Genomic DNA, 51,577 nt, shown 5'->3' on the forward strand with positions numbered 1-51,577 from the left:
AGCTGAACAGGAGGGACAGCTGATAGAAACAGAAGCCACTGGAGCACCTCAAAAACACCATCATACACTAAATCAGTAAGTTGGCAGCATCACCACCTCGCTGAACCTTGCCATATAAGCATCGTACTCAGCCTGGTCTTCAGGAGATAAAAAATTTGGTGGGAGGAGCATCAGAATCCTTTCATCCTAGCTTGTATACCTTCTTCGTAGGCCAGCTCGCCATTATCGGTAAAAGATGGTTTTTGATGTTTATGATAAAGCTTAATTTTTCGTCAGGCTTGATAGCGTTACCGGAGAGATTTGATCTTTTCTCTTCAACTCGCAATACTGTTTATACATACAGTACAAGAATTCGAGTGTAGCTATGTCTGTTATCCTTGAGCACATTAGCAACAAGCCTTACGAAATGGCACCTTTTTTCAGTGATTTACTAAGCTGTGGAGTGATGAGTCCGTGCGCCGGGCATGAAGATAATGAATTAAATTTGCATGAATATGTAGTCCGCAACCGCCCCTCAACCTTCTTTGTCAGGGCGGCGGGCCTCAGTATGATCAATGCCGGTATCAATGATGGAGCAATACTGGTTGTGGATCGGTCTTTAACAGCACGACACGGCTCTATCGTCGTTGCGCTGGTGGATGGAGAGTTTACGGTAAAGATCTTACACACGTATCCTGAGCTGCTTTTGATGCCTTCTAATCCAGCCTATAAGCCGATACGTGTAAATCCTGAATCCCTTGAGATATGGGGCGTCGTCACCTTTGCACTGAATCAGTTCAGCCATGTACATGCACGTTGATATTAACGGAGCCTATGCGGCATTTGAGTGTGCGATGGATCCCAAGCTGTCAAAAAAGCCGCTCATCATAGCCAGCAATAACGATTCGTCCGTCATTGCAATGAATAAACTGGCTAAAAGCGTTGGTATTAAGCGTGGGACCCCAATTTTTAAGTGCAGGGATTTGATTCAGCAACACCGGATCGAAGTCCGGAGCTCTAACTTTACTTTGTATGAAGACTACTCAAATCGCTTCCATGAAACGCTGGAAAGCTTCGCGCCTCAATCGAGTCGATATAGCATAGATGAAAATTTCATGTTATTGAAAAACATGAACAAGATAATAGATTATGAAGATTACGGCCGGTTGATCAGAAGTACACTTCTTCATAATCTGTCCCTTACCTGTGGTGTGGGTTGTTCAAGCACCAAAACCCTCGCTAAATTATGCACCTATGCGAGCAAACGATGGGCAGCTACAGGCGGGGTTGTAGTTTTGACTGATCAGGCCAGGATCAGGAAGCTCCTGAGCCTGATCAGTACCAGAGAAATATGGGGTATTGGTCGAAAGATTAGTGAACGCCTGTCGGCTTTCGGGATCATCACTGCCGGTGATTTTTATAATAGCGACGTTCGCTTTTTACGTAAAAGCTTTGGCGTTGAAATCGAGCGTACCTGGCGGGAACTGCATGGCGAACCATGTTTCCGGCTGCACGAGTCTCCTCCTGTCAGGCAACAGATTATCGTTTCCAGAAGTTTTGGTCAGCGCCTTAATGAGATAGGCAAGCTACATGAGGCAGTTTCATTTTTTACCGCCCGGGCGGCAGAGCAGCTGCGCAAGGATGGCTCGTGGACCCGTCAAATCACAGTCTTCATTCAGAGTAGCAATTATGCGCAAGGTGAAAACCGCTACAGCAATTGTGGTATCGAGCCGCTTACCGCTACACAGGACACCCGCGATCTGGTTGATGCAGCCATGACCATCCTGAACCGCATTTACAGACCCGGGATAGCGTATGCGAAAGCAGGGGTAATGCTCTCCGCTATGACTGACGGCACAGAGCAACTCAGCCTGTTTGATACTCGCCCGGCCAGGCCTGGCAGTCAGGCACTGATGAAAGTTATGGACCGGTTCAATAAAGAAAAGCGCGGAGCTCTGTTTTTACTGGGGGAAGGCATTCAACAGGATTTTCGTATGAAGCAGGCCATGCTATCACCGAGATATACGACCCGCTGGGATGAATTACTCGTTGTAAAAGCGTAGCGGCCATGACCGGCATGGCCGTACTCATCAAATGTGAAAGTAACTTTAGGCCCCGCGAGCTTTTTCGATTGCGCCCTGCAAAGTTGCTGCGTCCATAGCCCCGGGGATAAATGTGGTAGTCGCCGCATTCGGCTTTTTCATATTCATAATGATGAAACCGGGTGTGCCGGTGATCCCGAGCGCTTCGCCCAGCTGCATATTGCCGGAGATCACGTTTTCATACCGGTTTTTTTCCCTGTCAGAAAACGTGCTGTTAAACCCTGACTTTTCCACCACAGTATTAAAGTCAGTGAGTTCGAATTTGCGTTGAGAGGTCATGAAGGTATGAGCCACAGCCATCAGGTTGTTGTGGTACTTACGATAGGCTTCAGCACCGAAATTCTGATAGACGTGCAGACCCGTAGCGGCCCCCATGGCAGATACAGGTTTTGAACCGGCAAAAATCGGGAATTCTTTAAAGAAGAATTTTACATCTTTGCTCTGATTCATTACCGATTCAACAACAGGTGTAACCCGCATGCAGTAAATACACTGATAGTCGAAGAACTCGATTACCGCGACGTCGGCGTCATCAGGGCCGATGTTTGGCGTCTCCTTGGTATCCAGCAGAGCTGGCGCATATGGAATTATTCGTTCCACTGAGGCACTCACGTTCTGATTTTCCAGCGCCTTACCTGCTTCCACTAAATAATGGGGATTTTTTACCAGGTAAGTAGCGGCAATTTTGCCAATTTCTTCCTCACTGAGCACCTTCGGTTTAAAATAAGTTGCCGTGATTAACGCCGAGGCAGCGGTAGCAATAACCGCAGAAATTAAAATCGTGGCCATCGGTTTTAAATAAAATTCTTTAGACATAGCTACCTTTATGCTTTTCAGCCTGTTAGTTATTAACCTGCGATGGATTATACTGGCCCGGTAAATCGGAATTATTCGTGAAACAATGCTTTTTGGAGATTAAAGGATGATTAGGCAGGGCTTTATACTCACAACCGCAATGCTTTTGAGTGGATGCGGATATCATTTCGCAAACCAGGTAGATGCGTACGATCTAATGCCTCGTCCTGTTACAAATAAAAGGTTTCAGATAGTCCCTCCGGACGAAAGTATTCAGTCCAGAATGTTTTCAGGCCGTTTTGCTGATGGATTAGCAAAAAAAGGAGTCATTATTTCCACTCACCAGCCAGATTATGTGCTCAGGTTCCGAATCAGCAGCTCACAGGAGAACATGCAGTATAGCGAGCAGCTTCTTACTGGGGTGACAGGCTACGTTGTAGATAAAAAGACAACGAGAACTGACAAGCATGGCGAATTGCATACTGACTATGACTACAAGCCAGTCGATGGGGTAATAGGCACTGAGACGATGTCGCAGATGCACTATATGCGACAGCTGGATGTCGAGGTATACCCGTCAGCGAAAGGAGCAAAGCAGGTTCTGAAAGTGAGTATGCAAAGCAATGCACCTGTGCCGTCAGACAGCATTGCTTATTCAGCAATGATCGACGCCTTTACTGATAAATTTGATGCGCCGCTGCGTTCCGGAAATTATGTTGCAGTGATCCCCTGGAACTGAAAGCAGACGGCGGGAAGAGAATGTTCAAAAGTGACTTTTGGACACGCACATTAACGTGGCTATCGCCCTCCCCCATTAAAATCATAAAGTCGGTAAAGATCGCCCATCGTGATGGAATTGGGCTTATTAATGAACAGATACTGTAACTGTTCTTTATGTTGAGTACTGGCAGCTGCATTCATAAGCACTTCCAGGTAGAACTTGTAGCCTATGCTTCGCTCTGAATACATATACTGGAACTGCATCAGTAAAATGCCTGACATAACATACAACAGCAGCAGACTGAGTAATACAGTGCTATCAGGCTGTTCCAGTGCCATACTGACATACCCTGAACCCAGAATGCACAGAAGCCACCCCGTCATTAGAGCAGGCACCCTACGACTCAGACGTTTATAACAACGTTTTATTACGGGATCCCGGAGATACTTTTTGTCAGGTATCCCCGTTGCTCTGATGACGAAGCTACTGAGTATCGACATCTTTTTTCCTTCTGGACGCTCTCAGTCAATAAATCAGGCCAGGCGCTCATTGAAAGCTACCACGAGCTGCGAATCGGGATTTTTTACCAGTTCGGGCCGGATAACTTTTAGTTGCCTCGTTGGGGCGAGCTCATCTGTAGGCCTGATGGTGGTATTACCCGGCCCCTTGCGGGTACTGTCGGTGTTTACCTTGAGCTTTTTATTTCCCAGGTAGCTTTCCATCTTTTTAGAGATGGTGTCACCTGTGGTCGCAACACCAGAGAGTTCCTTTAGATGTTCACCTTTATCCATTTGTACCGATGACATCAGAAATCCGATTCCGGGATCGTTTTCCGTTCCACAGGCTCCGTACTGACATTGTGCAGCGAAAACGGGCTGTACACCTACAGCAACCAGCATTAACGTACTCAGTAAAGTAGATTTCATACACACCTCTTACAGTCGGAAAAGTTACTTTTGCGCAGCGCCCATTTGGGTCACCAGGTTTTCCGGGCTCAGCCACCCCGTAAATAACTGCGGTTTGCCGCTTAGTGTCACCATGGTAGGAGTACCTTGCAGCGGGATTGTTGAGGCCACCTGGAAATGCGATTTGATAATGTTTAAGCAAGCCTCATCAGGACGTCCTTCCGGGATAGTTGAAACCGGATTCATCGCTGCATCCAGAGCTTCGTTTGGCTTTGCTGAACACCAGATTTTGGCCATGTTCCCGGCTACTACCGAGTTCAGTCCTGCACGTGGGAATGCAAGAAACTTAATCGAAATACCGGCATCAAGATAAGACTTCAGATCATGATGCAGTTTTTGGCAGTATCCACAGGTTATATCGGTAAAGATAGCAAGCCGGTATTTTTCGTTTGGTGATTTGTAGTCGATGGATTTTGTTTTGGATGCGAATTCCCGGACGCCCATTAAAATGGCCTGCTCAGTGGTGTTTACCACATCTTTACCTTTCACGTGGAATAAGCTTCCGGTAAAAATGTAATCTCCGTCTTTGCTCACGTAACTTACCCCCTCCCTGGAAATCACCGTAAAAATATCTTTTACTGGCGAGGGTTCGACGTGCTCGATTGAAAGCCCAATGGCTTTGAGCTTATCCCGGGCTGCATCTGGCAGTACCATTGTATTAACCGGCTCGGCATTCATCGTGAAGGCGGTACTTAATGAAAGAAGTAATACCGATGCCTTAATAATTTTTTTCATTTCCGCTCCTTAAATCGAGCACTAATATTATCACGCCCCAAAATTCCAGAATTTTGCTTAAACGCTTAAATCAACGGGTAAAGCCGAAAGAAAGTCGATAGATATATGGGAGAATAGATAAAACGTAGATTCAGTGGAGAAATCGTTGTGTTTACACCACCAGCAGATGATGTGAAACCTATTCCCGTTCCTGATGAGATTTACACTCAGTGCATTACGGATGCCGCCCGCTACTTCGGAATTGATGCTGAACTGGTTTTTACGTTGTTTGACAATGAAGGCGGTAAGGTTGGTACTTTCAGCAGGAATACTAACGGCACTTATGATATTGGCCCAATGCAGATCAACTCATCCAATCTACCTGAAATAAAAAAGCATTTCCCGACGGTAACGTGGCGGGTTCTGGCTTACGATGCTTGCGCAAGTTTCTGGGTTGGAACATGGTGGCTCTATAGAAAAATTGTTGATCGCAAGGGCAATGTGTTTGAAGGGATTGCAGATTACAACAGCAAAACCCCAAAGGTACGTGCAAAGTACATATTTAACTTCATGGTAAAGTACAATCGCCGGATCCAGCAGCGTAACGGGATGGGTGAGCTTTATCAATGGACCCAGCAACCTCCTCGATACAATGGCCATATAGCTAAAAATGTCCCGGAGCAAAACCCGACTCCTGTTGTTAAATAAATACAACCCGATATTACAGAAGATCATCGAGTGGCTTGGGTAAACCACCACAAATATTTCACACTGACTCAGGAGTAATATATTGTCTTCTTCTGCAAGAAATTTATTTAAGATTCTCTCTTCTTTCTTGATCCAGAAAAACCCTCATCATGAAGAAGTATGTGTTCATGAAGAAACAACAGCTGGTTTATGGGCCCCTCTCCCTGATTCGCATGTCGTGCTTTTCTTAGATTTCGATGGGGTTTGCCACAGGTGTAAAAATGAAACCTTTGAGCGAATGCCACTGTTAGAGAAATTGCTGGATAACTGCCCTGCCATGGTGATTGTTATCTCCAGCTCATGGCGTGAGTGCGCTAATACAAGTTATCTGAAATCTCTGTTCCGGGTGCCTTATAGAGACAAAATCATAGGTGCAACCGGTTCGGTATATTTAAAACACGGACAGACTGGTGTGCGGGCTGCCGAGTGTGAGGACTTTGTCTTTTCACATCGAGTTAAAGCATTTATCTGCCTTGATGACGACGAATCATTATTTCCGGCCGGTTATCCGCATTTGCACAAAACCGATTATTACACGGGCCTCACCGAATCTGACCTTGCAGCTCTTAACGCAAGGTACCATCAGCTCATGGGACGCTGATGAACAAAGTAACTTTCCTTTTACCCTGTCACTGCTGATCTCGTACGCCCATCCACTTTAGGATTGATTGTTTTATACCATACGCAATAATGTCTCATATGAATTCGACAAGAAAGGGACATTATGCTGCATCACTGTCAGGCTAAGTCACTGGATGACATATACCTTGAGGATATTCCCCACATCATACATCCGGCCACGGCGGTACATGACCTCGAAGATACCGCCCTGCCAAACCGGATTATTCAGGAATGGAATTTACCGCAGGGATATACACAGTTTGTCAGCCGGTATCACCAGTTCCACCATCAACGCCCCTGGCTCGCTTACCGCGATACGCTTGACGACATCAGATACGGTAAGATCGTTCTGCTTAGAAAAGACATAACCGGCAATGCCGGGCCGGGGGTTATATCAAATGGCAACCTACGCAATGACCTGCCCCTGTCCCTCTTTACCCGTCTGCGCGATATCATCTCTCGTCAGTTGAAACGCCCGGGGTATTACGTTCGATCAACGACACCAGCACAGCACGCCCAATCAACAAAAACCATTAATTCCAAAGCGGCTGGTCGTCTTCTCGCAGCTGGCGGGCTTTATAATGGAAATGTGGAGGGATTTCGACATACGGCTGAACAACTTGGCGGCGAAGCTGTTGAAGGCTATGACCAGGTATTGAACGAAACAACTTCAGGTATGCTGGTTGCAGCGGCTTCACTTCTGGTTATCCGAAATCCAAGGTCTGCGGATGAATTGACAAGTTATCTCGGCAAGTACAAAAAAGCACACGTTTTGCTCGATGATATGAATGTTAGCGAATTGAACTACATGCGCCGAGACAGAGCTGAATATTTAGCTCTCCGTGGACAATTCAACAATACTGTACGCCCTAACTTCCTTAAATCACTTTCAGACCACCCAGATGCCCTGGCTACGTTTGAACCTAACGATTTGATGAAACTTGCAACAGGCAAGGTCCCCTCTGGGTGGCAGGTTCACCACAAGATCCCTCTTGATGATGGTGGCACAAACGCTATAGACAACCTGGTACTTATTCAGAATTCACCATACCATTCAGCACTGTCGAAAGCACAATCCATCATTACGAAGGATCTACCGTATAATTCAAGCACCAAAGTTCTATGGCCATCGCCGAACGGTGTTATCTACCCGGTAGGAAAGTAAGAGGCGCTCATGAAAGATTTAACTCAACTACTCAGCAGCTTAAAGAGGTTGATGGTTGCAGATCACTACCCTTTAGCCAGCCCGGTAGCCCCGGAAGTCTTGAAAGACTTAATCTGCAATCCGCCTCCAGTGGAGTGGGCAGATCACAAAAAGAGCGCCTATATAGATATACAGAAACTCATTAAAACCAGGCTTGATTATGCCCAAGTGTTTAATGCTATGGATGGTTTTGAGTACAACGGACTTACGTTTTATAACCTTGTTCAGGCAGAGAACGAAAATCTATTGTGGTCAAATATTTACATACGCAACTTTGAAGCACGAGACAATGAAATCTACGTTGACCCAAATCTCACTGATAAGGTGTTAATCGGAGAAGATGGCATGTCACTTTTCGCTTATAGTTTTGCAGACGACTGCTTTCAGATAAGAGACAAAGCATCTACTGATTATGTTATTGAATCTCATACAGAGTTTGATAGATTTTTGTCTTCACTGATTCAAACCGTCAGTTGAATGTTCCGCAAGAGCGGTACTTCTGAAAAAAAGGCCGCAAACACATACTTTGCGGCCTTAATTGTTTAGCAGTAATTTACAATCTATTGATAGTCATTTCAGGAGGTTATATTCAACCTCCCTTATTTTTTATTTTCATTAAGCCACTGATCCGCTTTATCGACACGTGACTGGTAAGGCTCATTTGTGTTGCTCAGCTCTGACTTCATGTACTGAATGAATTCATCTGCTTTCTGAGGCCCAAAGCGTGGGTCATCCGTCAATTGCTGCCGGATAGCCCTTTCAGAGTTCTGCGCTGCATTCGCATAAGTCGAAACGCCGTCGCTGCTAATACTCTGATACCGGTCACTTACAGCTGCGACGCCATCAGACATCTGCATGTGATTAAGGACTTTACCCTGGAGAGAATCAGGCATATTTGCAGGGTTAGAGGCATCATTTGCTATCGATGTCTGGGTTTGAAGGATGCCCGCTCCCGTAAGCATCTCATTTACCGGTTTCGCCCCAACGCTGGTTAGCGTATCCGAAACAAATTGCTGGCCCCCGAGTAGCGCACCAGAAATCGCGCCCCGCTCAGTGTTGGCCTCTATCTTTTCCCCAACCAAGCGATCTGTGACGGTCTGAGTGCGGTTACCAACGAGACCACCGCCCGACCCACCTTCTCCCAGGTTTGCCCGTACGACTGACTCAAGTGAACCATCAGCTCTGTTATGAGTGTTGAAACTGCTATGGATGCTCTTAACGTCATTCATACTCCAGTTAACGTTATAGTTACCCAGTTCATTAAGGATCTTCTGGGTATCCGCTTTGAGCTGCTCTCTTTCGGCACCGGTAGCCATGGTGCTGGCACCATAGGTAAAGACAGCTTGCTGTGCCAATTCAGCTCGCTTATCGTCCCGGCTTAAGTTCGGGTTGTTGGCAACACGACTAAAGTAGTTATCAGTGTTATTAGATAAGCCACGAACTTGCCCGCTCTGATACATACTGTTCAAAGCAGTGGCTCGTTGATCCATTCCATCACCAACCACCCGACCTCCAACCTTTTCCAGATCGTTAAATGTGCCTTCTGCATTTCTGACATCCTGACCCGAATTGACGACTTTCTCTACACCCTGATTATTCAGTACAGGTCCATTCTTTTCGAGAGAATTAAGCACATTCCTTTCTTCATCAGAATAAGTGCGGCCCACGTTGTTGTTATGTATTCCCTGAATATCGCCTTTGCCCGCGTTATCAAGGTTATACGGAGTAAAGCCAGCTTCACTTTTTCCAGGGACATGCTGTGTCGCGTCCTGAGCGTTGGAGGAAAGACCGAGTTTAGCCTGCGAATCTACACTTCCACCCAGTTCCCCTACGCGTGACGCACTCATCACGCCAGACGTATTTACGCTGTCAGGAGTTCTATCCTGTGCCTGAGTGATAGTATTAATTCCTGACCCGTCACCTGAAATTCTGTCGAGCTGATTGGTGATAGGTAGCAGCTGCTGTGCATTACCACCGAAGTCGGAAACCAGACTTTTAAGCAGGCTGGAGGTTTCACGGAGATCCTGTTTATTACTTTCGGCCGTCTCTCCCCGGGCGGTATCAATCGCAATTTTTTGCTCACTGAAATCTCGGGTTGCAGCCACAAGCGCGTCAGTACGTTGAAGCTGCGATCCAAGCTGATTACTGGCCTTGAAGGTATCGTTATAGGAGTTGAATTTCTCCATAAACGCATTCTCATCCAGCCCATTCTTACGAGCAAAATTCCTTACATCATCATCACTGAAGTTTTTGTTGCGAATAGAATCGGAGAACCTGTCCAGGTTAATGCTTTGTTTAGAATCAAGGCTCATTCCACTATTGGAGCTTGCGTTAGTCGAAACCGATGTAGAAATATTTTGCGCCATCGTCTGTGTCGCCTGGTTCATTTTCGACGATGCTTCTTTAAACGCATTAGTATTGGATATCTGATCGCTGCTTACCTGAGACGCCGCTTTACTGAACTGGTCAGTTAACGCAGAATCCTGGCTAAGCTGATTCGTGATTGCTTTTGAAAGGTCATTTGAAAGCGAGTCACTGCCTGTATTGGTCTTAGATGCACCGCTACTCAATTGCCCTGCTACAGCCGCTTTCAGCCCGGCTCCATTGCCAGTTCCAACACCTCCATTAAGCCCAGCGTTGAGAATAACATTTGAAGCAATGCTGGCCATCTGAGACGCACTCACCCCATGTTTCGTTGCAATACCTTCTGCTACAGAGGCACCAATCTTATCCGAGATCTGCTTCATTGTTTGCAGGTTGGTTGAGAACTGCTGGCTCGACTGTCCTGACCTTCCAATTTCGCTCATCTGACTGTAACCAGCCTGGAATGAATTACTTGCCGCACTCATAACTGATGAGGTTACAGCTGATCCTTGTCCCTGGCTGTTAGCGATACTTGAACCAGCATTCCACATTCCAAGACGGAAATTACTTGAATCAACTGCGCCGCCATCGCTGTATCCCTGACCGGTACTGGTTAAGGCGGTTCGTGTCACGTCACCAAATGAAGATTTACCGCTGTTAGGGCCATCCCATACTTTGGGCGTTACATGACCAGTATCCACCGGCGCATCGGGGGTCACTCCCTTAACCGCATTCATCATCGGGTGAATCGACTGTGTCATCAGGAATAATGTGAGTACCGGAATCAGAGCATAGAGGGCGGAAGCAACAGACAGGTATGAACTGTATGTTTCCGCAAGCCCTGGGAGTCCCATCCACGTGACGGCATTATTCTGGCTGTTGAGGGTGCTCCAGGTATCCAAGTCGGCCGTCGCGACTTTCTTCACATACGCGTTGACCATTACTGCCGTAAGCGGCCACATATTCACGAAGAGGATAAGTTGCAAATATTTCGCCGCAGCGGCAACACCATTACCACCTAACGCCAGCAGCATAAGCAAAGCAAATGGAGCAACCATATAAGCAAACATTTCAAGGAATGCGATTGCTGCTCCCGACAGTTGTAACCACAACTGGCCCTGTGAAGCCATTGTGTTGGTTCGCTTCAGAGAAGCCTCAAACAACTGCATATCGGAAGCCAGACCGAGTGGGGTCTTATATTTGCTTGCGCCATTTCTGAGCTCATTCATAATGAACAGGTTCAGGGTGGCGTCATACGAACCAATAGCCTTACCGTACATACCATTTGCTGACGCCATAACATCAGTAAAGCTTGCGCCGGTAGGTGCACCATTTGCTTCGTCTGGAGTAAGGATGCCGTTTGTCTGTCCTATAAGGGAAATAGTCTGGCGAGCTTCAGCTGTACTGGTAACCTGTTTCACAGTTGACCAGACCTCATCACACGTACCAGATTTTGAACCGTTAGCGCCAACAATACTGGCAGAGGCATTCTTCAGTGCGCCTTTCATCGCCTGATTAATCCGGTCCATGCTATCTGCCAGATTAGCTGAGAAAATATCGTTAAAAATAGTTTCTTTACCGGCAATATTTGCGCTTGAGTTTTGGGTAGCCTTCAGGCAGTTGTATGCAAGAGACTGAACGGTAGCACATACGTTCATTGGCCCTAGCCCGCTGGCCGGTTCAGGAAATGCGGAACAGTAGCCCTGGCTATCGCCGCCCCATTGCAAAAACTTCACGAATCGGATCATCGGACCGAGGGTGATGTCATCGTCCAGAGTTGTTGCAGACAGGTCCACCGGAGAAAGCGGATCAAACGCTGTTTTATAATCCTTCAGCAAACCCTGGCTTAAGTTAGTGGTGACGGTTGCCATCGCAGCAATAAAAATTGGAATTCCGTCGACGTTTCTGACCTCTCCCGACTTTACAGATTCAATAGTTACATCCACTCGAACCATTGCCATCATGAAAAGGATCAACCCCAAAAACCAGGAGAAAAACGGTAATTCATTTTTGGTCGGAGCCTGAAGCCATAGCCACGTTTTATAGAATAGGCTCACACCTGCTACAACGGCGGCCGTGGTCAGGAACTCTTTTACACCAGTATATTGAGAAAAGATCAGGGCAATACCGGTAAAAGCCGACCAGACAAAATCAATATCACCCAGGGTATATATGTTGTAATCCATGTCAGACCTCAGTTACGTGTGCCACGAATACTTTCAGTGAAAGCCTTCCGTTGCAGGCGACGGTTATCCCAGGTTGAAATGACGTCCGAGCTGGTACCGACCTGGCTGTGCGATAGCTCATAGGCGGCTTTAACCTGTTTTGAGAGATTGTCTGTTAATCGGTTGAGATCATCCCTTTTACCCGACAGCGACTCACTCGGTATGCTCATGGTTGAAATTTTGGCCTCAACCTGGCGCAACATGTTGATTACGAGGCTCGTCGCAGCAATAGTGCTGATGTCCTGAATGTATGCGTACCCTTCCGGTGCTTCGAATGTTTGCAAAGAGTCGATAATGGTCGGGATGCCGATATAGGAGATAATGCGTAATTCATCATCTGAAACACGAACGTCGTTGATGATTTTTTTCTGTACGTTTAAAAGAAGATCAGAAATGGTATCCTTCAATCCCTTAAAACCACCGTCATTAACTTCTGACATGACAAGGCACTGAGCCTTTCGTGGGGATGATGGATCTGGTGCCGGAGAACACTTGAGCATTTTAATTGATCCGCCAGCTGGTGGCCCCATGATGTAATCCGTGACAGTCATGGTAGACGGGCGGACTTCCATTCCCGCTTTTTCGCCTTTGCTATCCCAGTTGATAATGACAGTACCTACGAGAGACATAAGTTGTTCTGCCAGTTTATAACCGGATAACTCCGTTACCCCTCCGATGTTCATCGTTCCCTTATCAATATCCATGAACGACATATAGAAGAGGTTACCACTGAATTTTTCAGCGAACTCTTCGGGATCCTTTGCTTTAACCTGAGAAGTGACAGCTTCAGGTGACTTTGTCATCGATGAGCCAAAATCAGGAATAAGACCATTAATCGATCCCAGAATTGAGGCTGGTCCAGAGCTAACTGAGTTAGCGAACTGGCTTGGCGTACCCACGTTTTCAGAAAGGAAAGAGTAAGTTGCATTGCATGAATCTTTCGCAAATTTATTTAGCGCTTGCAGTTTGTTTTGGATGTCATTAATCGTTGCAGCACAGTCAGCACAAATAGCTGAAACAGCAACGTTAAAAGCATAGATAGCCGCACCCTGGGCAATACCACGGGCCACCTGCACAAGCTGGTCCCCGTTGATCATGCTGAAGGACCCAAGAAAAACGTCAATACCGTTACAACCGACAGAAGCTTTTGGAAACGACATGGAAACAAGGTTGGTATTAACGTTTGTTGTTCGGTAAGACATTGACCCGCCAACTATGCCTGTACGGGTTGCTGTGGAAAAGGTGGCCGGGCTGGTAGACGTCATCATGCCATTGAAAATGTTACGCATTGCGTTGTCTGCATTTGCAGTCGGGGCTAAAATTGCAGCACAAACAGAAAGAGACAAAAGTAACTTTTTGAAGTTGAAAACGGCATTACTGCGCATAAGTGCCTCCAAAACTGCCGCCAGCATTGAGATAATTGACCGGATCGGCCGTAGGCATGTCATAGCCTTCGAGTTTTTGGTCCATTATTTTTTGAAGTAGGAATGGGTCTGATTCCATTTCGGATTTATTAACGGTAATAACGCCATCATCGCCGATGGTATATTGCCTTTTAATATCTAGAGTTGACTGGAACGAAGCGTCATCGATCAGATTCATGCCCTTCGCGGCAAGTATAATAGTGTTCTTTAATTCATCAGCGGAGATCATGCCTTCACTAATGCGCTGAGCTGATGTCCCATCCTTTGAAACCAGGAAAATTGTAGGTACCTCTCGAATTTTAAATTGATCAATAATTTGTGCGTTGGGGATGTTAAAATCCTGAAAAAGGCCATTATGCAATGGCCTTCCATCCATACTGATTGGAAGAATATCTACCGAATAATAGTTCTGCATAAATTGAAGTATTTGGCTTTCTTCGTGGCAAAACTGGCAAGTACTCTGGAAAAAGAAAAATAAACCTGACTTAGTAAAGATATCTTTCATTACCGTTTGCTGATTTTTTTCAACAACAGTGCGGTGAGCATCCAGTGCCACCTTTTCCACTGGTTGCCTGCGTTTTTCAGACATCATCGGGTTTTTAAGAAAATAATCTTTTGATTTGTCAGAAAAACGCGTACTGATATCCAGCATTAACCTTTGCGCCGTGTAATAACGTGATAGATTTTCTGCGGTAGGGTTATCCATTGCCTGCGTTAACAGTCGAGGCATATTCTCTTTTAGCCATTTTGAATTTAAATCTACCATTTCCTCTTTTGAAGGCGAGCTAGCAGCACCGGTTGGTGGCAAAACCTCTTCTTCTTCAGCTTCGCTTTTTTTAGCAGGATCGTCATACCAGAAGAAACCCTTCTTATAAGCCTGGCCAGATACAAAGGGCGTATCTTTTATTAGGGGTTGCTCAGGGCTGGCGTGGGCACCAGTAATTACCAAAGACATAAGCAAAACCATCTTTGAAGGCGCTAATGCAATACGAGTCATAGACCGTTCTCCTTTTCTGATGCGGTTATGATGGCATACAAAAAAAAGGTTAGAGCTCGTATAGCATGGTCGTTTTTATGTTGAAAAGGACGGAAAAGGAGTGCTGACTAAGAAGATAGTCTCGGTGATGGAAAGATCATCCATCTTGCACGTTGTCAAAAATCCGGTGTAACAAAAACATGGTTTTATCGAATATCTAAAAGCAAATATTGCTTTGAAAACAGGTGTATTTAGAGCTGAAAAAAATCATCACAAGTAATGCTGTTTCTATATTTCAAAAAAGGAATAGCTAAGGATCAAAGAAGCGAACTTAGACAAGAATATAAAATATATTAATTGAAAGCGATTAAGAAGTCGTCATGCATAGAAGGTTTTGAGAACCTAAGTAGTTTTACGTTTTCAACAGAAAAAAAGGTGCACATTTTTGGAACGAAGAAAAACTGAATAAAGAAAAATCAAATTATATCTTTACTTGTCAAGAGTTGATATTTAAGTTGTAACTAATATTTGATTGTAAAGCAAACAACAGAATTTGACTTAAGTCAATATTTAGATTCAGACAAGGCAAGTTTCGCGATATCTTTTTTAAATTTAATCTAATTCTTCTTGAGAATACCTCTCTATGGCTGAAGCAGTTGAAGATAATCTGCAACGTGGACAATGAGCATCATTTGTCACTGGCACAATGTATGGGCGTTTACATTTTTCGCAGGCACCTAGTTCTTCAATTTCTTTCATAGAAGTAAGGATTTCTATTATTTTATTAACTTCCGGTGCGCATACAAAGTATCCCAGATTATGAAGGACACTCATTATTCGGTTGAAGTCAATTTGCCGAAAACTCGCTTCCGGATTTATTGGATCAAAACCAAAATAGTTAACTGCGACATCAATAACAGCAGAAAAGGCTCGGCGGTTATCTGTGCGTTTGCTCCAGCCCCGGATACCTTTTTTGAGTTTTGTTTTTGCACCAGGCTCAAAATCGATATTTTCAGCAACATGATTACCGTACAAAATTCGTATTGTATTTTTATTTGCCCCAAGCGACATAGTTCTTGCTGCTCGCAATAGAGCATTAGCTTTTGTTTGATCGACCTTTGCCATATCAATAATCCTTTAACATAACTTTATTTGTTAAAGTGTTGAACACATCCTGACGGTGACTGGTGAACATAGTGTCATAACGTAATAGTTCCATCAAATCATCACTAACTTTTCCTAACCGGATGTCAGCAGACAATTCATAAGCCCAGGCAAAAACTTTCGTTTTAAGTGAAACACTCTCTTCAATATGCCCTTGTGAGAAAGCAATTGTACGTGGGAAAAGAACGACATCGTTAATTGTTTTTAACGATGAATAACCAATGTCTTTAATAGCATCAGCTGTAGTTGGTTTTAAACCAAAGAAAATACTTACAAACTCTGGTGCGAGCATTGAGATAAAGAACACCTGCATAAAGTAGTCATTCTGTATATCAACACATTTAGAACGCAACTCATGAATCTTCTTGGGATTATAGATATCCACTGTACCATTCAGAAAAGTCACTTTTTCACCGGCATCGTAAATACCATAGTCAATATCATTTGTATCATATTCACGAATTACATTGGAATCACCGTCCAAGACCGCAGAAAAAAACCTCTCCCATGTAATTTCCTTTCCGAGTGTACGCGGAACCAAAAAACTACCTGGACGTGTTTCCACTTCAAAAGCTAAATCAGCGGCTGTACTAAATCCTTTCCCAAATAGGCGACGCTGGAGAAGAGGAGTCCCAGTTTGATATGCAGAAGATCCATGCACAGGCAATAACATTAAAAATGCACGGTAACTACGAATAAGCGAAATCTCAGTGCGGAAAAGTTTACCGAGTAAGCTACGAGTTAAATTATCAGATTCTGACATGTGCTGATTGTCCTTGCGCCATTACAATTGTTCAAATCTTCAACATGGATTTTTTGTTAGGTGTTCGGTAGGGTGAAAAGTAACTTTTAGTATTTTCTTAAGGCTTGAATAAGCCTTAAATCTATCCCTTCAACCACACCGCTTACTTGTAACACTTTTTAACCAAACTAACCAGAATTTTATCAAAAATTCCTGCGCATGCTAACGAAATGTGAAGCGATTAAAAAAAAACCTAAATCCAGCCCCTCCCAACGTTGGATTAGAATAACGACGTCTTTCACTGACCGTCATAAACTGACATTTTTACTTTTCATCAACCTCATGCTTACATAGGATCACTAAACAAAGAAAAGTGACCCTATGAATGCCTCACATAGGGTCACTTATGTTTGAAAAGTGACCCTATGTAATGTCGTCATAGGGTCACTTTTTATAAAAGTGTCACTATGGACAAAGTTCCATAGGGTCATTTTTTTTGGAAAAGTGGCACTAGATATATGTATAACTTTAATAGAGCAATGCACATTATCAAAAGCAATAATCCACAATGGTCATTCTGTCAAAAGTAACTTTAGGGGGTAGCGATGGAAGTGAGGCTAAACTCGCTGTTACTGTTTCTGAAGGCCCCTCCCGAATGGGGGAAACAGCGAGTGCATTACATCTGTTCAATTCCCTCATCAAAGAGCATTCAAAAATCTTCTGTTCGTGAAAAAAAACGGAAATTTCCTCCGGTATAGTAATTTCACATCAGGAGGCGTCATGAGTAATTCAAATCTTATAAGTTCTATAGAGCTAACACGTAAAAATTTACGTGCTCAGATTGAAGGTTTGCGTGTTGAGGCTGAAGATCTCATTACAAAATACTGGATCAAGTGGAAGGAACGAAACCACCAAGAGATTAACCTTACCCGACATAGCAAAGTTCCAAAGAGGGAGTACCTGGGTTCTTACGCACCAAAAGTTGAGCTAATTGGTAATGCCAGAAAAGTAACGATCACTTGGCATCAGTTCAGCCCTTATAAAACAAGAGCGCCTAGCCACATGTCAAAACGGGTGCAACCAATGAAAAGTGGAAAATATTCTAAGAACTGTTTTGTAAACCATGCCAGCTGGGAATACGAAATGATTTCTGAAACGGAAGCATTGCTGGAGCCTTACAGAGAAATGCTTGAGCTCTATCATTCAGCATATATCGAACTTGGACGAAAAATCCGTCAATACTCAAAAACTAAGGTGGCACAATGAACGACGCAATTATCACGGACAATGAGCGTATTAACATTGAACCAAAAGATGTAATGGTAAAAGGTTCAAATAAAAAGCAAGGCGTAAACGCTCAAACTTCTACTCAACGTAGACCAGAGCACCAGGGTATGGCCAAAGTTATTATTAACCCCGGCACCCCAGACTTTAACCGGTTTTTAACTGCCAGAAATGGAGCAGTCATCAGAGGTTTTGATGATGTGAGTATCGCTATTTCCTCTCTCTTTAAAACGGTTGATGCAGTTAAACATCCTGACCTTGTTCAGGCTATTCAGGATTGGTTCAACGAGCTGCATGAAGAAAACAATAAGATGAAAGAAAATCTTGTTGCTTATATTAAGTCAATTGAGTTCGACAAGAATGACTCATTCATGTCATCAACTCAGTTTGTACCTTTCAGTTTTGAACCAGTACAACTCAACTTCAATAACCACAACACCATGAGGTTTTACAAGTACATCTTCGAGATGAACCAGCTCATGAACACAATGTATGAGTACAACTCATTGGGTTTACTGGCTGTAAGCGACTATCCGGTTATGTCTCACAACATTATAAAGAGTATTAATTTATATGTTGAGAATGTGAAAAAGACTCTGAATGTTTCTCGCCGTAAGGATGGGCCATACAGTCCAGCAGAGTTCATCACCAAAGTAATGCAATATAAAAGTGTGCAGGCATACATTGCAGCCGAACTGTCAGGCAAACGTCGATAAGGTATGATGATGAATTTCAGGGCGCTGTATTTATGTATTAAACGGATTTTGGGGATATTCTCATCTCAGGAGAATGATGCAACCTCTGTAATGATTGAGGATATATCAAGCCTCTCTCCTTTTGCGCAGATTCTAGGAGATCAGAAGTACACTGTTCCTGATCATCCAAATCCAGAAGTCCTGAAATTCATCGAGTATCCAACTCGTCCGACGGGCATACAGACATTTAATGAACAGTCAATCCTGTCTCTGTATCGGGAAAAGCTGCACTCAATTTCAATGATGTTAGCTATCAGCGATAGCGACATCAGGGACGATGCATATACATTTACTAATTTAGTTTTAAAGCCCTTGGTTGAATATGTTCGCTGGATACATCTTTTGCCAGCTTCCGAAAATCATCATCATAATGGTATTGGTGGGTTACTTTCTCACAGCCTGGAAGTGGCCATACTCTCTTTAAAAAATGCGCATCACTCAGAACTGAGACCAATCGGATATCAAGATGAAGAAGTAGTCCGTAGAAAAGTATATCTCTATGCTGCGTTTATCTGTGGTTTAGTCCATGATGCCGGAAAGGTTTACGATCTCGACATTGTAAGCCTGAATTTAGCTAGTCCGATCATTTGGACGCCAAGCTCACAAAGTCTTCTTGACTGGGCACGTGAAAATGACGTGGTTGAATACGAAATCCACTGGCGAAAGCGTATTCATAATCAACATAATATCTGGTCCAGCGTTTTCCTTGAGCGAATCCTAAACCCGGTATGTCTTGCATTTTTGGATCGGGTAAATAAAGAACGTGTTTATTCAAAAATGATCACCGCCCTAAACGTTTATACTGATGGGAATGACTTTTTGTCTAAATGCGTGAGGACCGCTGATTTCTATTCTACTGGTACAGACCTTAATGTTTTACGTGACCCTATCATGGGTCTGCGTTCTAATGATGCAGCAGCAAGGGCCATTAGTACCATCAAGCACAACTTTACCAGTATCAATATCAACAATTACAATGCTAAGCCTATGCACATCATTATCGTAAATGGTGAGGTATACCTTAACGAGAACGCATTCCTTGATTTTGTTCTCAATGATTTCGAATTACATAAATATAACTTCCCTCAGGGAGAGGCTGGTAAGACCGTATTGGTAGAATCCCTAGTTCAACGTGGTTACGTCGAGCCCTATGATGATGAGCGTGTCGTTCACTACTTCATTCCGGGTATCTATTCGGAAAACGAAATATCAAACATCTTTAGAAATGGGATAGGGAAACTAGAATTCTATAACCTTCTTAAGCTAAGGTGGATTGGTTTAATCTTTGATTCCTATAAAATCCCTGACTCAGTGCCGGGTCTTTTTAGCGTTAATGCCAATAAAGACTTTATTTACATTGACGAGCAAAAAACAGTTACTGAATACAGAAGACCAGTGCCCGGTCGGGACGTTATAACTAAAATTACTGATACTGTTGAGACGGCTGTTCTTAAGGTTAATGATTTAGGCCGCTCCTCTGCCTCTATTGATGTTGATATACATTCTAAGAAAAATGAAGGCTCATCCGACGATTTTGAGAAGAAAGCCGAAAGTGATAATGAAATTGATAATGACACGCAGATAGTTAAATCTGAGGGTGAGGAAGCAGCTGATCCTGTCATTCCTGATATAGAAGAAAGTGAAGATGAATCGGCAAAGGACACGGAATCCCATGTCCTGGTCAACCAACTTCATGAACTCCTTTTAAGCGCTCCACTTTCCAATGACTATATAGTGTGTGTTGATGCTGTCCCCTACCTCAACATAGATACCACTATGGCATTGCTGCCGGGATTAGATGAAAAAGCATTCAGTGAAGAGCCCTATTTCCAACTGACATTCAGAGAAGGCTCTCTCGATGGAATGTGGATAGTAAGGGACATTGACGATCTGCGTTTAGTCCAGCTCGGCGATAACTGCGCCGGGTTCCAGCTCACCTATCATGAGCCAAGAAGGCCAACAACTTTAAAGTCACTTTTCAATACTTCTATGTATCAGGCATTAGTGATTAATGATGAGTCTTCTGTTGAAAACTCTGCCCCACGTCCAAAGCAAACGCTTGAGCTGCCTCCCCCACGTGTAAATGCAGTCGAAGAACATTCTGGCGACGTGGAATATCATGGAACCGATAGTGCATCCGCGACTGGTCCGCTGAAAACTGAGGCTGTGGAATATGAACATTATCAACATCTTTTTGAGAAAGAAGATGAAGAGCATGAGATCATTGATTATACCGATTTCTCACAGCTTAGTGTTTCTCGGCCAGAAGTCGGTAGTTGTGCAACAAGCTCTTCGGTCCATAATGAAAAGCTTCTCTCCGAGCCGTCAGAATTACCAGAACTTAACCGAGAACAGAACGCTGATCCCCAGGGTACGAATGAACGCTCTATGGATGTTTCTGTAGGACAAGAAAACTCAGAACCAGATACTGAGGGTAACTGCCCACCACCAGCTGAAGTTGTGTATTCCCAGACCGAAGCAGCCGCAACCAGTGTGATGGCAAGTGAAGAGCCCGCCTTACCTCCTGTACTTGAAGAATCAAATGGAGAGCATGCGCCCACAGACGCTAAGGGGCATCATCTTTCGCCAGCACTGGCCAGACTGTTCGCCCCAACAGCACCGGTAGAAAAACAAAATCCCAAGCGCAACCGGAATAAATCATCGGACAAAGCAGAAGTACAAAAACCAGCATCACCTGTTTCTGGTCACAATCTGAACAGTAAAGTCTTTGCATCTACTGAATCAGACCAAAATGGTGAATTCTCGCTTATAAGCGAAGGTGACGTTACAGAGCTTGAATTTGTAGAAATTGCGTTAGTACTGCATCAAATTCTGTCCAAAATGGAGGTGGCGTTTAAAAGAAAGCGCAAAAACAGATTTATGGTAAGTACTCCTAATACTCTCTATCTGACCCAATCTTGCGTGGAAAAATTTGGGTCGCAGTTAGAGGCTCAAGATCTTTTCAATAAGCTTCCTCAGTACCTCGTTAATTCTGGTGCTGTGATCAATACAAAATGCCATGCATTTAACATGCCTACTTTGCTGGCCGCATCAGACCGGGCGAAAGTGGACATTGAACGAATTATCAATAACCTGAAAGAGGCTGGGAACCTATAATGTCAGATTCGAAGAGGACTAACCTCCATGCACAAGAGAATTTTTATCGGCCTATTCTTGAGTATCGTAGTGCCTCAATACTTTTGATTTGTTCGGTTTCTATGCTTTATATGGGACTTTCTTCAGACGGACTGGACATCGCCCCAATAGTTCTGTTCACCTCAATATTGCTTTTTTTGCTGTGCCTTTATCGTTGCAAAACAGCAGCGCCATTTTTGATGGCTCATTGGCGTGTATTCAAGCGACATTTCATGTTCGTTAGTCTTGATTCACTGCGTGTAATTAACAAAAGTAACTTTTTCTCCAATGAGCGAAAGTATCGTCAACTGGTTCAGGATTATCAAAATAAAAATAAGGATATACCCGAGCGAAAGTCCTATTTTTGTGATGGGTTTGAGTGGGGTCCGGAACATGCGGATCGGGCATATCAAATAGCTAACCTCTCCAGTGATAAACGTGAGATCGAGTTGCCATTCGTCTTCAACCCAATTAAGAGACATTTTGACGCAATGGCTCGTAAGATGGGCGGCAGCAATGCAATTTTTGCTGTGGAACGTAGGGAACCCATATTTGTAACTGAAGACAATTGGTTTGGTCATACTCTGATAACCGGAAACGTGGGTACCGGGAAAACGGTGCTACAGCGTTTACTAAGCATTAGCATGCTTCATCTTGGTCATGTTGTTGTTGTCATAGATCCAAAGAACGATGCAGAGTGGCGAGAATCTCTAATGGAAGAGGCTAAGACCCTCGGTCTTCCTTTCTATAAATTTCATCCTGGCCAGCCAGCATCTTCGGTCTGTATTGATGTCTGCAACACCTATACTAATGTTTCTGACCTAACATCTCGTCTTTTGAGCTTGGTGACAGTTCCCGGTGAGGTTAACCCATTCGTTCAGTATGCCAAGGCTCTCGTTTCCAATGTGATTTCCGGGCTTTCTTACATAGAGAAAAAGCCTTCTATTTATCTGATTCACAAGAACATGAAAAGCCACATGTCTATTGTGAATCTTACAGTCAAGGTAATGGAGTCATGTTACGCGAGATATTATGGTTACGATGTCTGGACCGAAAAAGTTAAGTACGTCGCTAACGATACCTTGCCGGTACGTTTCAAGCGTCTCGCTGAATGGTTTACGGCTCATTTCATGAATTACGAGGGGTCCGAACAAATAGACTGGTTAGATACTGTTTCCCAGCTTATTGATTACTCAATGTCCGACCCAGAGCATATGGCTAAAATGACCGCAGGTATTATGCCTGTTTTCGATATGCTCATTGAAAAACCTTTAAATGAGCTTTTATCTCCTAACCCGAACTCAGTATCATCAAGAGAAATTGTAACAAGCGAAGGGATGTTCAGCACTGGCGGGGTGCTATACATTTCGCTTGATGGCCTTTCAAACCCCGATACAGCAGCTGCTATTTCTCAATTAATAATGTCAGATCTGACCTCCTGTGCCGGTAGTCGCTACAACGCTCAAGATGGTGATATGTCAGCTAATTCCAGGATAAGTATTTTTGTTGATGAGGCACACTCAGCCATTAACAACCCTATGATTAACCTTCTGGCGCAGGGTCGTGCAGCGAAAATTGCACTGTTTATTTGCACCCAAACCATCTCCGACTTTATTGCTGCGGCAAGTGTTGAAACTGCCAATCGAATTACGGGGCTCTGCAACAATTATATAAGCTTGCGAGTCAACGATACTCCTACTCAGACGCTTGTTGTAGAGAACTTTGGTAAGAGTGCGATAAGCACAAATATGGTCACTTATACGACCGGTTCAGAAACATCTTTGCCGCATAATAACTTCTCAGGTTCAATCTCAGAAAGAAAGCAGACAACTTTAGAAGAGAGTATTCCAAAGGATCTCTTGGGTCAGGTCCCTATGTTTCACATAGTTGCCAGGCTTCAAGATGGCAGGAAGGTTGTAGGCCAAATCCCTATTGCTGTTGCTGAGAAACAAATGAAGCCAAACACAACTCTGTCGGAAATGCTTTTCAAGAAGGCCGGAAAAGTTACTTTGCGTCAAAATCTCGATATCAAAAATCTTAATAAATTTCTAAGGAAGTTGCATTGATGGATGAAAAAATTGTCCTGACGCGCCAGCAAATTTTAAGCTCTGCACTAAAAGTCAGCAAATGTCGCTCGCTCGTAAAAAGGCGCTTTCAGTCTTTGGGTTTAAAGTACGCAGATTCTCAGGAAGTTCGAGATCGGCTAACTATGATAGAAAAAAACGCGTTTCATCATTTGGGAAAATTTTGTCAGAGCAACGATATCGATTCCCTATTCTCCATGGCAAATACCCTGTCTGAGCTTTTCCTTTTAAAGGGAGAGTTGATCACGACTGATCCCTTTGGGGACCGTGAAACCAGCTACTGGTCGGTACCACAAGGATCATGCCATGAATGGATTCAATCACTGACCACCAGCGAAGGTCCTGAACGTAAATTCGTTAGTTTCCGTATTTCTTTCGATAACAATGACGTACGGTGTGATCTTGTAAAAAAGAATGCCCGTATGCTTGGTTGTTATCTTTTGCCTTATTTCGTCGATTTAACACGCACGGTGGGCGCATTCATTAATTTGCCAGGTAGTGTCTCTTTTAAACAAGTACAGCGCATCAAACCCCAGATTCATCCAGAAACAACACATAGTCATATAGTTACTATTGAGGACTCTCCCTTTCTTTCTCGGTTAAAATTTAAAATCATTACTGCCATAGATCAGCTTCCTGACCCTAATGGCCTTTATACAAACACCTTTAACAGCATTATTGACCGTGCACTGCTGACTCATCTCAAAACCGAACAGGAAAAAATAGATAGTCCAAGAGTCTGCAAAAATGTGATTTCGGCTTTTGCCGACTCAACTCTTTCTCTGCCGGTGTTTAACATCGGCCTAAACGAGCAGTACAGATACTGGACGCCGTGGGGCATCAACTTTATAGAATTTTCCCGCCAGGCCGCAAAAGCAAGGACCGCTGTATTTGTTCCTGATGTGGGACAGATCGAGTGGAAAAGCGCAGAGCATAAAGAACTGGCGGAGTTAAGCCTCATCGACCAAATCATACCTAAACAGTACCACTGGCTCCTGGGTATCCCGACGATGTGGCGTAACAACTATTGCAATCACGATCAGAGGCTAGCTCTTTTTCGTGAATGGAGGGAAAGCAATGGCTGCGGATAATACAAGCAGGGCAGCAGTGCTCAGAACAATGCTTTTTTTTGGCATGGTCATTTATTTTGGTTACAGCTTGGCTTTCCAGAATACTGAGGAGCTCAAATATCAGATTACTCAGGAGGTTAATGCAAGCCGGTCCATCATATCAAATGACCGTTGGAAGTCTGTCATTGCAAATAGTGAAGCGACTTTAAATTGGTTGGTACATGACTATAAGTTAATTGACTATCTGAATACTATTCTGATCCCTGACACCAAAAAACCAGCCAGAGGTATTAACATTGTTGCTGAAAAATTTACCTCTATTAATTACACTATGGCCAAAAACATACCCCTCTTACTTTATCAGTCCATTTTCCGGTGGAACTTAATCCTGGGGTGGCTAATCGTTTTTCTGCCCTATCTATTTGCCATGCTAGCAGATGGAATGTACCAGTGGAAATTGAAGAGGTACGTATTTGGTAAGGTTACAGTTCAGTTTTATCGTATTTGGTTTCGAGCATTTTGGGTGATCAGTGCTTTAACGATGGTCTACCTGGTCATGCCAAATATGTCACTATTTAACAATATCGCTCAACTTTTCCCACCAGTCGCTTTATTGATACTGGGAATTGCATTGAATCGCTTGTGGTCTAACTTTCAAAAACTCATGTAAAGGTGGTCAGATGTTAAGCAGTAAAAAAAGGAAGTCCCCTACAAATATCAAAGAATCGCTCAATGATAACGCTGACCGTTTTTATAAGATGTTTCGCATTCATACCACGGCAAAAGTTGCTATGTCGCTAATTGCCATGACCGCTGTAGGGTTTTCTTTCTACAATCTTTACGAACAATGGCAGGACGCTGAAGGGAAGAAAGACCATATAGCTGTAATACGGATTTCTGGCGAGATGGGTACCGGCTCGGAAACGGGCGATGGAACAGTGATCGCAACAGCTCTTGCCAAAGCTTACAATAATCCCCATGCCAAAGCAGTTATTATCGAGGCAGAGTCAGGTGGTGGTGGTCCCTCTGACGCCATCATTATTTACCGCCAGATAAACGCGCTTAAAAACCACCAGCCACAGATTGAACGCGTATCAGATGCCGGTGGCTCTCTTTCATCTGTAGCCGCTGACAAGAGTAACAAAACCGGGAGCACAGAACGTGGCGATGAAGCACGGTCGAAGCAAAACTCCCTCGAAGTACTCTCCAGCGGTACCGGTCGTTTTTTCTCTGATATCGCAGACTCATATAAACCAATCATCGTTAGTGTGAAAGGCATATGCGCATCCGCATGCTATTACGCGGTATCGCCCGCTGATGCAATTTATGCCGACAGTAATGCCCTGATCGGTTCTATCGGTGTGCGTATGGACCACTGGAATCTGTCAGAGATCATGAGCACAGTAGGCGTCAAGAATGAGCCCCTTACGGCCGGTGAGTTCAAAGATGCTCTTGACCCCTTCCACCCATTGTCCGATTCAACGAGGGAGTTCATGCAGAAGGAGATCCTGAACACGATGCATGAAAAATTTATAACTGATGTTGAACTTGGACGGGGTAAAAAGCTTCTCTCGCGTCATGATGCCGATGCTGTTTCTCTCTATTCAGGCCGTGTATGGCCAACACCTCAGGCAGTTAAGTACGGCCTGGTGGATGGAGATCTTACGTCAGTAGAGATCCGTACACGTCTTTCAAAAATGTACTCCACTGACACGTTCAAAAACTACAATGAGCCTCATCGTAATCTCCGTTCTGCACTCGGCATGCTGATGAGCCTGTCTTCAAATATTGAGAGCCTTACCGGTACCACTACCCGCTTAGTAGAATCTGTTAATGCCACCAGCTACCCCTCTGTGAGGTAACATGGATGCTTTCAATCTGCTGTGGAGCATTACGGGGGTAGCTTTCATTATCCTTATTTTCGTCGTGTTGCTGTGTCTGTTGGGATTTATGACCTCTGCCATAGCGGAACGGCGGACTGCAAAGGCAATTGAATCTGGGCTTCCTGAAGAAGCTCAGGGGCTACTTAGTGATCTCACCTTTCAGTTGTCGGCTCATAGCACTACGCAGGTTGATCACATTCTCGTAGCCCCACATGGTATATACGTCATAGAGCAGAAAAACTACGTAGGCAAGCTCTACGGTACTCTGGAGGAAAGCCACTGGCGGAAATGGACTCAGTCCCGAACCCTCAAGTTGCAGAACCCGTTTAAGCAAAACCAGGGGCACATCAGGGCTATTCAGTCTGCTCTTAAGGCTAGAGAACTGGAATGTATCAATGTCGTCATCATAAACGGACGTTGTAAGTTTGATGGCATCAAGCCGGAATGGTTATGTATGGGGATGGACGATTTTATCCATAAAGTCAAACAACGACGAGGGCTACGGTTGTTCACACCGGAGTCTGTTCAGCACATCTGTTCGGTGTTGAAGTCAACAAGGAAGTCGCCAGGGCTCTATACGGACCTTACTCATATTCATAACATAACGACAAAGTACAAAGCCCCGATGAAATTCGAGCAACGAGTAACATACATTCTGCTCAACTTTATCCATTATCTGTGGGCAAGTCTGTTCACTAAGCAGAAGCCTTAGCGCTCTATCATTGGTAAGGCTGTAAAATGTCTGCAAAAGGCCCCATCGGTAAATTGTTGGGGCTTTTTCTTTGCGTAGTTCTGATACGGTTTATCCTGTGGAGCATTATGGCCACCAGCCAGCTGGTGACTGGCCAACGCTTTGTATGACGTAGCCTACTCAGGGCAGGCTATTTTAGAGGGACCGATTTTTATCCGGGCTAATTTAGAAAGAGATAATTTGAACTTAGGCGGGCTGACCACCAGCAGAGAGGTAAATCACTAGCCGGTGATATTGACAGAAGTCGTCAGGGGTTTAACGCCGGAATATTTTGCCAGGCCTCCTGCAAGGTCTGCAAGACTTCTACAAGTGATAGTGACGGCCACAGGACTGTTTCCGTCATTATCACTCCAGGTGGCTCGCACTCTACTGGTACCAGAATTAAAACAACACGAGTTCCTTTTACCTGGTAGGCAAGGTTTACTGCCGGTTGGCGGTAGGAGGCCAGTACACCCTCACCATATTGAGCAGGGTTACTTGCCCAGTTCCGCACCATTGCATACACCTGAGGCATATACCGACTATCCAGATCCCCTTTGGGCCGTCTGAACGGCACGATTTCTTCTGAGCGGTAGGTGGTCGTTGTTGTATTGGTTGTCATCTTTGTCACCTCCCCTGTTCGTCCATTTAGAGTTTTAAGCTGCTTTACACATCACACTCAACTGATTATTTAAGCTGGTCATCGTCTCTGGCCAGCATAGCCCAACCATTCGCCTGGTTTTCGCGGGAGTAAGGATTCATTTCAAAATAACTATCTACCGCGTCGCTGTCCGCAACAGAACTGTTGTTAGCTCTCTTTGAACCCTGAACCACTACAGCATCAACCTCTGCGGCTTTCCCGTTGCGCTGTACCAGGATTTTAACCGTATTGGGCTTACGTCTTGCGAGCAGTTTGTTGGCGATAAAAAGCACAACAATCCAGGCCAAAAGCACGTATAAAAATGTATTCATAATGCCCTCCTTTGTATGTGATTATTATACCTGCTTCCATTGCAGGCCAAACAGGTTCGGTGCATGAAAAATAGACTTCTCTCCGGCGTATAGCAATCTACTTACTGATCTGTTTTCGTATCAAACTGTATGGCATAACCGAGGGGCGTACGTGGTGAGTCAGAAAGTTACTTTTCCGTAATAGTTAATTTCAGATCCTTCTTCCAGTTACGCTTCAGTATAAAACCGATACCCTCTAATTCAGCATCCTTCACGTTTAATACGCTTCACTTTAAGGCAGGGCTTTTCGGTTGAAATGAATTCTTTTTCCGGTTGCTGGACATGGGTTTCATCCTGATAGTTAAAGTTGCAGGCTATCAGTCACCACCACCACCTCCGTCACCTCCTCCACCGCCACCATCACAACCACCAGCTATGCTATTTTCACCATTACAATCACCTCCGAGGGGGTTCAAATGGCTGCTCCCCTGTAGATGGTGTCCTTGCCAGATCGAACCCGAACCAGCGCCTCCTGAGCGTCTTTGCTTGCCCTGAGGCAATTGTGCAGGCTCACCAGCACCGGCGGTACCAAAAATGTCCCGGGCAATTTTATAAAGAAGGTAAAAAGGTACGCCCAGCATCATAAAAAAGATTACTGAAAATATTACACGTTCCATTGATGATCTCCTGTCTTGTGAGAGACCAGTTATATCAGGGTGATTCAGTATTTCCGTTTAGAAAAGAGTACTAATTTGGCCCTGTTCGCTCTTAATTTGCCATCCGGGAAAAAGTCATAGGGATAGGCCTGCCAGAGTCAATAACTTCCAGTGATCTGGAGGAGACCCCGGCTCTCTGAGCCCTCATGGATGGTACGGCTTTACCCCTTGTAAACAGATTCACGTTCCGCAGGACAAACATCGACTACTGACGTCTCATATTTGCTGACGCTAATCCGACGTCTCATTGCCGTCTGCTTGTTTTCTTTAAAGGGTGTATTAGACGAATATCAAATCGGAATGGTAGGGGATGTGTGGGCACCATGCCCGGCCCTCTTTGAGCATCTGAGAGATTGGAGACCTAGCCGGGTAAGATAGCTACTTTCTTACGGGTTACCCTTCAAATCCAAAGACGAAACGGACGCTGCCGTTCTCCACGTGGAGACGCTTTACTTCTTCGACAAATTCCTGGATCACCTCTCCGGCGTTATCGGGTGGTATGGCTGACAAAATTTCTTCCGAAGTCAGCCATGAGTATGAATGTTCACCGAATAAATCATCATCTTCGGACGGTATATCATCAGGTAATCCGCGTAATGCGTGGATAAAAACTGCTGATGTGCTCGCCCTTTCACGATCTACATCAAATCCGAGCCAGGCAAAGTGGAGATATGATCGGTCCCCTTTATAATTGCTTGATAAATTAATCCATTTACCAGGCTTTTCTTCCCTTTGAAATCGCCAGCAGATATCAACGCCCATTAAGAAACTCCATTACTATCGTTCGTATGAGATAACTATCATTTCAGAATACTATGACTTCTTCCCGTATAGAACTAATCGCTCACGCCATTTAGCTACTTACTTTTTTTACGTACGCTTGCAGCGCAGTACCTTGAGAGAAGTAAGTAAGACTGGGCGAAGCCAACCGGTTCCGCCACCTCGCTCACCGGCTTTTAGGCGTAAGCACTGAAGTCAGCCTCCATGCTAACTGGCGAGCCTGCGAAAGTCAGACTCGTTGTTATAAAGCGGCATATCGTAAGCAGTGTCTGAAATGAACATTCGGATCTGCTCAAGCGTCATGCCACAATGAAAACGGGTTACGCTCACATTGGCCCGGGGGAAGTCAGCACAAAATGCATTCAAAACATTCTCATGGACAATACCAATGTTGATTAACGCAGCTGGCCCGTTGTCACGGAAAGATACGACACGGAATCCCCCATACCAGCCTGACTGGGAGAAAAATGAAAATGCACTCGTTGCCAGACCATTAGACAGGTCATAGCGCAATTTCCCGCTCAGAGACTGGCTGTCTCTGCTGTACACGCGATTAATGAAAATGCCGGGACCAACTTCTACCGGCTGCTTGTTGCTTGCTAAACACGGAAAGCCCACCAGCGAAACCTCCCTTTCTCCTAACCAGTTTACCTGATACCCGGCAGTGAGAAAGTCAGTCAGTTCTACGCCAGAAAGAGCATTAATGGCCGCAATATCGGTATCCAAAATATTTACGTTTTTCATATTCATCTCATCTATATTCTAAAGTGCGTTTTTTGTCTATCAGCCCGAGGATTGAAAATTTGAATATTTAATGTGACAGAAAAATACCTGTCACCTTTTCAAAAACTGCCTGCAATTGAATATCGAGAGAGTCCATTTTAAAATCCACCAGCTCAGCTTTATTATCGCAAACCGAATAAAAATAGGAGTCAAATGCGTCTGTATCTTCATCTTTAAAAATACGGAAGGAATTAATTTTATTATGCCCTTCAAATTCGGCATGAATACCATAGCGAACCGAGCCGTCATCGAACTGAACAACCCGTCGTACAGAATTAATCCGGACGTACTGTTTTAAGGCCCTCGCGAAATCGGCATTTAACGCCAACGCTCGTAAGATTGAATCAGCGGTTTCATTCTGCTTTTTACGATCATATTCAAACATCCCACAGCCGGTGTTACGAAAGACCGGCTGAAGAGCATTAACCAGGTTGAAGGAATCCACGTTTCTGTCGTTTCTGTACATGAGATATCTCCTGCCCCTCCGCTATACGAAGGGGCTTGATAGGGTTACTGCCAGGCTGCGATCACTTCTTCGCACTGGAAATGAGATAAGCACTGCTGGAGTAAAAGGGCCAGCACCGCTGTGTTAGGGACGCGATTGTTACACCACGCGTTGAATAGCAGCTGCCATGGACCGGCATAATACCCGGCCAGTTTCTTTTTTTGTTTATCTGTGCAGCAGCTGGAAATGGCCTGCTGATAAAGGCTTTCATTCTCGGCACCAGAGCGTTGTTGCAGTGCCTGATAAATATAGGAGTAGACAGAATCGGAGCAATTAGATGCATAGGCCAGATTGGTTTTCATAATACCTCCTGTGTTTTTGGGTATTATATAAAACTCCGACCTACTGGCTAATAACCCACACTGTAATTTCTTTTAAAAACACAATAAATTTTCAAAATTGGACCAGTGTGGATTTAAGCGAGCAGTTTAAATCTTTATGAACTAGCTTTCAAAGAGGTTGGTTTTTCGGGAAGTTTTTTGCCAGACCAGCATGTTGTTTTTTTTTCTGTAGTGCAGATTAGCTGGTACCTGCCCCTTCTTACCTCTTTGAGCAATGACTGTTTGAAATATGGTAAGCCCAGTTCAAAAACCCAGTAACGACCGTCTGCAAAAACGACTGAATTTTCAACGCCATCCGAAGCCACCAAGGATGCATCATTAAGTAGACGTTCTTCATAATGAAATGGTAATGAAAATGTCAGATATAACGCACAAAGTACAAAGATTCCTGTGAGACTAACTGCCAGTGAACCACAATAACCAGAATAAACATTTAAATTTCTTTTGATAAATTTCTCATGCAAGATTACAAGCAGACAGAATACACAAGCTACCAGCCCAAATCCTACATGCAGATAAAACTGTCTTATTTCATCATTCCAGACGATGTTGTCCCATTTCGTGCTTAAGATTGAACCCAACAAGGAGATAATAAAAGCGGCAATTTGAGAACTGATAAAGTAGGAGAAAGCTGACTTTGAAGTTATTTTTTTCATAGAAACAGGAACCTCTTTACCTCGTTCCTGATCAGAGAAAAGACACAAAACGCACCATGCGCAAAAAACTGCAAGTCCAGATGCAATAATCTCGCGTAAAAACATATTAAACGTTTCCGATAATGAATAAGTAATTACCATATCCTCTCCGTAAGTCTACATATAATTCAGACGTGACAAATAATTAAAGGCATTGCTATTCTATCATTATGCATTGCGTTTAAAATCATTTCTAATTCAGCAGAGTAGCGATACAGGCATTTCGCTATCCTAAAATCTGGTAGCTTTCCATTTCCTTGCTGAGATAAATCAAAATAATTCTATTTATTGCCTATTCGGATGCTGCAAAACCTTATAAATCCGGATGTATATCACTTAACAGTGAACCATTCGGTGACTTGCTCTCCGTGAGGTCCACCGGGTTTATCCAGTAGGGAACATTCTGCTTTTACCGTTTACTGCATACGCGAGCAGGAATTCTGTTGCAGTTCTGCATTTGCCTGCTTTTCCAGTGCTGTCATAACCCGGCGGAGCATCGCCAGAGCCTGAACAGGCGAGCTCCCAAACTGCACTTTCACTTCATCCGTATCATGATCCTGAATCAGGTCGAGGATGTTCACTTCGATCCCTGCCCCGTTTTCATCTTTTGCCGTGCACTGAATACTTACCCGGGTCACCGAATCCGTCAGGACTGGCAGTGGGTTAGTCTTGTCTACGTTGATAAAAGCCTTCTTCATTGCCCTGTTTCCCCTTGTCCTGAAAAAGTTACCGACCCGTCCGGATGGAGGGGTCGGTCAGAAAATCATGCCTGTCCCTTATTCATCTTCTCAGCATGCTTACGCAGGTACTCTTTCAGGTCAGCATGAGCATTGATGATATCGTTCATTTCATCATTGGTCAGAACAAGCGTGTAAGTATCAGTGCTGACAGATTCACCTTCTTTAAGCTTGGCTTCTTCAGCAATACGTTCAAAAATCGGGATCGCGGTGTCGGCAATGACGGTCACGGTCTTTTTGTTCAGAACGCTGGACATGGATGGTGCTTTACCTGCCGGGTTCTGTTTAGGAGCGCTGTCCTTTGGAGCCGGAGCTGGTTCCTGTACCGGTGGCGTAACCAGCGTCTCTGTATTGCTTTCATCATTCAGTTGATCCGGTACCGGGGTGTTAACGGTAGCATTACCTGCCGGTTGCTCATCACCGGAGTTTTCCGGAGTCTGCGGATCTGCCATGCGCTCTTCTACCTTGGCAGCTTTGACGAATTTCAGCGTGTTTTTCGTCGCTTTACCATAGATGGAGATCGCCTTGTTGATGTTATCTACCGCATCCTCACCGCTGTACATATACTCGTCCAGCGCAACGTACATGCTCACCTGATCGCTCACAAGCATGGTCTGTAGTTCAGAAGGCAGGTCCAGTACGCGAACCATCTGGCGAAGATGCTGCTCTGATTTACCACGTTTTTTTGCCAGTTCCGCAAAGGTCTTAGGCTCTTCTTTATCTTCAACAAGACGCTTAATTGAAAGCGCTTCAGCTACGACAGACAGCGCCAGGTTGGAGTTGCCGGTCAGGGTGAAGAGTTCTGCTTTTGAAGCGCTACCGCGAAACTCTTCGCAGCGAATACGAGTAATGCGTTCACGCCCTTCTGCTTCCAGCTGGCGGTTTGCAATAGCGATGGAACGGATACGGCAAGCCCCCTGACGCAGTACAGGTACGCCATTAACCATCTGAACAACGATAGGCGTCACGCTGAACGGGTCTTCCATGTAGGCATCGGCCAGGCTGTTCAGGTGTTCCACAACGTGAGGCATTGAATAGTAGAGCTCGCCCATACCGGCCGTGCGGGTGTTAAAGCCTTCCTGCTCTACAACAACCGAAGGGTCAATGATAAGGCCGTTACCTTTACGGGCACCGTTACCAGTGCGTTCCAGGTAACCACGAAGGCTGATTTCGTTGCTGTTGTTTTTTACTTCAGTTTCGATTGCGGACATTTTTGTTCTCTCTTTTGGTTGGTTGTTTAACTGCGCTACAACACAACAATACCAGGTTCGACATTTTTTCTAATAGGTTGCACAGAAGAAAAAGTAACTTTTCTTAAAAAAAATTCCTGAGACAATACTACTCGATCCGTCCGTTTTAAATCTTCACAACAGTGGGCCGTTTTTACGTTTAAGCAAAATAGCTGGTTCAGAAGGTGAGTCGGAGAGAAAAGTTACTTTTCCGGTTGTCTGGGCCAGTGATGAGAGAGTGGCAGGACAGGAATGGCTAAACCGGTGCGGGTCTCTTGTAAGTCGCAGGGGATTGAGGAGATATAGAGGTAAACCGGTACGTTCAGTTTTTGGATTGAGCCGGGCTTTTGGCCCGGGCTTAAGGAAGCGGAAATTTGAACGAACTGGCAGGTAATGATTTATGCCGCCGACAGCTGGCCGTCAGTGCTTTGCTGTTCTGGTTTGACAGTTGGGGGATAACCGGCAGTTAGCCGCTGGCATTCCGCATCACAGAAAGCCCTGAGGTTGCTGAAGACGGACTCCATGAAATCAGCATGAGCATACGAGTCTACAGGACGTGTCTTGTTATCTTTCATCTTGTTCTCCTCAATCATTATTAAAACCAGCGGATTTAGTTCCTGGCGCTCCATCTGCTGACCGGCTTTCCCAGAGAGCAGCGATGTGTCGGGTTCTGTTTCTCATTTTATCGTTTTCATCGGGCCCATCCGGCCGTATAAGAGACCGATTTGGCATGTTTAAGAAACGTACTGGCGACATTAAAAGCTGAGGTTGGCTTTGGAATAAAAGGATACTTTTCCCGTTTGTCAGGTCTTTCGCTACCGCTGCACGATGATTCTGTCAGGCATTCTGCGCCCTCCTTGGCTGTACATCTTGAAACAAGCGGTGGGATGTTCCCTTCCCCCTGCTCACCGCAGAATAATTGGCAAGTCCCGACGGTCGTTCCGTACGAGCCGGGTCCAAATAATGAATAAATACAACGCCACTTCAATTGTATTGACAATAGAAGTTAGGAGGATCATAGTGTCATTCATGGTGCGGCTTTCGCACCACCGCCCCGGCGGTACCGGGCAGAACTGGAGTACCTCATGAAACTTTCCCGTCAGACGACTTCTGATACTTCTGTTGATGGCCGTTCACGCGCATATGCCTGGGGCCGTGTCCATTATTTCATTATCGAACATGCACCAATGGCTGAGCTGGTCGCTATTGACGAGCTGCTGGAAAAAGCTGGCTGGAGCAATGACGGCTGTCCGAACTATGAGAAAGATGACGAGTTTGGTAATGCTGGTTACAGCTGTGGTTACTGGATCGATATTGACAGCGTGGGAAGCTTCAAGGCTGACTACAAACGTCTTAAGGGTGAGATTAGTGCGCATATCGCCTCAAAGGCGGCAGAGGTGGAGATCCGCGTACTGGACTCGATGTCCGACAAAGAATGTAAAGATGTTGCCTCGGTGGCATGTACTGTTCGCCGTGACTTACGTACGCAGTCCGAATCGCTTCATTCACTGCGTACTATCGTAACGGTTGATCATTACAATCCCTATGTGATCACCAGCCGCCCGCTGAGCATTTCCGCCTGGACACTTATCCACGACTGTCTGAAAACCGGCACCATCAATGACGTCTGTTCACGGTTGAGTTCATTAATCCTGCACTCTGAAGCCGCGATTGCCCGTTGTAAGGGAAGCTCCGACTACTCTTCGGAACACGCTCAGCTATCGTTTTTTGCTGGTAACGACTATGTCACCAGACGCACCCTTGTTGATGCAGCTCACGAAGAGGCTCTGCGAATGAACCGCCGCTTTGATGAACGTATTGCAATGAACGCGGATTCTGATGCCAGAAGGCTCCAGTGCGAATTCAACCTGAGCAACCATGTCGTACAGCGTCGGACCGTTGAATCTGCTCATATCCAGGCAATCAACGAAGACGTCACCCGTTCACAGGCGGAACCACGCTGCCCTGGAAAGCTTCTTCTGAAAATGACCAGTCATGAGGAAGTGCGGGACTCACTGAGCACCTGTTAGTCCAGCGACACCCCCTGCGGCTCTACTACCGGGCCGCAGTCTGCTCCGGCCAGATGGTGCCAGTGGCGTAATGAATTTGTTTAATAAGGCTGAGTATGATGAATAAAGAACAACTAATCGACAAACTGGAACGCGTGGTATGTGGTCAGTACTCCTACGAAATGCAGGAGCTTGCGTATTCGGCCCTCTGCTGCATTAAAGGCACCCCGGACGACTGCGCTAAGTTCCCTGTTACGCGTCCGCTGCCTGACACCTTAGTGGACGTATGGGACGAGATCGGGCAATACCTTGGCACAGGCAAAGCCATTGAAACTCGCAGTTGCGGCGTTTCGCTTCTGCTTCATGGACACTGCTACGATTCAAATCATGTGCTGTACTGGCGCAATGCTGGCGCACTTCCAGCAGCTTGCGATACGCCACTGGCTGGTGGGTCTCGCAAACTGTTCACCTGCTCAGCCTGTGGAGTGGACGGTCTGGATGAACCACCTGAAACCAGTTGCCACTGCTGCACAGAGGGGGCCCACTGGATTGAGAGCAGGCTCTTCACCTCCGGGCAGGCAGACCCTGAAGAATTTAGACCCGTGGCGGTCGTGAAAGAGTGTGCAGGCTCAACGCCGGATGATCGGCTCATCTGGAGCGTGATTGAACAGCTCAACGGCGAACTGGCGGAAGGCGATAAACTATTTAAGCAACGCTGACAGATCACGTCAGCATTTATATCAGACGAACTCCAGAATAATTTAAAGCAACCATGAACATGAAAAAGCCCAAAGCTGCATTACAGAATGCCATGAAAGAAGATGTGCCAGCTGTGACACAGATTCAGATGCGATCTACGGTTTCCAGAAAGGTTCGCTATGTAAAACAGGCAAATCGAGAGGGTCTGAAATTATCTGAGTGGATGTCGCGGCATCTCGACGCTGTCTGTGATACCGCAGATGAGATTCATAAAGGCAAACGCTCAACTCCGGTTGCGCCTGGGAAGATTCCCCCTGAGGTATACCAGGTGATATACGATCAGTGCGGCGGGTTCGTGGAGTGTGATGCTAATGCCCAGGTAATCTGGGAAGCCTGCCGTGATGCCATTCTTAACGGAGACAAAGGGTAAACGGCAGGTATCGCCTGTCATTTTTACCCTTGTGAGGAAAATCCTGATGAACCATGAGAGCCGAACTGTATACCTGAACACGGCCATTGAGGCCCTGTTGAAAGCTGAGGCGGCTCTGAACGAGCTGGCATTAGCCTATGTACTCAAACCAGGTGAAAAGGCAAGCGCATGCCATCCCCGAACCGGTACGCTTTCCACAGCTTCCCAGGTAAGAAAACTTCGCCGTGTTCTAGAAAAAAACAAGTTATGACGGCCCTTATACGCTGGCATAATGTACCGTGCTTCGCTCATCCCAGCAGTATGGGTTTTAAACTCTTCCATTTTTAAGAGTACGGGAAGAGCCTTATTATTGTCGCATACCCTACGGATGCATTGCAGTTCAAACCGCTGTTCGGTGCAATTATTGCTGTATCCGGCGGATTTGAAAATGACAGAAATAGTGATGTAAAGCTCCGCCATTAAAGAAATGCCCCGTAGTTTGGCGAATCAACTTTCTGAATTATCTCGATGAACACCATTTAAGGAAATCGAATGTGTGATTTTTGCAGGGCTGACGAAAATTACTTTCATATGGCAGAATGCGTGTATGACCAACTGGTTAAAGAGTATCCCGTAATGTGGCTGCGGGATTCAACCCGGATCGGGGCCTGCTACCTCTGTCGAGAACTGCTGTCGCCGGAGGGGATGGTCCTGGCGATGCAGAGCGCTTTCCCTGCGAAGGGATGGCGGCTGCGTATTTGGTACAATGAAACCATTGACGAAGAGATAGAACCGCAGCGTGGAGACTGTATTGAGCTGTCCTCCAGGGCGGACGCTCTGCTGTCCTTCATGTCGTTCCAGGAAAAGGTTTAGCGCTGCGGCCCCCCTCACAAAAAGGCGCTTTCCGCGACAAATCTGGTACGACCGGACAACGTTGAGTCAATTCTTGCTTCCCCGCAGAAGAATCCCTATGAAGTAAAGTAGAGGTAGGCATTACGCCCACCAGCAAACCTGATAACTGTTCTTTGCGTAACATCCTCAAACTTCTGGTGCCTTCGTAGACTGCGATGCGAATGCCCATGAGCTGAATTCACCGTATCATTTGACCGGATGCAGCGAGAACAGAAATGACAATGTTTGAACGATTTGCCAGACGGCCATAAAACTCTACTGGGTACAGAATAAGGACTGACCGCAATGGCTACGTTCTATGAGCTACCGACCAGTGAGAAGTCCATTGTTTCCGGTACGTGCCCGGACGAGCACCGGTGAAATTTTTCCCGACTGGATTACGCTAAGGCTTTTGAACGGTTTGCGTGAAGTGGGACTCTTTGGGTCTGGTTCTTGATTTATACAAAAGGCTATATGCCACAAGACGGGAGGAAAAAAGGGTTTCCCCGACTGGAGAAACCCTTTCAAAAGGTGCCGATGGCATACTAATCCACACCCCGAAAAGAGGGGGTTGCCCCCCTCTTTGTCAGCTACTTACCGGATTCGTAGGCCAGGATAGCAGATACCTCCCTTGTTCCGTCTTTCATCCGCAACTCGCAAAGCGAGTTTCGTGTGAGCCAGGTGAATATCAACAGCGTTAAACAAACTATTAATATGCACAAAACAATGGGTTGGTTCGGCATTTTCATGGCCTTCTTCTCCTGTCAACGCAAAGCAGAAGTGTCACCATCGGTGCGAAACAGAGATGTCATGCTTTGGTTCAGAGAATGCGTTTGACCGCCTCGCTATATACTTCCGAGCGTTCTCTTTTCCCAACAGAAATCACGAAAACGACAACTTTCTCGTCTATAACCTGGTATACAAGGCGATAGCCTGAAGACCGGAGCTTAATCTTGTAACAATCAGGCATACCACGGAGCTTGTTTGCTTCAATCCGGGGTGACTCAAGTACTTCAACCAGCTTCTTTTTCAACTGTTCACGTACCGTCGAGCCCAGCTTTCGCCATTCCTTTAGTGCCCGCTCGTCAAAATCCAGAAAATACGCCATCAGAGTTCATCCAGCGTCACACGTACTGGCTTAGGATTACGAAGTCGTTCTTTCACTATCTCCACAAGTTCAGCATCTTCATCACTCAGGAGTGTCTGTTTGAACGGCAAGCGTTCATTGTCAGCGATATACTCGAGCATGAGACGAAGCGCTTCAGAAGGAGTTACGCCCATTTTTTCAAGCGCGGCGTAAGAACGCGCTTTAAGTTCATCGTCAATACGTAGGTTAATGCTACCCATGTCTTACACCCCTTGTAATTACAAATGTCATTACAAGTATCGCACTACAACATGCTTAGGGCAAGTCACGAAGTAAGTCAGAAAGTAGTCGTAAGAACGGTGATCACTGTCCGCTTTGTGCCAGAAGCGGACTTTTTAAAAATATTGCGTGCCCAACAATTGGGCGCAGGTCACATCAAGTACCCTCAGAATTATAGAGAATACCTGAAATTTTTGTAGAGCGAGGTTTGTTACCCTGCCCGACCAGCGACATGTGGTTAGTTTAGTGATCAGAAATGTCGAGCGTTTGGTCGTTCATTGACGCGGGATCTTCCAACGGTTCCACATGAGTGGTGATATGGATAAAAGGCAGTGCGGTGCGGATATCATTCTCTATACGCTCGGCCCAGTCGTGCCCATATTGAACAGTCCATCGCCCAGGAACTAGGATGTGCATTGTCATAAACGCCCGCCCGCCAGCCTGGCGTGTACGTAGTGCATGGAAATCAAGCCCCTGTTCACGATATCCTGCCAGCAGTGACTCGATTTTTTTGAGTTCTTCCGTGGGTAGCGATACGTCCATCAGACCTGCAGCTGAACGACTCATAAGCTGATAACCAGTCCAAACGATGTTGGCTGCGACCAGCAATGCAACGATCGGATCGACCCAAAACCAGCCGGTCAGATAAACCAGTCCGACACCAAAAATGACACCGACCGACGTCCAGACATCGGTCAGCAGGTGATGAGCATCTGCCTCAAGAGTGATAGAGTTGTGCTGCCTGCCAGCCCTTAACAAAATGCGAGCCGTCACAAAATTAAGGATTGATGCGACTGTTGAAACCAGTAATCCGAGACCAATCTCCTCAAGCGGCTGTGGAGTTAACATCCGCTCAACTGCGGTATAGGCGATACTGGCTGCCGCCAATAGGATCAGAAATCCTTCGAAAGCACTCGAGAAATATTCGGCTTTGCCGTGCCCATATGCATGGTTCTCATCGGCCGGAAGCGCAGCCAAGGTCAGCATCCAGAGCGCCATTAGGGCTCCTGCGAGGTTAACTACGGATTCGATGGCATCAGATAGCAGACCGACCGAACCGGTCATTTTCCACGCCACACCTTTGAGTCCGATAGTGGCAATAGCCGTGGCAATGGAAAGCCAAGCGTAGTGCGTCAGCGGACGAGGTAACCCTTTTGTTTTAGTCATTATTAACTTCCTAAAATAGGACGACTAACTCACATTTCTATCCATGATAGATAATTAAACAATCATTTCGCCATGAATATTTTTTCGTTTTTATTAAATTTAATTAAAAAGTCTCTGCAAGTGCTGTTTCATCTTCTAGTAAACTAAATTTTATTTTTAGGGTTTTCTTCAACTTGAAGTAATATTATCTCACAACAGATTAGTCACTTAGGTTAACTGAGCGGCTTTTATATTTTTCAATTAAAATATGCAAAACTCCCATTGCACCATGTGCATAAAAATAGACCTCAATGAAAGTAGTAAAGAACTTATGCCAGTGGATTACTGTTTCAGCCAGATTTGACTGCATGGTATTCAACAAGAACCATAGGCCACCTGAAAGTGCTACAATTAGCAATGCTAGAACTCCAAATCCTTGGATTGTACTGGCAATACCTCCCGAATGTGCATCGGGCAGTCGGAAACTAGTCAACGTTTTTATATCTTGCTTAATACCACTAAAGTCAAGCCCTACCCATGAAAAATAATAAGTAAAACCTCTTTGAGTAAGCATCCAACTTAACATAATAAAACCACAAATAATCAGTCCTAACCCTGAAATAATGTGCATCCAGGTTATAACTCCTTCAAGACTATGTTCACCAATTGCTTCGGTCTCTGTCAGATTAGAGTTAATAATTTGTGATAATATTAGAAATGCCACAATGATGTGAAGAATACGAAAAAAAGGAGCGTAATCATGGGGTAATAGATTCCAGAGTCGCAATTTCATTAATGAGTCCTTAGTAAATTTATCGATGATCTTAATCATACAAAAGAATTATTAGGATAACCTTAATTCTTAAAATTGCAGCAGGCATTAGTTCACCTCTGATATGGCCACTTGCGAAATGGGAATGGTAACTGTTATTACTATGTGTTTACTTGCTGTTCTTGTTACGCAGCCCCTTAAACACATTACTTTCAAATATGATTTCCTGCTGGGTTTAAATATGTGTCTTTCTATAGTGCGGCAACCTATTTTTACACCAACTCATGAATTAAATAAGAATCATAAATTAAATGAGAGGTTTAATTCTCTTGCTTAACGCGATGATATTAAATGGAAATTTTAATTTTTGTAATTTATTAAACAGTTAGAATGAGACATGGTAAATACGATCTTCCTTTAGATAATTCTGATAGCACTTTTTCTACTGGGCAGTCTGCAATGTCCGCTTCACGCCCTGAGACATTCGACAAGCTTTTTATGGCTTCAGTAAGGGCGAGTGTCTCGCTTCGAGAGCCAGCAAATATTTCGCTTCGTCATAACAGGTTCTGGCCTTCCAGCAGCGGTAAATGATCCTTATCCATTTGAACGCCAGTGCCCGGATCGCAGACTGATGAGATTTGCCCTTTTCTCTAAGGCCCTGATAATACAGTTTGGCCCAGTATGATGAATTAACCGTCTTGGCAGCCCATTCAACAAAGGTCTGCCTGACGAACTTGGCACATTGCCATCGCCAGTGAACCCATGATTTTTGGCCGCTTCGTTCGGTCACCGGTGCTATACCTGCGTAGTTTTGAATTTCTTCAGCGCTGTTAAACCGGTCACGATTATCACCAAGTGCAGCAAGCATCCATGGGCCCATGCACGGTCCCATGCCCGGAAGTGATTTGAACAGCCCCGCATCTGGCAATGTGTCAAACAGCGTTTCGATTCGTTCGTCATAGGTTTTGATGATTTCACTCACGACTTTAATTTGTGTCGCCAGTGCTGCTGCCATCAAAGCATTAGCCTCTATAACACTCGGGTCTGTAGTCAATGGGATCGCATTATCAATACTCGCAACACGTTGCTCGGTAAGGGCCATAGCGCGACCACCTTTGGCATTCAGAAAGTTGCGGATCGTGTCGCGTCTGGCTCGTTTCAGTTGTTGCAGACTGGGCCACCGGATAATCAGCTCACACAACAGTAAGCTACCCCGATGTGAGAACCACTCCAGTGGCTGAGGATAATACTGTTTAAGCGTGTTGATTATCCGGTTCACAAAGCGTCGTTTATCTTCAACCAACTGACGACGTTGCTCAACCAGTTGCTGAAGTAAGCGAATATCCGCATTGTCGGGTTCAATAGCTTTTATCTTCTGGGGGTAACGCAGCATTAACTCTAATGCCAGCTCGGCATCCTGCGGATCATCTTTAGCGCCGCTGGGCGAGAAGGCTTGCCGATAACGAGCCAGGGACAATGCGTGGACGGGGAAAACGGTGATAAAGGGGTATTTTTGAAGAGCATATACCACGGGGCCCTTCTTCAGTTCGAGAGCTATTGCGATTCTACCTTTTACTTTCTGGTGTAACTCAGTAAGCCAGGCATCAAGCGCTTCTGCTGTATGTTCAATCACATCGAATACGCGTTCACCGTTTTTAAACTGAACACAGACATCGTGTTTTTTATCAGCCCAGTCCAGACCAACGTGCGCAGCAAATTGATTAGTCACAGTCATCACCAACTCCTTTTTATCGGGGATTGGTATGCATTCCACGCTCTTCGAAAGAAATATAGCCAGCAGTTTATCTGCATGCCCTGAGTATTCGTTAGCGAACGTGGAGCACCTACTGGCTCGAAAGAAAAGCGGCGATCATCACATGATTCTCGCTCAATATTCGTAACCAGTAAGCGCATACCCTGAATCACTTCAAAGTGTAATTCTCAGGGTACGAATGACTATATCTCGCTCTTAGCGGACATTAGCATAGGCTATTTACCATAACGCCGCATTACGCGTACCGCTCAGACGGCCTGAGCGCGTTTCTGACGTGTCCCCGTTAAAAACAGTAACAAACCACCCGAAAATGCACGCCAGAAACGCTACGTAAGAATCTATCCTATGACTGGATATGCACTCAACTGAATAACGCCTGGTTTCAGTCCATTTTATCGGGATCAGCCTTCTTTCTGGGTAATTTAGGGGGCTTCACTTGCTGATTACTTTGCGTGCGGCGCGTGAGCCAAGGATGGTCAGCTTTAGGTTTTACGTAGAATTTTGAGCGTAAATCAAAACGGGCATTATCCACACGTTCATGGACACTTTTTTCATCATCCAGTGGTATAGGCTCCGGGCCATCAACATATTTTTCCCATCCCAACGCTTTCCCATCATACAGAACCTTAATTTCACCGTTAAAGCTTTCGCATACCGTGACAACCGAATGCCGAAGTCGATATCCCCGGCCTTCACTGCGAATCTGAAACGCACTGCTTTTGTACTGGAAAGTGAGATTTTTGGAGAGAACGCGCTTCGCCTGGAGGCTGAAGATATAACCCAGTTCCTCTTCAGAATGGTGTACATCAAGATGGGCGTTATCAGCAATACGAGGCGGCGTAGCAAACCGGTTGTTATAGGCTTCAATAAAGGTCGGCAACCATGCGTTTGCTGTTTCAATATCACTGATACCCTGAAGCCGCATTTCTTTGACCAGCCTGTCCTGCAGTGTCTGATTGGCACGCTCTACCCGCCCTTTTGCCTGCGGGCTGTTGGCATGGATTGGCTCGATGCCCAGTGTCTTTATCGCACGTGTGAACTGAGTCAACTCTCCTTCCCGCTCCGGGTTATTTACTCTGAATATACTGTGTCTGTCAGAATAGAGAGCCAGTGGTACGCCATGATCATTAAGGTAACCCCGGAGGGTTTCCATGTAAGCCCGGGTTGTTTCTGCAGGAGCGAATCGTAGCGCCATCAGAGCGCTGGTAGCATCATCGATAAAGACTATCAGTGTGCATTTGGGGCCCCGACCTTCAAACCAGTCATGAGGCGAGCCATCAATCTGGATGAGTTCACCGTAGGATGGGCGCCGCATCCGGCGCTGATAAATTCGGGCAAACTTACGACGACGTTCGCGCCATATGCCCTCCTCTACCATCCACTTCCTGAGAGTTTCAATGGATAAACACAAGCCGTGTATCTCGCGCAATTTTTCGCACGCAAGCGTAGGTCCAAAATCAGCGTAGCGGCCTTTGAGGAGTGAAATTACTGTTGCTCTGAATTCGGTAGAAAAGGAATTATTGGGACGCTTTCCACGTCGGCGGGAAACTAGACCAGAAGGCCCTTCATTTCTATACCGTTGCACCAGACGTTTAACCTGCCGAATAGAAATGCCAATGCGTGCCGCAGCTTGTTCCTGAGTAATATGGCGATTAAGTGACTCCTGAATAATGTGAAGTCGGTCGAGTTCCTTATGACTCATCGTAACAGTCTCTTTGATCATGAAAAATCCCCCAGAGAATTGTCTGGGGACATTTTAGAATGGTTCAAAGGGGACATTACAGCTTGGTGTTAACAATGGCCTTCTTCTCCTTGCATTTAAGCAGGCAAGAGGCTACTCTGAATGTGACTAGCATACAGGGGCCTCGGGTTGTACTGACCCCAAAAAGTTGGACAGTTAAACACGAGGCACATAGGTCTGGGTTCGATATTCAATTGGACTCAGACCTTTTAATTTCAGGCTAATTCTTCTGCTGTTGTAGTAGTCAATATATTCCGTAACAGCATCCTTCAGTTCGCTTATATTACTGAACTCGTCAAGATAAAAACACTCCGACTTTAAGGTTCCAAAGAAACATTCCACGACTGCATTATCCAGACAATTGCCTTTTCTGGACATGCTCTGTGTAATGCCTTGTTCTTTAAGGATGTTTTGATACCTTCTCATACGATACTGCCATCCCTGGTCAGAGTGCAGAATAGGATGCTCGTGAGGCTTAAGCTTTTTGAATGCCTGATCGAGCATATTCTCGACCATGTTCATCACAGGTCTTTCCGACAGGCTGTAAGAAATAACTTCGTTGTTGAAGAGATCTATTACTGGAGACAAATACAGCTTTCGCCCATTGACTGCAAATTCAGTAACGTCGGTAACCCACTTCTCGTTTGGCCGTGTAGCCTTGAAATCCCTTTGGAGAACATTGGGGGCGGTTTGCCCTACCTCTCCTCTGTAGGAGCTGTATCGCTTGACCTTAATCGCTGCCTTAAGCGAGAGGGTTCCCATCAGGCGCTGAACGGCTTTATGGTTAATCCGTTCCCCGTCTCGATGGAGAGACAACGTTACCCTACGGTATCCGTAACGACCTTTATTCTCGTGATAAATCTCACCAATACGCTTTTTAACATCCGCATACTTATCAGGCTTGCTGAGAGCCTTTAGATGGTAATAAAACGTACTGCGCGGTATCTCCGCTGCCTTGAGAAGCTCATCAAGAGGGTAAAACTGCCTTAGCTCGTTGAGTACTTTCACTTTTTCGCGGGATGAGCTAAGGCTTTCAGCTTTTTTAGATACGTAAGCCGCATTTCAAGGAATCGAACTTGTCTTTCAAGATCCTCAATACGTCGGTCTTTCGACAGCTCCAATGCTAACGCCGCTTTTTCTGGATCAACTGACATTGTAATGTTTCTTTTGGTGCCGATCTTGAGTGCGCGTAAACCAGCTTCTCCGTGCTCCTCATAGACTTTCAGCCACTTGGCTACAGAACCACTACCAGCAAGCATAAAGTGAGCAGCAGCCTGATTGAGGGACATCTGCTGCTCGGTCACGGCTTTCACGACCTTAATGCGCAACTCTGGATCAGCACTAACGCCTTTAGGTTTGGGAATTAAACCTTTTTCTCCATGTTTTTCATAGAGGGCAACCCACGTCCTGACCTGTGTTCGAGGCACACCAAAACGTGCAGAGATGATCCTGTAACCATCATCAGTTGTGAAGTAGTGATTCACGACTTCAAGGCGCTTTTCGAAGGGGTATTTTGGCTTTGACATATCAGGGACTATTCCATTTCATCGTCCAACAAAATGGGTGCAGTACAGGTTAATTGAAAAATTACTCGGGGCTTTCTGCTTTTACCACAGTCAAACAGTGTTACCGCTGGCTGGGGCAAAAGCCTCCAGCACCAGCGTTATTATACCACCCTGCCCTGATCAGCCAAACACCCCGCCTACATAAATTACTGATTTTTCATTTATTTGACATGATTCACTTCCGGTTGTCGGCGAAAGTCATTTTATACTAAAGAAAAGGGTAACGGGCAGCTGCTGGGTCGGAACATACAGTGCAGTTCCTGCCCGTTTAATTTCCGGATGCAATGGTAGGATCAGGAGGCACTGCTTCCGTTGATTAGGGAAATCTTATGTGCCTGAATACGGCTGTATTCGAGATGGGATGCAATATTACAGATGCGCTCCAGTCGATCATGCAGCCTCGTGTAGGTCAGTCGATGAATACCGGACATTTCATCAAGTAGCCAGCGCTTGATGTAAGGGTTACAGGAAAGCCGGGCAAGATCGTCGTCATCCACTTCGTCAAAGAACCAGTACTGCTCCATCGGGACTACCTGAAATATCCACGGCCGGGGATAGTCCCCTGTGACAACCAAAAACCATGCAAGAAAGCATAGACACAGCTCAACGACCATAAGCATCGAAAATTGCGAATAACTTAGACCGGGCACATAGGGTGAACTATCCGCAACATACCCCCTGAGCAATTCCGCCACAAGGTAGCCCAATAGCGTCAAGGCCAGCATCAGGGTCAGGATTAATCCCCCATTAAACGCTACCGAAGCCTTTTGAACCCGATCAGGTGCTGTCCGGCTGCGATAGTTGGTCACTACTCTTTCTACAAGTGCCCTTATGGCAGCCTGTTCTTTACTGACATCAGCTCCGGAAAAACCGGACGGGCTTTTATTTAATTCAGTCATACCCCACTCCTGTTATGTGCTCTACTTAACAAACACGTAGATCATACAGAGCTCACGGACGCACTCCTGCCAGATAAAGGAGGGAATTTGGCTGTAAGACGGTTAGCCAACAGTTCAGGTTATGCGTGGGATCCGCCCAGTCAGAAAGGATTCCGTTAATAACAGGCAAGGTTAAAGGCAGATGGACGGTGAAATTGTGGGTGCTAAAAGGGGGTATTACTCTTTTTCCTGCATAGCGGTTTTTTCAGCCCGGGTGGCCAGACGAACATTTCCGAAAGGCTCACGGACAAGCAGTGGCTTCTCCTTCTTCCAGCCCCTGATAGCCGTTTCTCCAAACCGACGTGGTGCATTGCCGTTCCAGCGAGCAATCACATGGTTATCATGAATTTCAATAATGACAACGGGGTGGACAATGACCGTTGAAATGGTGGTATTTCCCATTTTGGTACGGGTTACAGACCAAACCTGCATCCCGGATTCCAGCTGGCTGATTTTCATATTATATCCTTAAGCCATCACGAACTGCGCCACAAACAATTAATGTGGCGCAATTTACCATAAACAATAAACATCAGATACCCGTGAAAAGATTTCCCTTTATTTTAAAATTCTTCTGGAGAAAAAATGATATTTCCAGAAGAGGTCAGCGAAATTCAGAAACGGCCATCACAATGGTGCTGCGCTGACGCTGGCGTTCTGCCTTGCGCTGCCTGCGGCGATAGATCTGTTTTGCGCTGACGTAAGGGCAGTCCTCACGGGTATACCAGCAGCAGCCGCAAGGTTCGGGCCGGGGTTTTCCGGCAAGTCCAAATGGTTTCATCAAGTCACCTTTTTAATGTTTTTAATGGAAAGATACTTACCTAACCCATTGTTTTATAGGAAATAACGTTGTTGCATAAACAGATACAGATAACCCTCAGGAGAAAACATGCAAAGGTTATCAGTGATAACCGCGTCCAGATACCGAGTGTCAGTCTGTAAACGTTTTATCACCAGAAAATGTGCTGCCGCAGCCTTAATGCCAGAACTACCGTTTACAACATTATGTATACCCGCTTTGAATAACGAACGAGCATGAATTACCTTTTCCCGGGCCGCTTCGATCTCAGCATTAATAACGCATTGCCGCGCCTGGATGACTGCCTCTCCGGTTAAATCGCGGAAATTCATTAGAGATGTGATCATGATTGACTCTCCAGATTATGTGGAATCATTATAACAACTGGCACCACGCCACAAATAACCTGAGATAAATTCTTTGAAATATTCCTATATATAAGGAATTACAGTCGGAAAAGAAACAATGAAATAGCGCCGACCGCTTAAAATCGATAAATTAAAATGGACGGCACTGGAATGAAAAACTGAAAGTAGTAAGACCGTAATTATCCTTCACGGATGTAAGCTTTAAAAGAGGAGTACTGGCAAAGCTTTGCCAAGTACTTCGGCGGTTGTGTCTACGATTTTACGGATGTCATCGATCTGCGAAGGCTTATTCAACACCACCGTAAAAAGCTCTCCTTCGTTATCAGCCTGCTCGCAGTTTCCGTATCGGCTCCCGTCGTACAGCTGCACAATACGTGACATAGAAGACTTTGTTTGTTTCATGGCTTTGCACCTGCTTTTAGGCAGTTTGGTTACTGGTTATCAGAAGCTGGTTTCATGCGCTTCCGGCTGGGACACGAACTGGTATTTGACGCCGCCAGGCACACCTACTGCTTCGGCAATAGAGTCGCAAAGCCGCGATAAATCATTTAGTGTCATCGGATATTCAATATCTACTGAATATAAAGCACCTGCATTTTCAGCATCTTCGATGTTTTTATACTGGGCACTAAATATAGCAATGGTCTGAATTTCGTGGTTATGCATGAACCGGTCCTTATTAAATTATAAAAGCCACCCGAGAGTGGCCTGAGTGGAAACTTAAATCTGTGAAGTATATTTGAGAGATTTTTTGCGATCCAGATGCCGGGCAACAATGGTTCCGATAACAAGTAGCGTGATGACCGCACTGAAGAAGGTGCTGTCAGGGACGCCCTGGAAAAAATCACTGAAACTGTAAACAATAAAAATCAATGCGCAAAAATAGAAAACGATACGAACATAAGGGGTAAAAAACATTTTCATCGGTTGCCTTCCATTCAGGGAGAATTCTCAGTAATTACATCACACCTGAAGAGAAACTATTTTCGTATAAATGAGCATTTTCGACATATCAGAGGGGGGTTTTACTCATAAATGAGGTAGTAAGGGTCACACTTGAGATGAAAGTTACTTTCCTGGCTGCGAACGAACTATCTCAAATGTTAGAGGTGTGCGTTCGCCTTAAGAGCTTCATGCCCTGAGGAGCTCAACTTGAGCCGATAGTATAAACCTGGCTCCAGATGCCTTACTGGCTGGCATAACTCCACGAGGCCCAGCCGGAACAGGACCGGAGAGCTCCTGCACGTCACATCATCAGGATTCCCCATAAACGTACGCCGTTCTCTGGCCCGTCTGAAATTGCCAGAGATATCATAGATCGTGCCGGATGCCATCCGTCTTAACACGTAAATCTGCGCCCTTGTAAGCTTCTGGGCGGAACTGCTTAAACCTGACATACCTTCCCGGCCTTATATAAAACAATCCGCCAGCAGCTCGACTGGCGGACAATGTTTGACTGGAAACAGCAAGGACATACTATTTGCTGACAAGTTTGATATTGGTTTCACTCATTCGAAGTCGAAACTCCTGAAAACCCTGCTCTACCGCTAACTCCAGCCACTCAACGGGAATGGTATAGCTACAATCAGACCCACCCAAAGCGGCATCACAAGCGTAATCCCAGTCCTCATCCAGTTTTGGATTCATCCCCTGGGCGTAAGCCACAGTATCGCGGGATGCGGGAGAGCCCTCAAGCTCAGCATTAGTGATCAGGTATACACCATGACTGTGCGCGAGAAGCACTTTTGGCACCAGATGTGTGCTGGCAATTTTTGAGGATGAGGGAAAGAAAACCCTACCAGCTTTACGCGCCTCTTCTTCAGTCTGTCCCTCAGCGTTAAGGAGGGCTCCCCCCGGATAGCATGCCGGGTCATAGATCTGATCTGGGGTGACCGAAAACGTTTTTGCGGTGCGAATTTCTTCGATCAGTTTATTGATATCTGCCATTTCAAATACGAGAGTGGTCACAGGCTTACTCTCCCTCTTCAGTGGACAACATCAGATACTTTGTTGCCAGCAGAAGCTCTCCCACATCCTTGAGGGACAATTCAGCTTTGCCTTCTACGGCAAGCTGCAAGCGCTGTCGAATTGCATGAACAGAATCTGAAGATAAAGATGCCATTTTGCGCAAAACGGCATTAGCCTTTTCTACAGCAGGATACAGAATTTCTGAGTTGGTATTATCTTCGTCATTATCAAAGATAATTTCAGAATCCATATTGATGTTATCTTCAAGCCAGCTTGAAAGCACTTCAAGTAATGACATCACCTTTTCAATTTGCATATCGCCTCCTCTGTTAACATGAAACAAATATAACAAAGTGGCTTACCCGGCTAATAACCTGAGCAGAAAGTTTTCGAACTTAGTTTGAAAACAAGTTTTCTGCTCAGGTTAATGTTAAAGTCGCTGGGTAAAAGATAAAAGGCACTGAAGATGATTTAAGCATCAAACAGACTAAATAGGATTCCGTCTTTTATAACGCTTTTAAAATAGAATGAATGAAATATAAATTTTGCGTTTAAGAATGAACGCTGTAGAGGATGATTTATCCTGTGATATGCAGTTTGTGGCCTTTAAAAAGGCGGTGATGCTGCCAACTTACTGATTTAGTGTATGATGGTGTTTTTGAGGTGCTCCAGTGGCTTCTGTTTCTATCAGCTGTCCCTCCTGTTCAGCTA

56 protein-coding genes and 1 pseudogene are annotated in these 51,577 nt (G+C 45.2%); 20 read left to right on the top strand and 37 right to left on the bottom strand.

Annotation, left to right across the window (positions count from 1 at the left end):
- The first annotated feature begins 364 nt into the window (after positions 1–364).
- The gene (umuD, locus tag LZP96_RS22005; RefSeq protein ID WP_000111290.1) at positions 365–799 is read left to right on the top strand and encodes a translesion error-prone DNA polymerase V autoproteolytic subunit; all 435 of its coding nucleotides are present in this window, start codon (positions 365–367) and stop codon (positions 797–799) included.
- On the top strand, positions 789–2,042 hold the full coding sequence (gene umuC, locus LZP96_RS22010) for a translesion error-prone DNA polymerase V subunit UmuC (RefSeq protein WP_001371894.1): 1,254 nt from the start codon (positions 789–791) through the stop codon (positions 2,040–2,042). The genes umuD and umuC overlap by 11 nt, the downstream gene beginning before the upstream one ends.
- A 45-nt stretch (positions 2,043–2,087) precedes the next feature.
- Here umuC and LZP96_RS22015 read toward each other — a convergent pair whose 3' ends face one another.
- On the bottom strand, positions 2,088–2,897 hold the full coding sequence (locus LZP96_RS22015) for a DsbA family protein (protein ID WP_000031378.1): 810 nt from the start codon (positions 2,895–2,897) through the stop codon (positions 2,088–2,090).
- 370 nt (positions 2,898–3,267) lie between these two features.
- Here LZP96_RS22015 and LZP96_RS22020 point away from each other — a divergent pair, with 370 nt between their 5' ends.
- Positions 3,268–3,615 carry a hypothetical protein gene (locus LZP96_RS22020; RefSeq protein WP_121343843.1) on the top strand — a complete coding sequence of 116 codons (348 nt, stop codon included), beginning with the start codon at positions 3,268–3,270 and terminating at the stop codon, positions 3,613–3,615.
- A gap of 59 nt (positions 3,616–3,674) precedes the next feature.
- Here LZP96_RS22020 and LZP96_RS22025 read toward each other — a convergent pair whose 3' ends face one another.
- The 3 genes from LZP96_RS22025 to LZP96_RS22035 form a co-directional block, all read right to left on the bottom strand.
- Positions 3,675–3,935, bottom strand: a complete 261-nt coding sequence (locus tag LZP96_RS22025) for a hypothetical protein (RefSeq protein WP_001439466.1) — start codon at positions 3,933–3,935, stop codon at positions 3,675–3,677.
- A 195-nt stretch (positions 3,936–4,130) separates the two neighbouring features.
- Positions 4,131–4,523 carry a hypothetical protein gene (locus LZP96_RS22030; RefSeq protein WP_000843243.1) on the bottom strand — a complete coding sequence of 131 codons (393 nt, stop codon included), beginning with the start codon at positions 4,521–4,523 and terminating at the stop codon, positions 4,131–4,133.
- A gap of 24 nt (positions 4,524–4,547) precedes the next feature.
- Positions 4,548–5,297 carry a thioredoxin fold domain-containing protein gene (locus tag LZP96_RS22035; protein WP_000720274.1) on the bottom strand — a complete coding sequence of 250 codons (750 nt, stop codon included), beginning with the start codon at positions 5,295–5,297 and terminating at the stop codon, positions 4,548–4,550.
- A gap of 147 nt (positions 5,298–5,444) precedes the next feature.
- Here LZP96_RS22035 and LZP96_RS22040 point away from each other — a divergent pair, with 147 nt between their 5' ends.
- The 4 genes from LZP96_RS22040 (at position 5,445) to LZP96_RS22055 (ending at position 8,325) form a co-directional block, all read left to right on the top strand.
- Complete coding sequence (locus LZP96_RS22040) at positions 5,445–5,984, top strand: lytic transglycosylase domain-containing protein (protein WP_000494968.1); 540 nt, start codon at positions 5,445–5,447, stop codon at positions 5,982–5,984.
- A gap of 82 nt (positions 5,985–6,066) precedes the next feature.
- On the top strand, positions 6,067–6,624 hold the full coding sequence (locus LZP96_RS22045) for an HAD domain-containing protein (protein ID WP_001371950.1): 558 nt from the start codon (positions 6,067–6,069) through the stop codon (positions 6,622–6,624).
- Between the two features lie 123 nt (positions 6,625–6,747).
- Positions 6,748–7,809: an HNH endonuclease signature motif containing protein gene (locus tag LZP96_RS22050; protein ID WP_000902297.1), complete on the top strand. Its 1,062-nt coding sequence runs from the start codon at positions 6,748–6,750 to the stop codon at positions 7,807–7,809.
- 9 nt (positions 7,810–7,818) lie between these two features.
- Positions 7,819–8,325 carry a YrhA family protein gene (locus LZP96_RS22055; RefSeq protein ID WP_000654195.1) on the top strand — a complete coding sequence of 169 codons (507 nt, stop codon included), beginning with the start codon at positions 7,819–7,821 and terminating at the stop codon, positions 8,323–8,325.
- Between the two features lie 122 nt (positions 8,326–8,447).
- On the opposite strand, the gene LZP96_RS22060 is transcribed toward LZP96_RS22055, so the two are convergent.
- The 5 genes from LZP96_RS22060 to LZP96_RS22080 form a co-directional block, all read right to left on the bottom strand.
- Positions 8,448–12,398, bottom strand: a complete 3,951-nt coding sequence (locus tag LZP96_RS22060; RefSeq protein ID WP_000386160.1) for a conjugal transfer protein TraG N-terminal domain-containing protein — start codon at positions 12,396–12,398, stop codon at positions 8,448–8,450.
- An 8-nt stretch (positions 12,399–12,406) separates the two neighbouring features.
- On the bottom strand, positions 12,407–13,822 hold the full coding sequence (trhH, locus tag LZP96_RS22065) for an IncHI-type conjugal transfer protein TrhH (protein ID WP_001257292.1): 1,416 nt from the start codon (positions 13,820–13,822) through the stop codon (positions 12,407–12,409).
- The gene (locus LZP96_RS22070) at positions 13,812–14,858 is read right to left on the bottom strand and encodes a thioredoxin family protein (RefSeq protein ID WP_000196727.1); all 1,047 of its coding nucleotides are present in this window, start codon (positions 14,856–14,858) and stop codon (positions 13,812–13,814) included. The genes trhH and LZP96_RS22070 overlap by 11 nt, the downstream gene beginning before the upstream one ends.
- Before the next feature lie 591 nt (positions 14,859–15,449).
- Complete coding sequence (locus LZP96_RS22075) at positions 15,450–15,962, bottom strand: hypothetical protein (RefSeq protein WP_001140952.1); 513 nt, start codon at positions 15,960–15,962, stop codon at positions 15,450–15,452.
- A gap of 1 nt (position 15,963) precedes the next feature.
- Positions 15,964–16,764, bottom strand: coding sequence for a hypothetical protein (locus tag LZP96_RS22080; protein ID WP_000004208.1), 801 nt, complete (start codon positions 16,762–16,764; stop codon positions 15,964–15,966).
- Positions 16,765–17,523: 759 nt separating this feature from the next.
- Between LZP96_RS22080 and mobI the strand changes: the two genes are divergently transcribed.
- Genes mobI through LZP96_RS22120 form a run of 8 tightly spaced genes read left to right on the top strand, consistent with a single transcriptional unit; the run spans position 17,524 to position 27,666 of the window.
- Entirely contained in the window at positions 17,524–18,009 is a 486-nt protein-coding gene (gene mobI / locus LZP96_RS22085; protein ID WP_000071885.1) for a conjugative transfer protein MobI(A/C), read from the top strand.
- Positions 18,006–18,743: a hypothetical protein gene (locus tag LZP96_RS22090; RefSeq protein WP_000995978.1), complete on the top strand. Its 738-nt coding sequence runs from the start codon at positions 18,006–18,008 to the stop codon at positions 18,741–18,743. Before mobI ends, LZP96_RS22090 begins: the two co-directional genes overlap by 4 nt.
- A 9-nt stretch (positions 18,744–18,752) precedes the next feature.
- Positions 18,753–21,899, top strand: a complete 3,147-nt coding sequence (gene mobH, locus LZP96_RS22095) for a MobH family relaxase (RefSeq protein ID WP_001011152.1) — start codon at positions 18,753–18,755, stop codon at positions 21,897–21,899.
- A complete protein-coding gene (gene traD / locus LZP96_RS22100) occupies positions 21,899–23,983 on the top strand; it encodes a conjugative transfer system coupling protein TraD (RefSeq protein WP_001284073.1) in 2,085 nt (694 codons plus the stop codon). The genes mobH and traD overlap by 1 nt, the downstream gene beginning before the upstream one ends.
- Positions 23,983–25,092, top strand: a complete 1,110-nt coding sequence (locus LZP96_RS22105; protein ID WP_000343600.1) for a hypothetical protein — start codon at positions 23,983–23,985, stop codon at positions 25,090–25,092. The genes traD and LZP96_RS22105 overlap by 1 nt, the downstream gene beginning before the upstream one ends.
- The gene (locus LZP96_RS22110) at positions 25,079–25,741 is read left to right on the top strand and encodes an IncC plasmid conjugative DNA transfer DtrJ family protein (protein ID WP_000718549.1); all 663 of its coding nucleotides are present in this window, start codon (positions 25,079–25,081) and stop codon (positions 25,739–25,741) included. Before LZP96_RS22105 ends, LZP96_RS22110 begins: the two co-directional genes overlap by 14 nt.
- A gap of 10 nt (positions 25,742–25,751) precedes the next feature.
- On the top strand, positions 25,752–26,933 hold the full coding sequence (locus LZP96_RS22115) for a S49 family peptidase (RefSeq protein ID WP_000952985.1): 1,182 nt from the start codon (positions 25,752–25,754) through the stop codon (positions 26,931–26,933).
- Position 26,934: 1 nt separating this feature from the next.
- Positions 26,935–27,666, top strand: coding sequence for a nuclease-related domain-containing protein (locus LZP96_RS22120; protein ID WP_000338612.1), 732 nt, complete (start codon positions 26,935–26,937; stop codon positions 27,664–27,666).
- Between the two features lie 286 nt (positions 27,667–27,952).
- On the opposite strand, the gene LZP96_RS22125 is transcribed toward LZP96_RS22120, so the two are convergent.
- The 11 genes from LZP96_RS22125 to LZP96_RS22175 all read right to left on the bottom strand — a co-directional run bounded on the left by LZP96_RS22125 (position 27,953) and on the right by LZP96_RS22175 (position 34,996).
- A complete protein-coding gene (locus LZP96_RS22125) occupies positions 27,953–28,306 on the bottom strand; it encodes a hypothetical protein (RefSeq protein WP_000210769.1) in 354 nt (117 codons plus the stop codon).
- A gap of 65 nt (positions 28,307–28,371) precedes the next feature.
- Entirely contained in the window at positions 28,372–28,656 is a 285-nt protein-coding gene (locus tag LZP96_RS22130) for a hypothetical protein (protein ID WP_001091367.1), read from the bottom strand.
- Between the two features lie 356 nt (positions 28,657–29,012).
- Positions 29,013–29,312 (bottom strand): hypothetical protein, encoded by a 300-nt coding sequence (locus LZP96_RS22135; RefSeq protein ID WP_000442693.1) that lies wholly within the window; start codon positions 29,310–29,312, stop codon positions 29,013–29,015.
- A gap of 432 nt (positions 29,313–29,744) precedes the next feature.
- Positions 29,745–30,113 carry a hypothetical protein gene (locus LZP96_RS22140; protein WP_000537761.1) on the bottom strand — a complete coding sequence of 123 codons (369 nt, stop codon included), beginning with the start codon at positions 30,111–30,113 and terminating at the stop codon, positions 29,745–29,747.
- A 225-nt stretch (positions 30,114–30,338) separates the two neighbouring features.
- Positions 30,339–30,875, bottom strand: coding sequence for a hypothetical protein (locus LZP96_RS22145; RefSeq protein ID WP_000800251.1), 537 nt, complete (start codon positions 30,873–30,875; stop codon positions 30,339–30,341).
- A 67-nt stretch (positions 30,876–30,942) separates the two neighbouring features.
- Positions 30,943–31,380: a hypothetical protein gene (locus LZP96_RS22150; RefSeq protein WP_000286108.1), complete on the bottom strand. Its 438-nt coding sequence runs from the start codon at positions 31,378–31,380 to the stop codon at positions 30,943–30,945.
- A gap of 44 nt (positions 31,381–31,424) precedes the next feature.
- On the bottom strand, positions 31,425–31,721 hold the full coding sequence (locus tag LZP96_RS22155) for a hypothetical protein (protein WP_000856246.1): 297 nt from the start codon (positions 31,719–31,721) through the stop codon (positions 31,425–31,427).
- Positions 31,722–31,855: 134 nt separating this feature from the next.
- Positions 31,856–32,557 (bottom strand): hypothetical protein, encoded by a 702-nt coding sequence (locus LZP96_RS22160; protein ID WP_004248818.1) that lies wholly within the window; start codon positions 32,555–32,557, stop codon positions 31,856–31,858.
- A 314-nt stretch (positions 32,558–32,871) separates the two neighbouring features.
- Positions 32,872–33,153 carry a hypothetical protein gene (locus tag LZP96_RS22165; RefSeq protein WP_000708863.1) on the bottom strand — a complete coding sequence of 94 codons (282 nt, stop codon included), beginning with the start codon at positions 33,151–33,153 and terminating at the stop codon, positions 32,872–32,874.
- 65 nt (positions 33,154–33,218) lie between these two features.
- Entirely contained in the window at positions 33,219–34,403 is a 1,185-nt protein-coding gene (locus LZP96_RS22170; RefSeq protein WP_001272971.1) for a ParB-like helix-turn-helix domain-containing protein, read from the bottom strand.
- A 416-nt stretch (positions 34,404–34,819) separates the two neighbouring features.
- A complete protein-coding gene (locus LZP96_RS22175; protein ID WP_001371930.1) occupies positions 34,820–34,996 on the bottom strand; it encodes a hypothetical protein in 177 nt (58 codons plus the stop codon).
- Positions 34,997–35,506: 510 nt separating this feature from the next.
- Here LZP96_RS22175 and LZP96_RS22180 point away from each other — a divergent pair.
- The 4 genes from LZP96_RS22180 to LZP96_RS22195 all read left to right on the top strand — a co-directional run bounded on the left by LZP96_RS22180 (position 35,507) and on the right by LZP96_RS22195 (position 38,411).
- Positions 35,507–36,451 carry a DUF5417 domain-containing protein gene (locus LZP96_RS22180; protein ID WP_000778029.1) on the top strand — a complete coding sequence of 315 codons (945 nt, stop codon included), beginning with the start codon at positions 35,507–35,509 and terminating at the stop codon, positions 36,449–36,451.
- 98 nt (positions 36,452–36,549) lie between these two features.
- Positions 36,550–37,149, top strand: coding sequence for a hypothetical protein (locus LZP96_RS22185; protein ID WP_004248816.1), 600 nt, complete (start codon positions 36,550–36,552; stop codon positions 37,147–37,149).
- 59 nt (positions 37,150–37,208) lie between these two features.
- Positions 37,209–37,559: a hypothetical protein gene (locus LZP96_RS22190; RefSeq protein ID WP_000743059.1), complete on the top strand. Its 351-nt coding sequence runs from the start codon at positions 37,209–37,211 to the stop codon at positions 37,557–37,559.
- Between the two features lie 531 nt (positions 37,560–38,090).
- Positions 38,091–38,411 (top strand): hypothetical protein, encoded by a 321-nt coding sequence (locus LZP96_RS22195; RefSeq protein ID WP_000332796.1) that lies wholly within the window; start codon positions 38,091–38,093, stop codon positions 38,409–38,411.
- A gap of 608 nt (positions 38,412–39,019) precedes the next feature.
- Here LZP96_RS22195 and LZP96_RS22200 read toward each other — a convergent pair.
- The 3 genes from LZP96_RS22200 to relB all read right to left on the bottom strand — a co-directional run bounded on the left by LZP96_RS22200 (position 39,020) and on the right by relB (position 39,776).
- A complete protein-coding gene (locus LZP96_RS22200; protein WP_001447866.1) occupies positions 39,020–39,178 on the bottom strand; it encodes a type I toxin-antitoxin system Hok/Gef family toxin in 159 nt (52 codons plus the stop codon).
- Positions 39,179–39,249: 71 nt separating this feature from the next.
- On the bottom strand, positions 39,250–39,537 hold the full coding sequence (relE, locus tag LZP96_RS22205; protein ID WP_000323025.1) for a type II toxin-antitoxin system mRNA interferase RelE: 288 nt from the start codon (positions 39,535–39,537) through the stop codon (positions 39,250–39,252).
- Entirely contained in the window at positions 39,537–39,776 is a 240-nt protein-coding gene (gene relB / locus LZP96_RS22210; RefSeq protein WP_000534858.1) for a type II toxin-antitoxin system antitoxin RelB, read from the bottom strand. The genes relE and relB overlap by 1 nt, the downstream gene beginning before the upstream one ends.
- A gap of 24 nt (positions 39,777–39,800) precedes the next feature.
- Between relB and LZP96_RS22215 the strand changes: the two are divergent.
- Positions 39,801–39,917, top strand: a pseudogene (locus LZP96_RS22215) (hypothetical protein); the annotation flags it as partial.
- A 121-nt stretch (positions 39,918–40,038) separates the two neighbouring features.
- Here LZP96_RS22215 and LZP96_RS22220 read toward each other — a convergent pair.
- The 14 genes from LZP96_RS22220 to LZP96_RS22285 all read right to left on the bottom strand — a co-directional run bounded on the left by LZP96_RS22220 (position 40,039) and on the right by LZP96_RS22285 (position 51,182).
- On the bottom strand, positions 40,039–40,962 hold the full coding sequence (locus LZP96_RS22220; RefSeq protein ID WP_000167917.1) for a cation diffusion facilitator family transporter: 924 nt from the start codon (positions 40,960–40,962) through the stop codon (positions 40,039–40,041).
- Between the two features lie 199 nt (positions 40,963–41,161).
- Positions 41,162–41,734, bottom strand: a complete 573-nt coding sequence (locus LZP96_RS22225; RefSeq protein ID WP_001515348.1) for a cytochrome b/b6 domain-containing protein — start codon at positions 41,732–41,734, stop codon at positions 41,162–41,164.
- Positions 41,735–42,209: 475 nt separating this feature from the next.
- On the bottom strand, positions 42,210–43,448 hold the full coding sequence (locus tag LZP96_RS22230; RefSeq protein ID WP_258926360.1) for an IS110-like element ISEsa2 family transposase: 1,239 nt from the start codon (positions 43,446–43,448) through the stop codon (positions 42,210–42,212).
- Between the two features lie 421 nt (positions 43,449–43,869).
- A complete protein-coding gene (locus LZP96_RS22235; protein WP_000589001.1) occupies positions 43,870–45,210 on the bottom strand; it encodes an ISNCY family transposase in 1,341 nt (446 codons plus the stop codon).
- 174 nt (positions 45,211–45,384) lie between these two features.
- A protein-coding gene (locus tag LZP96_RS22240; RefSeq protein WP_085949440.1) for an IS3-like element ISKpn8 family transposase occupies positions 45,385–46,754 on the bottom strand; the annotation gives its coding sequence in 2 pieces (ribosomal slippage) (positions 45,385–46,274 and positions 46,274–46,754; 1,371 coding nt in all).
- 332 nt (positions 46,755–47,086) lie between these two features.
- The gene (locus LZP96_RS22245; protein ID WP_000137794.1) at positions 47,087–47,692 is read right to left on the bottom strand and encodes a hypothetical protein; all 606 of its coding nucleotides are present in this window, start codon (positions 47,690–47,692) and stop codon (positions 47,087–47,089) included.
- A 216-nt stretch (positions 47,693–47,908) separates the two neighbouring features.
- The gene (locus tag LZP96_RS22250; RefSeq protein ID WP_000703842.1) at positions 47,909–48,190 is read right to left on the bottom strand and encodes a hypothetical protein; all 282 of its coding nucleotides are present in this window, start codon (positions 48,188–48,190) and stop codon (positions 47,909–47,911) included.
- Positions 48,191–48,335: 145 nt separating this feature from the next.
- Complete coding sequence (locus LZP96_RS22255; protein ID WP_000802040.1) at positions 48,336–48,512, bottom strand: hypothetical protein; 177 nt, start codon at positions 48,510–48,512, stop codon at positions 48,336–48,338.
- A 53-nt stretch (positions 48,513–48,565) separates the two neighbouring features.
- Positions 48,566–48,877: a hypothetical protein gene (locus tag LZP96_RS22260; protein WP_000633161.1), complete on the bottom strand. Its 312-nt coding sequence runs from the start codon at positions 48,875–48,877 to the stop codon at positions 48,566–48,568.
- A gap of 222 nt (positions 48,878–49,099) precedes the next feature.
- Positions 49,100–49,300 (bottom strand): hypothetical protein, encoded by a 201-nt coding sequence (locus LZP96_RS22265; protein ID WP_000814953.1) that lies wholly within the window; start codon positions 49,298–49,300, stop codon positions 49,100–49,102.
- 39 nt (positions 49,301–49,339) lie between these two features.
- Positions 49,340–49,564: a hypothetical protein gene (locus LZP96_RS22270; RefSeq protein WP_000551490.1), complete on the bottom strand. Its 225-nt coding sequence runs from the start codon at positions 49,562–49,564 to the stop codon at positions 49,340–49,342.
- Between the two features lie 54 nt (positions 49,565–49,618).
- Positions 49,619–49,822 carry a hypothetical protein gene (locus LZP96_RS22275; protein ID WP_000781547.1) on the bottom strand — a complete coding sequence of 68 codons (204 nt, stop codon included), beginning with the start codon at positions 49,820–49,822 and terminating at the stop codon, positions 49,619–49,621.
- 552 nt (positions 49,823–50,374) lie between these two features.
- The gene (locus tag LZP96_RS22280) at positions 50,375–50,866 is read right to left on the bottom strand and encodes a DUF3085 domain-containing protein (RefSeq protein WP_001371932.1); all 492 of its coding nucleotides are present in this window, start codon (positions 50,864–50,866) and stop codon (positions 50,375–50,377) included.
- Between the two features lie 4 nt (positions 50,867–50,870).
- Entirely contained in the window at positions 50,871–51,182 is a 312-nt protein-coding gene (locus tag LZP96_RS22285; protein ID WP_001165367.1) for a DUF957 domain-containing protein, read from the bottom strand.
- Between the last annotated feature and the right edge of the window lie 395 nt (positions 51,183–51,577).

Source organism: Huaxiibacter chinensis, from assembly GCF_022171985.1.
GTDB lineage: Bacteria > Pseudomonadota > Gammaproteobacteria > Enterobacterales > Enterobacteriaceae > Enterobacter > Enterobacter chinensis_A.

Excerpts from the sequence above, each read along its gene's own strand:
- LZP96_RS22180 (WP_000778029.1), top strand. The coding sequence starts at position 35,507 with ATGAAACTTTCCCGTCAGACGACTTCTGATACTTCTGTTGATGGCCGT.
- LZP96_RS22275 (WP_000781547.1), bottom strand. The coding sequence starts at position 49,822 with ATGAAAATGTTTTTTACCCCTTATGTTCGTATCGTTTTCTATTTTTGC.
- LZP96_RS22020 (WP_121343843.1), top strand. The coding sequence starts at position 3,268 with ATGCAGTATAGCGAGCAGCTTCTTACTGGGGTGACAGGCTACGTTGTA.
- umuC (WP_001371894.1), top strand. The coding sequence starts at position 789 with ATGCACGTTGATATTAACGGAGCCTATGCGGCATTTGAGTGTGCGATG.
- LZP96_RS22260 (WP_000633161.1), bottom strand. The coding sequence starts at position 48,877 with ATGATCACATCTCTAATGAATTTCCGCGATTTAACCGGAGAGGCAGTC.
- LZP96_RS22035 (WP_000720274.1), bottom strand. The coding sequence starts at position 5,297 with ATGAAAAAAATTATTAAGGCATCGGTATTACTTCTTTCATTAAGTACC.
- LZP96_RS22230 (WP_258926360.1), bottom strand. The coding sequence starts at position 43,448 with ATGACTGTGACTAATCAATTTGCTGCGCACGTTGGTCTGGACTGGGCT.
- LZP96_RS22285 (WP_001165367.1), bottom strand. The coding sequence starts at position 51,182 with ATGCAAATTGAAAAGGTGATGTCATTACTTGAAGTGCTTTCAAGCTGG.
- LZP96_RS22245 (WP_000137794.1), bottom strand. The coding sequence starts at position 47,692 with ATGACTGAATTAAATAAAAGCCCGTCCGGTTTTTCCGGAGCTGATGTC.
- LZP96_RS22175 (WP_001371930.1), bottom strand. The coding sequence starts at position 34,996 with ATGAAAGATAACAAGACACGTCCTGTAGACTCGTATGCTCATGCTGAT.
- relE (WP_000323025.1), bottom strand. The coding sequence starts at position 39,537 with ATGGCGTATTTTCTGGATTTTGACGAGCGGGCACTAAAGGAATGGCGA.
- LZP96_RS22055 (WP_000654195.1), top strand. The coding sequence starts at position 7,819 with ATGAAAGATTTAACTCAACTACTCAGCAGCTTAAAGAGGTTGATGGTT.
- LZP96_RS22265 (WP_000814953.1), bottom strand. The coding sequence starts at position 49,300 with ATGAAACAAACAAAGTCTTCTATGTCACGTATTGTGCAGCTGTACGAC.
- LZP96_RS22235 (WP_000589001.1), bottom strand. The coding sequence starts at position 45,210 with ATGATCAAAGAGACTGTTACGATGAGTCATAAGGAACTCGACCGACTT.
- LZP96_RS22115 (WP_000952985.1), top strand. The coding sequence starts at position 25,752 with ATGTTAAGCAGTAAAAAAAGGAAGTCCCCTACAAATATCAAAGAATCG.
- LZP96_RS22165 (WP_000708863.1), bottom strand. The coding sequence starts at position 33,153 with ATGAAGAAGGCTTTTATCAACGTAGACAAGACTAACCCACTGCCAGTC.
- LZP96_RS22125 (WP_000210769.1), bottom strand. The coding sequence starts at position 28,306 with ATGACAACCAATACAACAACGACCACCTACCGCTCAGAAGAAATCGTG.
- LZP96_RS22050 (WP_000902297.1), top strand. The coding sequence starts at position 6,748 with ATGCTGCATCACTGTCAGGCTAAGTCACTGGATGACATATACCTTGAG.
- LZP96_RS22080 (WP_000004208.1), bottom strand. The coding sequence starts at position 16,764 with ATGTCAGAATCTGATAATTTAACTCGTAGCTTACTCGGTAAACTTTTC.
- mobI (WP_000071885.1), top strand. The coding sequence starts at position 17,524 with ATGAGTAATTCAAATCTTATAAGTTCTATAGAGCTAACACGTAAAAAT.
- LZP96_RS22105 (WP_000343600.1), top strand. The coding sequence starts at position 23,983 with ATGGATGAAAAAATTGTCCTGACGCGCCAGCAAATTTTAAGCTCTGCA.
- LZP96_RS22250 (WP_000703842.1), bottom strand. The coding sequence starts at position 48,190 with ATGAAAATCAGCCAGCTGGAATCCGGGATGCAGGTTTGGTCTGTAACC.
- LZP96_RS22150 (WP_000286108.1), bottom strand. The coding sequence starts at position 31,380 with ATGTACAGAAACGACAGAAACGTGGATTCCTTCAACCTGGTTAATGCT.
- LZP96_RS22070 (WP_000196727.1), bottom strand. The coding sequence starts at position 14,858 with ATGACTCGTATTGCATTAGCGCCTTCAAAGATGGTTTTGCTTATGTCT.
- LZP96_RS22130 (WP_001091367.1), bottom strand. The coding sequence starts at position 28,656 with ATGAATACATTTTTATACGTGCTTTTGGCCTGGATTGTTGTGCTTTTT.
- LZP96_RS22030 (WP_000843243.1), bottom strand. The coding sequence starts at position 4,523 with ATGAAATCTACTTTACTGAGTACGTTAATGCTGGTTGCTGTAGGTGTA.
- LZP96_RS22090 (WP_000995978.1), top strand. The coding sequence starts at position 18,006 with ATGAACGACGCAATTATCACGGACAATGAGCGTATTAACATTGAACCA.
- LZP96_RS22190 (WP_000743059.1), top strand. The coding sequence starts at position 37,209 with ATGAAAAAGCCCAAAGCTGCATTACAGAATGCCATGAAAGAAGATGTG.
- LZP96_RS22155 (WP_000856246.1), bottom strand. The coding sequence starts at position 31,721 with ATGAAAACCAATCTGGCCTATGCATCTAATTGCTCCGATTCTGTCTAC.
- LZP96_RS22025 (WP_001439466.1), bottom strand. The coding sequence starts at position 3,935 with ATGGCACTGGAACAGCCTGATAGCACTGTATTACTCAGTCTGCTGCTG.
- traD (WP_001284073.1), top strand. The coding sequence starts at position 21,899 with ATGTCAGATTCGAAGAGGACTAACCTCCATGCACAAGAGAATTTTTAT.
- LZP96_RS22220 (WP_000167917.1), bottom strand. The coding sequence starts at position 40,962 with ATGACTAAAACAAAAGGGTTACCTCGTCCGCTGACGCACTACGCTTGG.
- mobH (WP_001011152.1), top strand. The coding sequence starts at position 18,753 with ATGAATTTCAGGGCGCTGTATTTATGTATTAAACGGATTTTGGGGATA.
- LZP96_RS22270 (WP_000551490.1), bottom strand. The coding sequence starts at position 49,564 with ATGCATAACCACGAAATTCAGACCATTGCTATATTTAGTGCCCAGTAT.
- LZP96_RS22185 (WP_004248816.1), top strand. The coding sequence starts at position 36,550 with ATGAATAAAGAACAACTAATCGACAAACTGGAACGCGTGGTATGTGGT.
- relB (WP_000534858.1), bottom strand. The coding sequence starts at position 39,776 with ATGGGTAGCATTAACCTACGTATTGACGATGAACTTAAAGCGCGTTCT.
- LZP96_RS22225 (WP_001515348.1), bottom strand. The coding sequence starts at position 41,734 with ATGAAATTGCGACTCTGGAATCTATTACCCCATGATTACGCTCCTTTT.
- LZP96_RS22060 (WP_000386160.1), bottom strand. The coding sequence starts at position 12,398 with ATGGATTACAACATATATACCCTGGGTGATATTGATTTTGTCTGGTCG.
- umuD (WP_000111290.1), top strand. The coding sequence starts at position 365 with ATGTCTGTTATCCTTGAGCACATTAGCAACAAGCCTTACGAAATGGCA.
- LZP96_RS22075 (WP_001140952.1), bottom strand. The coding sequence starts at position 15,962 with ATGGCAAAGGTCGATCAAACAAAAGCTAATGCTCTATTGCGAGCAGCA.
- LZP96_RS22140 (WP_000537761.1), bottom strand. The coding sequence starts at position 30,113 with ATGGGCGTTGATATCTGCTGGCGATTTCAAAGGGAAGAAAAGCCTGGT.
- LZP96_RS22015 (WP_000031378.1), bottom strand. The coding sequence starts at position 2,897 with ATGTCTAAAGAATTTTATTTAAAACCGATGGCCACGATTTTAATTTCT.
- LZP96_RS22200 (WP_001447866.1), bottom strand. The coding sequence starts at position 39,178 with ATGAAAATGCCGAACCAACCCATTGTTTTGTGCATATTAATAGTTTGT.
- LZP96_RS22135 (WP_000442693.1), bottom strand. The coding sequence starts at position 29,312 with ATGGAACGTGTAATATTTTCAGTAATCTTTTTTATGATGCTGGGCGTA.
- LZP96_RS22120 (WP_000338612.1), top strand. The coding sequence starts at position 26,935 with ATGGATGCTTTCAATCTGCTGTGGAGCATTACGGGGGTAGCTTTCATT.
- LZP96_RS22145 (WP_000800251.1), bottom strand. The coding sequence starts at position 30,875 with ATGAAAAACGTAAATATTTTGGATACCGATATTGCGGCCATTAATGCT.
- LZP96_RS22255 (WP_000802040.1), bottom strand. The coding sequence starts at position 48,512 with ATGAAACCATTTGGACTTGCCGGAAAACCCCGGCCCGAACCTTGCGGC.
- LZP96_RS22170 (WP_001272971.1), bottom strand. The coding sequence starts at position 34,403 with ATGTCCGCAATCGAAACTGAAGTAAAAAACAACAGCAACGAAATCAGC.
- LZP96_RS22195 (WP_000332796.1), top strand. The coding sequence starts at position 38,091 with ATGTGTGATTTTTGCAGGGCTGACGAAAATTACTTTCATATGGCAGAA.
- LZP96_RS22160 (WP_004248818.1), bottom strand. The coding sequence starts at position 32,557 with ATGGTAATTACTTATTCATTATCGGAAACGTTTAATATGTTTTTACGC.
- LZP96_RS22110 (WP_000718549.1), top strand. The coding sequence starts at position 25,079 with ATGGCTGCGGATAATACAAGCAGGGCAGCAGTGCTCAGAACAATGCTT.
- trhH (WP_001257292.1), bottom strand. The coding sequence starts at position 13,822 with ATGCGCAGTAATGCCGTTTTCAACTTCAAAAAGTTACTTTTGTCTCTT.